This window comes from Streptomyces sp. NPDC017936 (assembly GCF_044328485.1).
Taxonomy (GTDB): domain Bacteria; phylum Actinomycetota; class Actinomycetes; order Streptomycetales; family Streptomycetaceae; genus Streptomyces.
Window position 1 is genome coordinate 1 of record NZ_JBIRHK010000006.1, and the last position, 55183, is coordinate 55183.

The 55183-nt window shown below is 74.3% G+C and carries 54 protein-coding genes and 3 pseudogenes (1 of these 57 cut by a window edge); 24 read left to right on the plus strand and 33 right to left on the minus strand.

The genetic code is table 11. The annotated features are described in order from the left end of the window. Together ACH4F6_RS13940 and ACH4F6_RS13945 are read right to left on the minus strand one after the other, a co-directional pair. Positions 1-662 (minus strand): maltotransferase domain-containing protein (locus ACH4F6_RS13940; RefSeq protein ID WP_397960354.1); only part of this gene is annotated, 662 nt, incomplete at its 3' end. 97 nt (positions 663-759) lie between these two features. Then, positions 760-1056, minus strand: coding sequence for a DUF5133 domain-containing protein (locus tag ACH4F6_RS13945; protein WP_397960355.1), 297 nt, complete (start codon positions 1054-1056; stop codon positions 760-762). Positions 1057-1349: 293 nt separating this feature from the next. Between ACH4F6_RS13945 and ACH4F6_RS13950 the strand changes: the two genes are divergently transcribed. Continuing rightward, a complete protein-coding gene (locus ACH4F6_RS13950) occupies positions 1350-1865 on the plus strand; it encodes a pep a2 (RefSeq protein ID WP_397960356.1) in 516 nt (171 codons plus the stop codon). A 32-nt stretch (positions 1866-1897) separates the two neighbouring features. Then, the gene (glgX, locus tag ACH4F6_RS13955) at positions 1898-4009 is read left to right on the plus strand and encodes a glycogen debranching protein GlgX (RefSeq protein ID WP_397960732.1); all 2112 of its coding nucleotides are present in this window, start codon (positions 1898-1900) and stop codon (positions 4007-4009) included. Positions 4010-4549: 540 nt separating this feature from the next. Here the strand turns inward: glgX and ACH4F6_RS13960 are convergent. Beyond that, complete coding sequence (locus ACH4F6_RS13960; protein ID WP_397960357.1) at positions 4550-5353, minus strand: VOC family protein; 804 nt, start codon at positions 5351-5353, stop codon at positions 4550-4552. Positions 5354-5458: 105 nt separating this feature from the next. On the opposite strand from ACH4F6_RS13960, the pseudogene ACH4F6_RS13965 reads away from it, so the two are divergent. After that, positions 5459-5784, plus strand: a pseudogene (locus tag ACH4F6_RS13965) (ANTAR domain-containing protein); the annotation flags it as partial. 36 nt (positions 5785-5820) lie between these two features. Here ACH4F6_RS13965 and ACH4F6_RS13970 read toward each other — a convergent pair. Continuing rightward, positions 5821-6612 (minus strand): SigB/SigF/SigG family RNA polymerase sigma factor, encoded by a 792-nt coding sequence (locus ACH4F6_RS13970; protein WP_397960358.1) that lies wholly within the window; start codon positions 6610-6612, stop codon positions 5821-5823. Between the two features lie 539 nt (positions 6613-7151). On the opposite strand from ACH4F6_RS13970, the gene ACH4F6_RS13975 reads away from it, so the two are divergent. Next, on the plus strand, positions 7152-7673 hold the full coding sequence (locus tag ACH4F6_RS13975; protein WP_397960359.1) for a hypothetical protein: 522 nt from the start codon (positions 7152-7154) through the stop codon (positions 7671-7673). Between the two features lie 99 nt (positions 7674-7772). Here the strand turns inward: ACH4F6_RS13975 and hemC are convergent, their stop codons facing one another. The 5 genes from hemC to ACH4F6_RS14000 form a co-directional block, all read right to left on the minus strand. Beyond that, entirely contained in the window at positions 7773-8708 is a 936-nt protein-coding gene (gene hemC, locus ACH4F6_RS13980; RefSeq protein WP_397960360.1) for a hydroxymethylbilane synthase, read from the minus strand. A 198-nt stretch (positions 8709-8906) separates the two neighbouring features. Continuing rightward, positions 8907-9263, minus strand: coding sequence for a hypothetical protein (locus ACH4F6_RS13985; RefSeq protein WP_397960362.1), 357 nt, complete (start codon positions 9261-9263; stop codon positions 8907-8909). Positions 9264-9508: 245 nt separating this feature from the next. Next, positions 9509-10525 (minus strand): questin oxidase family protein, encoded by a 1017-nt coding sequence (locus ACH4F6_RS13990; RefSeq protein WP_397960363.1) that lies wholly within the window; start codon positions 10523-10525, stop codon positions 9509-9511. Positions 10526-10627: 102 nt separating this feature from the next. Next, the gene (locus tag ACH4F6_RS13995) at positions 10628-11404 is read right to left on the minus strand and encodes an NPP1 family protein (RefSeq protein WP_397960364.1); all 777 of its coding nucleotides are present in this window, start codon (positions 11402-11404) and stop codon (positions 10628-10630) included. Between the two features lie 576 nt (positions 11405-11980). Beyond that, positions 11981-12385, minus strand: coding sequence for a MerR family transcriptional regulator (locus ACH4F6_RS14000; protein WP_397960365.1), 405 nt, complete (start codon positions 12383-12385; stop codon positions 11981-11983). A 429-nt stretch (positions 12386-12814) separates the two neighbouring features. Between ACH4F6_RS14000 and ACH4F6_RS14005 the strand changes: the two genes are divergently transcribed. From ACH4F6_RS14005 to ACH4F6_RS14020, 4 genes are all read left to right on the plus strand, one after another. Then, positions 12815-14320: a SulP family inorganic anion transporter gene (locus ACH4F6_RS14005; RefSeq protein ID WP_397960366.1), complete on the plus strand. Its 1506-nt coding sequence runs from the start codon at positions 12815-12817 to the stop codon at positions 14318-14320. A gap of 177 nt (positions 14321-14497) precedes the next feature. Then, positions 14498-15019 carry a MarR family winged helix-turn-helix transcriptional regulator gene (locus tag ACH4F6_RS14010; protein WP_397960367.1) on the plus strand — a complete coding sequence of 174 codons (522 nt, stop codon included), beginning with the start codon at positions 14498-14500 and terminating at the stop codon, positions 15017-15019. Positions 15020-15186: 167 nt separating this feature from the next. Then, positions 15187-15591: a DoxX family protein gene (locus ACH4F6_RS14015; protein WP_397960368.1), complete on the plus strand. Its 405-nt coding sequence runs from the start codon at positions 15187-15189 to the stop codon at positions 15589-15591. 61 nt (positions 15592-15652) lie between these two features. Continuing rightward, positions 15653-16120, plus strand: coding sequence for a peroxiredoxin (locus ACH4F6_RS14020; protein WP_397960369.1), 468 nt, complete (start codon positions 15653-15655; stop codon positions 16118-16120). Between the two features lie 3 nt (positions 16121-16123). Here ACH4F6_RS14020 and ACH4F6_RS14025 read toward each other — a convergent pair whose 3' ends face one another. Both ACH4F6_RS14025 and ACH4F6_RS14030 read right to left on the minus strand, forming a co-directional pair. Beyond that, positions 16124-17167 (minus strand): zinc-binding dehydrogenase, encoded by a 1044-nt coding sequence (locus ACH4F6_RS14025; protein WP_397960370.1) that lies wholly within the window; start codon positions 17165-17167, stop codon positions 16124-16126. Positions 17168-17304: 137 nt separating this feature from the next. Next, positions 17305-18135 (minus strand): aldo/keto reductase, encoded by an 831-nt coding sequence (locus tag ACH4F6_RS14030; RefSeq protein WP_397960371.1) that lies wholly within the window; start codon positions 18133-18135, stop codon positions 17305-17307. A gap of 186 nt (positions 18136-18321) precedes the next feature. Here ACH4F6_RS14030 and ACH4F6_RS14035 point away from each other — a divergent pair, with 186 nt between their 5' ends. Continuing rightward, positions 18322-19314: a TauD/TfdA dioxygenase family protein gene (locus tag ACH4F6_RS14035; RefSeq protein ID WP_397960372.1), complete on the plus strand. Its 993-nt coding sequence runs from the start codon at positions 18322-18324 to the stop codon at positions 19312-19314. A 139-nt stretch (positions 19315-19453) separates the two neighbouring features. On the opposite strand, the gene ACH4F6_RS14040 is transcribed toward ACH4F6_RS14035, so the two are convergent. Next, on the minus strand, positions 19454-20959 hold the full coding sequence (locus ACH4F6_RS14040) for a metallophosphoesterase family protein (protein WP_397960373.1): 1506 nt from the start codon (positions 20957-20959) through the stop codon (positions 19454-19456). A 470-nt stretch (positions 20960-21429) separates the two neighbouring features. Here ACH4F6_RS14040 and ACH4F6_RS14045 point away from each other — a divergent pair. Beyond that, positions 21430-22359 (plus strand): annotated as a pseudogene (locus tag ACH4F6_RS14045) (putative Ig domain-containing protein); the annotation flags it as partial. A 62-nt stretch (positions 22360-22421) separates the two neighbouring features. On the opposite strand, the gene ACH4F6_RS14050 reads toward ACH4F6_RS14045, so the two are convergent. The 3 genes from ACH4F6_RS14050 to ACH4F6_RS14060 all read right to left on the minus strand — a co-directional run bounded on the left by ACH4F6_RS14050 (position 22422) and on the right by ACH4F6_RS14060 (position 25307). Continuing rightward, on the minus strand, positions 22422-23615 hold the full coding sequence (locus ACH4F6_RS14050; RefSeq protein WP_397960374.1) for a glycoside hydrolase family 64 protein: 1194 nt from the start codon (positions 23613-23615) through the stop codon (positions 22422-22424). Between the two features lie 188 nt (positions 23616-23803). Continuing rightward, complete coding sequence (locus ACH4F6_RS14055) at positions 23804-24559, minus strand: dienelactone hydrolase family protein (RefSeq protein ID WP_397960375.1); 756 nt, start codon at positions 24557-24559, stop codon at positions 23804-23806. A gap of 127 nt (positions 24560-24686) precedes the next feature. Further along, positions 24687-25307 carry an L-threonylcarbamoyladenylate synthase gene (locus tag ACH4F6_RS14060; RefSeq protein WP_397960376.1) on the minus strand — a complete coding sequence of 207 codons (621 nt, stop codon included), beginning with the start codon at positions 25305-25307 and terminating at the stop codon, positions 24687-24689. A gap of 132 nt (positions 25308-25439) precedes the next feature. On the opposite strand from ACH4F6_RS14060, the gene ACH4F6_RS14065 reads away from it, so the two are divergent. From ACH4F6_RS14065 to ACH4F6_RS14075, 3 genes are all read left to right on the plus strand, one after another. Then, a complete protein-coding gene (locus tag ACH4F6_RS14065; RefSeq protein ID WP_397960377.1) occupies positions 25440-25913 on the plus strand; it encodes a MarR family winged helix-turn-helix transcriptional regulator in 474 nt (157 codons plus the stop codon). Positions 25914-26045: 132 nt separating this feature from the next. Beyond that, positions 26046-27632 (plus strand): MFS transporter, encoded by a 1587-nt coding sequence (locus ACH4F6_RS14070; protein ID WP_397960378.1) that lies wholly within the window; start codon positions 26046-26048, stop codon positions 27630-27632. A gap of 131 nt (positions 27633-27763) precedes the next feature. Further along, positions 27764-29296 (plus strand): helix-turn-helix domain-containing protein, encoded by a 1533-nt coding sequence (locus tag ACH4F6_RS14075; RefSeq protein ID WP_397960379.1) that lies wholly within the window; start codon positions 27764-27766, stop codon positions 29294-29296. A 121-nt stretch (positions 29297-29417) separates the two neighbouring features. Here the strand turns inward: ACH4F6_RS14075 and ACH4F6_RS14080 are convergent, their stop codons facing one another. The 7 genes from ACH4F6_RS14080 to ACH4F6_RS14110 form a co-directional block, all read right to left on the minus strand. Beyond that, on the minus strand, positions 29418-30659 hold the full coding sequence (locus ACH4F6_RS14080) for a cytochrome P450 (RefSeq protein ID WP_397960380.1): 1242 nt from the start codon (positions 30657-30659) through the stop codon (positions 29418-29420). Further along, positions 30656-31927: a cytochrome P450 gene (locus ACH4F6_RS14085; protein ID WP_397960381.1), complete on the minus strand. Its 1272-nt coding sequence runs from the start codon at positions 31925-31927 to the stop codon at positions 30656-30658. The genes ACH4F6_RS14080 and ACH4F6_RS14085 overlap by 4 nt, the downstream gene beginning before the upstream one ends. Then, positions 31924-32547 carry a GTP-binding protein gene (locus tag ACH4F6_RS14090; protein ID WP_397960382.1) on the minus strand — a complete coding sequence of 208 codons (624 nt, stop codon included), beginning with the start codon at positions 32545-32547 and terminating at the stop codon, positions 31924-31926. Before ACH4F6_RS14090 ends, ACH4F6_RS14085 begins: the two co-directional genes overlap by 4 nt. Continuing rightward, positions 32519-32881 carry a DUF742 domain-containing protein gene (locus tag ACH4F6_RS14095; protein WP_397960383.1) on the minus strand — a complete coding sequence of 121 codons (363 nt, stop codon included), beginning with the start codon at positions 32879-32881 and terminating at the stop codon, positions 32519-32521. Before ACH4F6_RS14095 ends, ACH4F6_RS14090 begins: the two co-directional genes overlap by 29 nt. Beyond that, positions 32878-33300 carry a roadblock/LC7 domain-containing protein gene (locus ACH4F6_RS14100; protein WP_397960384.1) on the minus strand — a complete coding sequence of 141 codons (423 nt, stop codon included), beginning with the start codon at positions 33298-33300 and terminating at the stop codon, positions 32878-32880. Before ACH4F6_RS14100 ends, ACH4F6_RS14095 begins: the two co-directional genes overlap by 4 nt. After that, a complete protein-coding gene (locus ACH4F6_RS14105; RefSeq protein ID WP_397960385.1) occupies positions 33297-34685 on the minus strand; it encodes a sensor histidine kinase in 1389 nt (462 codons plus the stop codon). Before ACH4F6_RS14105 ends, ACH4F6_RS14100 begins: the two co-directional genes overlap by 4 nt. Before the next feature lie 238 nt (positions 34686-34923). Further along, positions 34924-35415: a hypothetical protein gene (locus tag ACH4F6_RS14110; protein WP_397960386.1), complete on the minus strand. Its 492-nt coding sequence runs from the start codon at positions 35413-35415 to the stop codon at positions 34924-34926. A gap of 287 nt (positions 35416-35702) precedes the next feature. Here ACH4F6_RS14110 and ACH4F6_RS14115 point away from each other — a divergent pair, with 287 nt between their 5' ends. Next, positions 35703-35939, plus strand: a complete 237-nt coding sequence (locus ACH4F6_RS14115; RefSeq protein WP_397960387.1) for a hypothetical protein — start codon at positions 35703-35705, stop codon at positions 35937-35939. Positions 35940-36001: 62 nt separating this feature from the next. On the opposite strand, the gene ACH4F6_RS14120 is transcribed toward ACH4F6_RS14115, so the two are convergent. From ACH4F6_RS14120 to ACH4F6_RS14130, 3 genes and pseudogenes are all read right to left on the minus strand, one after another. Further along, positions 36002-37291, minus strand: coding sequence for a DUF3500 domain-containing protein (locus ACH4F6_RS14120; RefSeq protein ID WP_397960388.1), 1290 nt, complete (start codon positions 37289-37291; stop codon positions 36002-36004). A gap of 266 nt (positions 37292-37557) precedes the next feature. Then, a pseudogene (locus tag ACH4F6_RS14125) lies at positions 37558-37896 on the minus strand (ArsR/SmtB family transcription factor); the annotation flags it as partial. A gap of 158 nt (positions 37897-38054) precedes the next feature. Next, the gene (locus tag ACH4F6_RS14130) at positions 38055-38429 is read right to left on the minus strand and encodes a hypothetical protein (protein ID WP_397960389.1); all 375 of its coding nucleotides are present in this window, start codon (positions 38427-38429) and stop codon (positions 38055-38057) included. Positions 38430-38678: 249 nt separating this feature from the next. On the opposite strand from ACH4F6_RS14130, the gene ACH4F6_RS14135 reads away from it, so the two are divergent. Then, positions 38679-39131, plus strand: coding sequence for an NAD(P)H-dependent oxidoreductase (locus ACH4F6_RS14135; RefSeq protein WP_397960390.1), 453 nt, complete (start codon positions 38679-38681; stop codon positions 39129-39131). A 33-nt stretch (positions 39132-39164) separates the two neighbouring features. On the opposite strand, the gene ACH4F6_RS14140 is transcribed toward ACH4F6_RS14135, so the two are convergent. Continuing rightward, the gene (locus ACH4F6_RS14140; RefSeq protein ID WP_397960391.1) at positions 39165-39632 is read right to left on the minus strand and encodes a hypothetical protein; all 468 of its coding nucleotides are present in this window, start codon (positions 39630-39632) and stop codon (positions 39165-39167) included. A gap of 146 nt (positions 39633-39778) precedes the next feature. Then, complete coding sequence (locus tag ACH4F6_RS14145) at positions 39779-40408, minus strand: hypothetical protein (RefSeq protein WP_397960392.1); 630 nt, start codon at positions 40406-40408, stop codon at positions 39779-39781. Between the two features lie 236 nt (positions 40409-40644). Between ACH4F6_RS14145 and ACH4F6_RS14150 the strand changes: the two genes are divergently transcribed. Together ACH4F6_RS14150 and ACH4F6_RS14155 are read left to right on the plus strand one after the other, a co-directional pair. Further along, on the plus strand, positions 40645-40920 hold the full coding sequence (locus ACH4F6_RS14150; RefSeq protein ID WP_397960393.1) for a hypothetical protein: 276 nt from the start codon (positions 40645-40647) through the stop codon (positions 40918-40920). A 150-nt stretch (positions 40921-41070) separates the two neighbouring features. Then, positions 41071-41520 carry an ATP-binding protein gene (locus ACH4F6_RS14155; RefSeq protein ID WP_397960394.1) on the plus strand — a complete coding sequence of 150 codons (450 nt, stop codon included), beginning with the start codon at positions 41071-41073 and terminating at the stop codon, positions 41518-41520. 12 nt (positions 41521-41532) lie between these two features. Here ACH4F6_RS14155 and ACH4F6_RS14160 read toward each other — a convergent pair whose 3' ends face one another. Both ACH4F6_RS14160 and ACH4F6_RS14165 read right to left on the minus strand, forming a co-directional pair. Further along, entirely contained in the window at positions 41533-42063 is a 531-nt protein-coding gene (locus ACH4F6_RS14160) for a molybdenum cofactor biosysynthesis protein (protein WP_397960395.1), read from the minus strand. Between the two features lie 77 nt (positions 42064-42140). Further along, complete coding sequence (locus ACH4F6_RS14165) at positions 42141-43466, minus strand: lipase family protein (RefSeq protein WP_397960396.1); 1326 nt, start codon at positions 43464-43466, stop codon at positions 42141-42143. 464 nt (positions 43467-43930) lie between these two features. Here ACH4F6_RS14165 and ACH4F6_RS14170 point away from each other — a divergent pair, with 464 nt between their 5' ends. After that, positions 43931-45412 carry an MFS transporter gene (locus tag ACH4F6_RS14170; protein WP_397960733.1) on the plus strand — a complete coding sequence of 494 codons (1482 nt, stop codon included), beginning with the start codon at positions 43931-43933 and terminating at the stop codon, positions 45410-45412. A gap of 34 nt (positions 45413-45446) precedes the next feature. Beyond that, a complete protein-coding gene (locus ACH4F6_RS14175) occupies positions 45447-46319 on the plus strand; it encodes a DUF1932 domain-containing protein (protein ID WP_397960397.1) in 873 nt (290 codons plus the stop codon). 247 nt (positions 46320-46566) lie between these two features. Here ACH4F6_RS14175 and ACH4F6_RS14180 read toward each other — a convergent pair whose 3' ends face one another. Further along, the gene (locus ACH4F6_RS14180) at positions 46567-47214 is read right to left on the minus strand and encodes an HAD family hydrolase (RefSeq protein ID WP_397960398.1); all 648 of its coding nucleotides are present in this window, start codon (positions 47212-47214) and stop codon (positions 46567-46569) included. A 103-nt stretch (positions 47215-47317) separates the two neighbouring features. Between ACH4F6_RS14180 and ACH4F6_RS14185 the strand changes: the two genes are divergently transcribed. The 4 genes from ACH4F6_RS14185 to ACH4F6_RS14200 all read left to right on the plus strand — a co-directional run bounded on the left by ACH4F6_RS14185 (position 47318) and on the right by ACH4F6_RS14200 (position 51311). Continuing rightward, positions 47318-47752: a hypothetical protein gene (locus ACH4F6_RS14185; protein WP_397960399.1), complete on the plus strand. Its 435-nt coding sequence runs from the start codon at positions 47318-47320 to the stop codon at positions 47750-47752. Between the two features lie 495 nt (positions 47753-48247). Further along, entirely contained in the window at positions 48248-48754 is a 507-nt protein-coding gene (locus ACH4F6_RS14190; protein ID WP_397960400.1) for an SRPBCC family protein, read from the plus strand. Then, on the plus strand, positions 48747-50378 hold the full coding sequence (locus ACH4F6_RS14195) for a phytoene desaturase family protein (RefSeq protein WP_397960401.1): 1632 nt from the start codon (positions 48747-48749) through the stop codon (positions 50376-50378). The genes ACH4F6_RS14190 and ACH4F6_RS14195 overlap by 8 nt, the downstream gene beginning before the upstream one ends. A 54-nt stretch (positions 50379-50432) precedes the next feature. Further along, entirely contained in the window at positions 50433-51311 is an 879-nt protein-coding gene (locus tag ACH4F6_RS14200) for an SDR family oxidoreductase (RefSeq protein ID WP_397960402.1), read from the plus strand. A 90-nt stretch (positions 51312-51401) separates the two neighbouring features. Here ACH4F6_RS14200 and ACH4F6_RS14205 read toward each other — a convergent pair whose 3' ends face one another. From ACH4F6_RS14205 to ACH4F6_RS14215, 3 genes are all read right to left on the minus strand, one after another. Further along, complete coding sequence (locus tag ACH4F6_RS14205; RefSeq protein ID WP_397960403.1) at positions 51402-52538, minus strand: PP2C family protein-serine/threonine phosphatase; 1137 nt, start codon at positions 52536-52538, stop codon at positions 51402-51404. Between the two features lie 163 nt (positions 52539-52701). After that, positions 52702-53427, minus strand: a complete 726-nt coding sequence (locus ACH4F6_RS14210) for a DUF1775 domain-containing protein (protein WP_397960404.1) — start codon at positions 53425-53427, stop codon at positions 52702-52704. Further along, positions 53388-54149, minus strand: a complete 762-nt coding sequence (locus tag ACH4F6_RS14215) for a hypothetical protein (RefSeq protein ID WP_397960405.1) — start codon at positions 54147-54149, stop codon at positions 53388-53390. The genes ACH4F6_RS14210 and ACH4F6_RS14215 overlap by 40 nt, the downstream gene beginning before the upstream one ends. A 305-nt stretch (positions 54150-54454) precedes the next feature. Here ACH4F6_RS14215 and ACH4F6_RS14220 point away from each other — a divergent pair, with 305 nt between their 5' ends. Further along, positions 54455-55183: the 5' portion of a SpoIIE family protein phosphatase gene (locus tag ACH4F6_RS14220; protein ID WP_397960406.1), read on the plus strand. Its footprint extends 1569 nt past the window's final position; 729 of the gene's 2298 nt are visible here — the first part of the coding sequence; its start codon is at positions 54455-54457; its stop codon lies off the right edge, out of view.

Genomic DNA, 55183 nt, shown 5'->3' on the forward strand with positions numbered 1-55183 from the left:
AACGTGCCGTGCGGACGCTCGGGCGTGCCCTCCGACCGCGGGAAGAACTCGTACCACGAACCGAACAGGGCCCGCTCCCGCTCCACCAGCAGGGGGGCGGGGGCGCTCGCGGTGACGAACTCGCGGAACGGATGGCGGGCGAGGACCTCGTCCACCTCCGGCGCCAGCGCGGCCGCGTACCGCTCGGACACCGGCAGCGAGTCGTCGAGCAGCTTCCTGGCCGCCTCCCGCACGAGCACCCGTTCCGGGCCGCGCGGCACACGGGCGGCGGCGCGCTCGTGGAGCCGGGCGCCCTCCTCCAGGACCAGACCCGTGTCGATCCCCGCCGGGATCTTGATCTCCGCGTGCCGGCGCCAGGTGGTGACGGGGTCGCTCCAGGCCTCCACCGCGTACGTCCACAGGCCCGCCTCGTCGAGCGTCACGTCGGCGCCCCAGCGGTCGGTGCCCGGGGCGAGTTCACGCATCGGCGTCCACGGTCCACGGCGGCCGTCCGGGCCCCTGAGGACCACGTTCGCGCCGACGGCGTCATGGCCCTCGCGGAAGACGGTCGCGGCGACCCGGAACGTCTCGCCGACCACCGACTTGGCCGGTCGCCTGCCGCACTCCACCAGCGGCTGGACGTCCCGTACCGGGATACGGCCGATCGCCTTCGTGGACCTCACGCTGCACCTCCGCTGTACCGAAACACGTGAACTGAAAGGGGCCTTCGCCGCCCGTCGCCGGAAGCCGGACCGCGCTCACGCGCGGGCGTGCTCCCTGTCAACGCTCCGCGGCCACCCGTGGTACGGGCCGCGCGCCCCCGACCCGGGAGACGCCGCTCCTCCGCTTGCGCCGGCCTCGTGAAGGCCGGGCGTCCGCGCCTGCGCGCAGATACTGCTCGGCGGCGTCCGCGGCCTCCCGGGCGCAACGCTTGCCCATCAGCACGCAGAGGGTGTAACCGCAGTTCTCGAAGGTGGCGCGCACCGCGCGGTCGCCCGGGCTCGCGAGCATCGCGCGTTCCCAGACGCGGTAACTGCGCAGGCGTCTGGCTACTTCGGTCTTCGCTGGCAGCAGCATGGCGCTGTTCACCTTCCGGGAGTTCGAGAGGTACGTCGCCCCGCGACGAGGCGGGTCGGCCCTGTGAGCAGAGGTGCTGAACCGTCAAACCTCCCGCGGCCTTCACTTATGGTGCACGGCCCACCACCCAACGTCCTGTTGGATCTTGATAGTGGTGTGCTCGTGTTGCACGAATGGCGTAGCGGCCGCACTGTGGTTGTGACTCAGGAGCGATCGTCGCTCACGCTTCGTGCTCGGGGCGCGGTCCGCGGACCGCCAAGGAGCGGGAGCCTCGCCGGTGAGGAGCAACGACGATGAAGACCGCAGTGCCCTGCTATTACCACCTCGACGTGGACGTGAGTCCGGAACGGGTCGGACAGGTCAGGCGCATCCTGGCCGCGCACCTCCGGTACTGGGACCTGGAGGTCCTCGTCGATCCCGTCTGCGGCGGCGCCGAGATGCTGCTGCAGGCCATCGACCAGCACGCCAGGGACAAGCACACGTCGATCGAGATGTGGTGGAACGGCCAGCACCTCATCACCGCCGTCGGGGGCGACGACCGGGACCTGCGCCCGGACCAGGACCTGCGCTCCTGCCTGGAGCACATCGCCGCGACGAGCGACGGCTGGGGCTGCTGTGCCACCGTCACCGGCAGCACGGTCATCTGGTTCTCGCAGCGCGCCCGCGCCGGCGAGCGCGTCCCGCTGGTGCCGACCGCACCGGAGCCGAGCCTGCGCGAGGGCCTCCAGGTGCCGCGCGCGCTGCCGGTGGCGGCCCTGGCCGCCGTCCCGGCCGACGAGCCGGACGGCGCCCTGGAGGGCGCCCGGTGACCTCACGGCGAGACCGGAGCGCAGGGGTGCCCGTGTGGAGCGGGCGCCCCTACCCGTTGGGTGCCGACTTCGACGGCGAAGGCACCAACTTCGCCCTGTTCAGCGAGGTCGCCGAGCGTGTCGACCTCGTCCTCGTCGACGACGACGGCGGCAGCCGCGGGGTGACGCTCAGCGAGGCCGACGGCTTCGTCCGGCACGCCTACCTGCCCGGCGTCGGCCCGGGGCAGCGCTACGGCTACCGGGTGCACGGGCCGTGGGACCCGTCCTCCGGGCACCGCTGCAACCCGGCGAAGCTGCTCCTCGACCCGTACGCGCGGGCCGTGGACGGGCAGATCGACAACCACGCCTCCCTCTTCGAACGCGCGGGCGACCGTCCCGACCCGAAGGACAGCGCCGGGCACACCCTGCTCGGCGTGGTCACCGACCCGGCCTTCGACTGGGGCGACGACCGGTCGCCGAGGCGCCCGTACGCCGACACGGTGATCTACGAGGCCCATGTGCGCGGCCTGACCCGTACCCATCCGGACGTCCCGCCCGAGCTGCGCGGCACCTACGCGGGCCTCGCCCACCCCGCCGTCACCGAGCACCTCACCTCGCTGGGCGTGACCGCGATCGAGCTGATGCCGGTCCACCAGTACGCGCAGGACGGCATCCTGAAGGACCGGGGCCTGTCCAACTACTGGGGCTACAACACCATCGGCTTCTTCGCCCCGCACAACGCCTACGCCGCCGACGGCACCCGGGGGCGGCAGGTCGCCGAGTTCAAGGCGATGGTGAAGGCACTGCACGCGGCCGGGCTCGAAGTGATCCTCGACGTGGTCTACAACCACACCGCCGAGGGGAACGAGAAGGGCCCCACCCTGTCCTTCCGCGGCATCGACAACGCGTCGTACTACCGCCTGGTGGACGGCGACTGGGCGCACTACTACGACACCACCGGCACCGGCAACAGCCTGCTGATGCGGCACCCCTACGTCCTCCAGCTGATCATGGACTCGCTGCGGTACTGGGTGACCGAGATGCACGTCGACGGCTTCCGCTTCGACCTCGCCGCCACCCTGGCCCGGCAGTTCCACGAGGTGTCGCGGCTGTCGGCGTTCTTCGACCTGATCCAGCAGGACCCCGTGATCAGCCGCGTCAAGCTCATCGCCGAGCCGTGGGACGTCGGCGAGGGCGGCTACCACGTGGGCAACTTCCCGCCGCTGTGGTCGGAGTGGAACGGCCGCTACCGCGACGCCGTACGGGACTTCTGGCGGGCCGAACCCGGCTCGCTCGCCGAGTTCGCCTCCCGGCTGACCGGCTCCGCCGACCTGTACGCGCACAACAGGCGCCAGCCGCGCGCCAGCGTCAACTTCGTGACCGCGCACGACGGGTTCACCCTGCGCGACCTCGTCTCGTACAACGACAAGCACAACCAGGCCAACGGCGAGGGCGACCGGGACGGCGAGAGCCACAACCGGTCCTGGAACTGCGGGGTGGAGGGGGAGACCGACGACCCGGACGTCCGCACGCTGCGGGCCCGCCAGCAGCGCAATTTCCTCGCCACGCTGCTGCTGTCGCAGGGCATCCCGATGATCTGCCACGGCGACGAGCTGGGCCGCACCCAGCGCGGCAACAACAACGCCTACTGCCAGGACAACGAGGTCTCCTGGATCGACTGGCGGCTCACCGGGGAGCAGCGCGACCTGATCGACTTCACCCGGCACCTCGTCGCCCTGCGCGCCGCCCATCCGGTCCTGCGCCGGCGCCGCTTCTTCCGGGGCGAGACCGTCACGCACGCCGGTCAGCCGCTGCCCGACCTGGTGTGGCTGCTGCCGGACGCGCGCGAGATGACCGACCGGGACTGGCAGCGCTCCGACGCGCACTGCGTCGGCGTCTTCCTCAACGGCGACGCCATCGCCGAGCCGGACCCCAAGGGCCGGCCCGTCGTCGACGACTCCTTCCTGCTGCTGCTGAACAGCTGCTGGGAGCCCGTCGTCTTCCGGCTGCCCGGCGCCGCGTACGGGGAGCGCTGGACGGTGTGCGTCGACACAGTGGAGGCCGACGGCGGGCCGGACGAGACCGAGTACAAGGCAGGCGCCCGCGTGACGGTCGAGGCCCGCAGCCTGGTCGCGCTGTCCCGCCCTCCGCGACGCACGAAGTAGCGCGGGTCCGCGCGGGGGCTCGGCGTCCCCCGCGCGGCCCGTGCCCGGTGGGCCGGGCACGGGTGCCGACGTGCCCGGGGAGGCGCCGGCGTCGCGACGGGGGAGTCCGGCGTGCCGGCTGAAGGGCCTGGCGCGATGCGGTGGGGAGCGTGGCGGGAACGGCGGACGGGAGGCCGTGCGTCCCGGACAGGGCGTCGACGTCGGCGGCGTGCCGGGCGGGTGACTCGGGGTGGCCGCCGGGGTTTCGGGGCCGCGGGGGAAAAGGGCCCGGTGCCTTGGGCGGGGTGTCGGCGTGTCGCGGCGGGGGGAGAGGTGTGTACCGGCGTAATCCCTGCGTGCCTGCGTGCCTGCGTGCCTGCGTGCCTCGTGGTGGTCGTCGTGCGCTGTGCGGGCGGTGCCGGGTCGCGGGGTCCCGGGCAGGGGGCCCGGAGCCTTCCGGCGAGGGGCTCGGCGCGTCCCGCGCGGGAGCACCGGCGTGCGCGCGGGGATGCCGGCGTCCGTCCCCGTGCGCGGGGTTCGGCGCCCCGCGCGCGGGAGCCGTCAGCGTTCCTGGTAGGAGGTCACCGTGAACTGGGCGCCGTCGGGGTCCCGCAGCACGGCTTCGTCGGCCGCCTTGCCCAGCACGCTGCCGCCGTGCCGCTCCGCGGCGCGCGCGCACGCCGCCACGTCCGCCACGGCGAAGTGGACCTGCCAGTGGGGCCGGATCGTCGGGTCGGGTGCCGCCTCCAGCGCGCCCGACTCGATCCGGGCCACGATGTCGCCCCGGCTGCGCAGCACCACCTCGCCGCCCTCGTAGTCGACCTGGCAGCAGCCGGGCCGGCCCGTGGCCCACTCGAGGATCTCGCCGTAGAAGATCGCGGAGTCGAAGGCGTCCCGGGTGTGCAGCCGGATGAACGTGGGGGCCGCCTGCCGCCAGGCCTCCCAGTTGCTGTTCAGCGGCCCCTCCCAGACGCCGAAGGTCGCGCCGTCCCGGTCGGCCAGCAGGGCCGCCCGGCCGGGCGGCAGGGAGAGCGGTCCCACGGCGACCGTGCCGCCGCGCTCCCGGGCGCGGGACGCGGCCACGTCGGCGCTGGGCACCGCGAAGTAGGGGGTCCAGGCGACCGCCATCTGCCACATCGAGGCGACGGCGGCGACCCCGGCCACGGGAACGTTGTCGACGAGCGCGGTCCGGAAGTGCTCCCCGAGCCTCCCCCTGCGCCACTGCCAGCCCAGGACGGCCGCGTAGAAGTCCTGGGTGGCCTCCAGGTCACGGCTGGTCAGGCTCACCCAGCAGGGTGCGCCGAACACGGAGTGCGTGGAGAGGACCTCCTTCGCACCGCGGGAAGATGTCAGGTGATCGTTCATGGCACTCGCGTTCCTGCTCTGTCGGCGCCGCCGGGGGTCTTCCCCCAGTGTCCGGCCGGAACCGTCCACGGCGCCTGCCGAGGGACCCGGTGGCGCGATGGAGGAGTGCCACGAGTACCGCGCGCGTCCCGCGGCGAAACGAACCGGATCTTCGAGCTCGAGCGAGAGGTCGACCAGCTCAAGGAGGCCGTCGCCTCCCACGCCGTGGTCGACCAGGCGATCGGTGTGATCGTCGCCCTGGGGCGGACGACGCCGGACGAGGGAGGGAGAGTGCTGCGGGAGGTCTCCCAGCACACGGACGTCAAGCTGCGCCACGTCGCGGAGACCATCCTGGTCCGGGGTGCGGCGGGGACGTGCCCGAGGCCGTCCGTGCGGAACTCGAGGACGTCGCCGACCGCCACGGCCCCACACGGATCCCGGACGCGCCTCCGCCGGACCGGTGTGCCGGCCGAGACGCGCCCGGGCCCTCAGTTCGCCTCGGGCGCGACCTCCTCGCGCAACCGGGCGAAGCAGCCGCTCAGCAGTCGTGAGACGTGCATCTGCGAGATGCCCAGCTGCTCGGCGATGCTGCTCTGGGTCATCCCGCCGAAGAAGCGCAGGTAGAGGATGGTCCGCTCGCGTTCCGGCAGGGCCCGCAGGCTGGGCGTGACCGCCACCCGGTCCACCACCGTGTCGTAGGCGGGGTCGGCGTCGCCCAGGGCGTCCTCCAGGGCGTAGCCGTCGGTGCCGGGCATCTCGGCCTCCAGCGACAGCGCGGAGAAGCACTCCAGCGCCTCCATCCCGGTGCGCACCTCGTCCTCGGTCAAGTGCGCCTGCTCCGCGATCTCCGCGACCGTGGGAGGCCGTCCGGGGGTGGTCTGGGACAGCTCCTTGGCGGCGTGCCGTACGCGGTTGCGCAGGTCCTGCACCCGGCGCGGCACGTGCAGCGTCCACATGTGGTCACGGAAGTGCCGCTTGATCTCGCCGGTGATGGTCGGCACCGCGTACGCCTCGAAGGCCCGGCCGCGATCGGTGTCGTAGTGGTCGACGGCCTTGACGAGTCCCAGGGCCGCCACCTGGTAGAGGTCCTCGAGGGCCTCGCCGCGTCCCCGGAAGCGGACGGCGATCCGCTCGGCCATGGGCAGCCAGAGCCGGACCAGCTCGTCCCTGAGCGCCCGGCGCTCGGGGCCGTCCGGCAGCTGGGCGAGCCGGATGAAGGACTCGGCGGTGTCAGGGGCGTCGTCATGGGGGTGCTGCTTGGTTCTGACGGTGGAACGCATCACGCGCGCCTCCCTCAGGAGGGTGCCGGTGGATGGACGGACACCGTGGGACGCGCGCTCGGACCTTGACGGAGAACACCCGGGACCGGCCCGTTCGACGGGATCCCACGGACGTGCCTCCTGTCCGAAGCACATCGGTGCAGATGCCCCTTTGTGGGGCCTTTCAAAACGATAATGTAATTTTCGTCCAGTTTCTCACGGGTTTCCTCGGTGTACCGCGTCGGCCGCCTCCCCTGACGTCCGCCCGGCCGGTTCGCCTCCCGGGGTGGAGGTGGTCCCGCCGCGCGGACGAGGGCGCCGCCGCCTCTCCGTCACTGGGCCGGCTGGCCCGCTGGTCTTCCCCGGAACGGGGTGCCGGGACGTGATGTGCGGCACGCCCGCGGGTCGCTCGTGCGAGGCTGTCGGGCGGATCGTGCCTGCGCACGGCTTGATCAACGATCAAAACGGGTGAATCACCTGGCCACAGCGCATTCCGCTCATTTGACAGTGCGCTGAGCCCACGGATAGGAAGCAGCCCGTAGCAAGTCGAGAGGTGGAGTGTGTACGAGCCGAACGTGGTCGGGGACTGGCAGGAGTACGACGAGCGTGCCGGTCTGAGGGTCCGCGTCCACCGCTTGGAACGGGCCGAGCCGCCCCGCGGGCGTGACGAGGCGGCCGAGGGGCTGACGTACTTCCGCCTGCGGGTGACCGTGGAGAACCGCGGGGAGCGCGGCTTCGGCGTCCATCTGGAGGACGGGCAGATCGACGTGCGGATCGGGCCCGACGGGGAGAGCGCGTTCCTCGACTGGCGCAACTCGCAGTTCATCGAGGGCTTCGACGTCTACCCGCTGCGCCGCGCCACCGCCGTCCTGTACGCCGCCGGGCCGGAGGCCGCGCTCGCCCAGGTGGACGTGCAGGTCCAGTTGCGCGTCGACGACGAGTGGGCGGGGCGCCGGATGTGGGTGGGCGGCGTCCGCCTGCACGAGGGAACGGCCGACGCGCCGGCCGGCCCCGTGCGGGAGAGCCTGGCGCGCCAGGTGAGCAACTTCCTGCGCGACCAGGCCGAGGAAGGCACCGCCTGACGCAGGGCGCCCGGCGGCCTGCGGCCCCGTGTTCCCCGTCCCTCCCGTCCCGGGGGCGGTCTTCCGTCCCGGGGTCGGTCCGTCCCGGTGGCGCCGGTCTCAGTGGGGGATGCCGTCGATGATCTCGCGGGCGCCCTGACGCAGCAGCGCGACCGCCACCGACGTGCCGAGCGTGGCCGGGTCCAGGCGGCCCGCCCACTCGTGGGCGTTGAGCCGGACCTTGCCGTCCGGGGTGAACACGCAGGCCCGCAGGGACAGCTCGCCGCTGCGGTCCACGCGCGCGAAGCCGGCGATCGGGCTGTTGCAGTGTCCCTGGAGCACGTGCAGGAACATGCGCTCCGCCGCCGCCTCCCGGTGCGTGGAGGGGTCGCCGAGCCCGCTGACCGCGTCGATCAGGTCGGCGTCGTCCTCGCGGCACTGCAGGGCGAGGACGCCCGCGCCGATCGGCGGCATCATCGTCTCCGGCGACAGCACCTCGCTGATCACGTCCCGCCGGTCGATGCGCTCCAGACCGGAGACCGCCAGCAGCAGCGCGTCCGCCTCGCCCGCCGCCAGCTTCTCCAGCCGCCGGTTGGCGTTGCCGCGGAACGGCACGCACTCCAGGTGCGGGTGGGTGGCGGCCAGTTGGGCGATCCGGCGCACCGAGGACGTGCCGATGCGCGTCCCCTCCGGGAGTTCGTCGAGGGTGAGCCCGCCGGGGTGCACGAGCGCGTCCCGGATGTCGTCCCGCTTCAGGAACGCGGCGAACACCGTGCCCGCGGGCAGCGGCCGGTCCGCCGGGACGTCCTTCACGCAGTGCACCGCGAGATCCGCCTCGCCGGCCAGCAGCGCGGCGTCCACCTCCTTGGTGAACGCCCCCTTCCCCTCGACCTCGGACAGGTCCCCCATCCACTTGTCGCCGGTCGTCTTCACGGGGACGACCTCGGTGCGCACGCCGGGGTGCAGAAGGGACAACTCCGCGCGGACACGCTCCACCTGGGCCAGGGCCATGGGGGAGTCACGGGAGACGATACGGATCAGTTCCGGAACGGACATGCGGGACACGATAGACCCTCGGGCGGGTCACCGTTCGACGCTCGGGCAGAAGCGCGCTGTCGCCCGGGCACGCGCAGCGGGCCGGTCCGGGCGCCCCCGGCGGGTGTGCCCCCGCCGCCCGCCCGGCGGTCCCACGCGTCCTCAACTGCTGTGCCGGACAATAGCGGTGACTTTCCGTCAGGTGAGCAGGACGCCGGTTCACTCCTCTTCCGGGCCGCCCTGCATGCGCAGCGCCAGCGTTCGCAGAAGATCAACCGTCGAGATGTCGCTGCGGCCGGCGTCGTGGACGTCGGCGAGCTCCGTGAAGATGTAGCCGACGCCTGTGACGAAGCGGGCCATGAAGTCGGCGAGTTCCCGGCTGACGGTCGCACCGATCTCCTCCGGGGGCATGTCCGCCGGGACGGTCACCTTCGGCATGACTTCGTTGAGGAGTACGCCGACCGCTTCCGCCTGGCCGTCGCCGGTGTCCGCGTCCGTGCGGCCCCATTCGACGGCTGCGGTGAGGTAGCCGATGAGCCGGAGGACGATCTCGCGCTGCTGATCTTCAGGGGCCATGGGGCGAGGTTAGGCGTACGGATCCCGGGAGCGGGTGCACGCGCCGCTCCGGGGCGTCGCCGTCCCCGGCGTGCGGCCGGTGCGGGCGCCACGGACGCGCCGTCGGCGCCCCGCGGCGCCGACGGCCACGCCGCCGTTCGTGGCACGGGTGCTCGCGGCCGGCGCGTGATGCAGCGTGCCTGGACGGCGGGACCGCCGCGCCCGGCGACTTCGGCGGTCCGGCCGTCATCGGCGTGGGCCGGCCCTCACGCCAGGGGCCGGCTGAGTTCGACCGCGCGCAGCGCCGCCGCCAGCGCCCGTTCGTCCCCGACGTCCAGGGCCGTGTCGGTCAGCTTGATGACGTGTTCGTCGCCGTGGGCGAGGGCGCGTTCGAGGACCTCCTCGGCGGTCGGGCGGCCGGACGGCGCGCAGTCGACCGGCTGCGCCGGGGCGTACATCGCGGTGACCGCCGCGGACGCCGTCCAGGCCGCGTGCAGGCTCGGGGCCCACAGCGCGCGGGGGAGCGCGTCCAGGGCGCGCAGCACGGCGTTGGGGGCCGTCGCCGCGTGCACCAGCATGGTCTCCTCGCCGTGGCCGTGGGTGGCGTAGCGGTGGGTCGCGGCGCGGACCAGCTCGGTGAGGCGGGCGCGGGCGGTGTCGGGGTCGGTCACGTCCGCGGCCCAGGCGGGCAGGGACCGGACGGCCGCCAGCCGGTCCGGGAACCCCGGGCTCGGCGTGCGCACCACCGGGACGGCGTCCAGGGAGGCGGCCGCCGTGGCCGCGCCGGGCAGCGCGGTGACACCGGAGACGGGGCGGTGCCGGGCGGCCCAGTAGCCGAGGGCGTGGGCGAGTTCGGCGAGCCGGGGCGCGTTCTCCTCGGCCCGCAGGGCGCGCACCGCGTGGCCGACGCGGATCACCGGGTGCGTGGCGGCGCCGTACAGGCCCGGCAGCAGGCGGGGCCACCAAGCGGCGAGGACGTCGCGCCAGGGGCGCTCGGCGAGGGCGCGGGTGAAGAAGGCGACCCAGTCGGCCGCGCGGCGGACGTCGCCCAGCGCTTCCCGCCAGTCGGCGTCCGTGACCGGCGCCACCGGACCGGGGAACTCCTCCAACCGGTCCCGGTAGAGGTCCAGCCAGCGGTGCACGGCGTCGGCCCGGCCGCGCGCGGCCAGGGACTCGACCACCATCGGGGCGTGGTTGGACAGGCGTCCCAGCCGTTCCGGCCCGCACGCGTGGAGCCGTTCGAAGGCCTCGTCGAGCGGTCCGTCGATCTCGTTCGTGGTCATGTACCGGACACTAGGGTCCGGGCGGGGGACCGGGATCGGTCCCGGGGCCGAACCCGCGCACGGCGCGGGTCCTACGCCCCGGGACCGACCCCGGACGCCGGCTCACGCGGTGGGGTCGAAGGTGATCCCGGACGGCTTCGCCGAGGCCAGGTGGTTGGCGAAGCCGGCGTCCTTCAGGCCGAAGTTGGCGCTGCCGAAGTCGTAGGAGCTCAGCTTGTCGCGCAGGCCGGCCGGGTAGCCGTTCCAGCCGACCAGCGGCGGGTACTGCCAGGTGCCCTTGTGGTTCTCCGGGGGTTCGTCGTTGGAGTTGGCGAGCCGGAAGCAGTGGGTGCTGATGCCGTCCTTGTGGTACACGACCTTCGCGTGCGTGCCGTCGAAGCGGACGCCGGACGCCGCGGTGACGGTGAACGAGCCGTGGTTGGACGTCGAGACGTACTTCACCTGGCTGTTCTGCACCCAGACCACGACGTGCTCCCAGTCGTGGCGGTGCCCGCCGATGCTGCTGCCCGACAGGGCCTGGTCCTTCTCGAAGTAGAGGCCGTAGAGGTACGCGCACCAGCCGTTGTTGCACTTGTAGCGCGAGTAGCTGTTGGTGTTGTCCAGGTCCGAGGCGTCGCGGCAGTTGCCGTTGAGGGCGCCCGTCGGGTTCAGACCGCCGTTGACGGCGCCGTCGGGGCCGATGGCGGGGGTGGGGTAGCAGCCGTCCGTGTCGTAGTCGAACGCGGGCTGGAACGTCCTCTCGGCGGCCTCGGCGTTGGCCGGCAGCGCCTGGGGCGGAGCGGCGAAGGCGGCCGTGGGGAAGGCGACGACGAGCGCGGCGGCCCCGGCGAGCCCGGTGAGCCATCTCCGGCGGTGTGCCTGGAACTTCGGTGACGACACTGCGTCCTCCTCTTGGTTGCGGGCGCAGCCCAACGGCTGTGGGGGAAAAGGCGGTTCAGCTTCCCCGGTTTTCGCTTCCGCGCCAAGAGTCCGCAGGCGTATCCGTGGTGAAGTACAAGCCAAAACTTGGGAGGTGACGGTACGTCGGTCGAGATGGTCCGGGATGCCGGACGTCGGCTCCTCGGGCGTGAGGCCGGTGCGCGCCCGCCACCGGGACCGGGCCGAAGGGGCGCGCGCCGGTCGCCGCGACCCGCAGCGGCGCCGCGAGTTCGGCGCGCGTCCCGCGCCGCGGACGGCGGGGTGCCGGAGGCGGCGAGCGCGGGGGAGGTCAGCGGCAGGGCCGCGGGCGGGAGGCCGGCGGAGCCGCGGCGCGCCACGCGCGCCGTCCGGGCGTTCTCCCCGAACGGAGGAGCGCCCGGTCGCCGACGTGGCCGAAGACGCCGAACCGGCGGGGTGCGGCTCCGCCGGAACGGCGGGCGGGCGCGTGTCCGGCTTCCACCGCTTCCGCCCGGCGGCGCCGATCAGGGCGCCGTGGCCGCACGCGGCGCGACGGCCGGCCGGCGGGCGGTGGCGGGATCAGCGGGTGGGCGCCGACGTGAGCCGCGCGCGCAGCGTGGCGGCGAACTCCTGCGCCCGGGCCAGCTGGACACGCAGGTCGTCCACCCGCCGCTGCGCGGCCTGCTCGAACCCGCGCACCCGCTCCACGAGTTCCTCGCGCTCCGCGGGCGGCAGCGGCTCGCCGGAGTCGAGGCGGTCGGTGGCCTCCAGCAGCTCGCGCATCTCTTCGAGGGTGAAGCCGAGCGGCTTCATGCGGCGGATGACCATCAGGCGGGCGACGTCGTCCTCGGTGTAGAGGCGGAAGCCGCCCCGGGAGCGGGCCGAGGGGACGACGAGGCCGGTCTCCTCGTAGTGCCGGATGGTGCGCAGCGACAGCTCGGTGCGCGCCGCGACCTCGCCGATCTGCATGTGCTTGCCGTCCACGTCCCCGATCCGGCCCTTTCCGTGAGCGGCGGACCGCGTGCCTCCCGCCCGCCGATCCCTACTCTAACGTTAGGGTAGGGTTGTCGGTGGTGAGGGTCGGGTCGGTGCGGCCCTTTCCCCGCGTGCGGTGCGGGCCCCGAGGCCCGGCCGCTGCCGTGCCGGAGCCGATGCCGCCCCCGGCGAAGAAGTCCGAGCCCCGCGGGAGAGACGCGTGCGCGAGTTCGTGGCGCCCCGCGCCGCCGCCTGTCCGCCGTGACCCCTCGCCCCGGCCGGAGCCCCGGACGCCGTTCGCGTCCCCCGGCCCGGTCCTGAGACCTCCGGCCCCCGCGCGGGCCGATCGCGGGACGTCGGCCCGGCCTTCCGCGTCTTCTTCCGCACGCCTCCGTCCTGCTCCAGGGGCGTGCCCGAACACGACAGGTGACTGCTCCCTTGTCCTTTTCCGTACGGTCCCCCGCCGCCCGGCTGCGCGGCCCGAAGCCCGACTGGCTGAACGACCCGAAGGTCTGGCGCACCGAGGTGCTGGCCGGCCTGGTGGTCGCGCTCGCCCTGATCCCCGAGGCGATCTCCTTCTCCGTCATCGCCGGGGTCGATCCGGCGATCGGCCTGTTCGCCTCCTTCACGATGGCCGTCACGATCGCCGTCGTCGGCGGCCGCCGGGCGATGATCTCCGCCGCCACCGGCGCCGTCGCCCTCGTGATCGCGCCGCTGAACCGCGAGCACGGCTTCGGCCACCTCGTCGCCGCGGTCATCCTGGCCGGCGTCTTCCAGGTGGTCCTGGGCCTGCTCGGGGTCGCGAAGCTGATGCGGTTCGTCCCGCGCTCGGTGATGGTGGGCTTCGTCAACTCCCTGGCCGTCCTCATCTTCATGGCCCAGGTGCCCGAGATGACCGACGTGCCCTGGCCGGTCTACCCGCTGATCGCCGCCGGTCTGGCGCTGATGGTGCTCTTCCCGAGGGTCACCGCCGTCGTCCCGGCCCCGCTGGTGTCGATCGTGATCCTCACCGTCGTCACGGTGGCGGCCGGCATCGCCGTGCCCACGGTCGGCGACAAGGGCACACTGCCCTCCTCGCTGCCGACGCCGGGCCTGCCGGACGTGCCGTTCACCCTGGACACCCTCACGACGATCGCCCCGTACGCGTTCGCGATGGCGCTGGTCGGCCTGATGGAGTCGCTGATGACCGCGAAGCTGGTCGACGACATCACCGACACCCGCTCCTCCAAGACCCGCGAGTCCGTCGGCCAGGGCATCGCCAACATCGTCACCGGCTTCTTCGGCGGCATGGGCGGCTGCGCCATGATCGGCCAGACGATGATCAACGTGAAGGTGTCCGGGGCCCGCACCCGCCTGTCGACCTTCCTGGCCGGCGCCTTCCTGATGGTGCTGTGCATCGTCTTCGGCCCGGTCGTCTCCGACATCCCCATGGCCGCGCTGGTCGCCGTGATGGTCATGGTGTCGTTCGCGACCTTCGACTGGCACTCCGTCGCCCCGAAGACGCTCCGGCGGATGCCGGCCGGGGAGATCACCGTCATGGTCGTCACCGTCGTGGTCGTGGTCGCGACGCACAACCTCGCCATCGGCGTGGTCGTCGGCTCCGTCACCGCGATGGTCGTCTTCGCCAGGCGGGTCGCCCACCTCGCCGAGGTCACCGCCGTCACCGACCCCGACGGCGACACCGTCGTCTACCGGGTCACCGGCGAGCTGTTCTTCGCCTCCTCCAACGATCTCGTCGGCCGGTTCGACTACGCCGGCGACCCCGAGAGGGTCGTGATCGACCTGTCCGCCGCCCACGTCTGGGACGCCTCCTCGGTCGCGGCCCTGGACGCGATCGGGACGAGGTACGCCCGGCGCGGGAAGACCGTGGAGATCACCGGCCTGAACGAAGCCAGCGCCCACCTGCACGGCAAGCTCAGCGGTGAACTGTCGGCCGGCCACTGACCGAAGGCGCGAGCCGGTCCGCGACGCCGCCGAACGGCGGGTGCGCGGGCTGCTCGCCGAGCGCCTGTCCGCCGCGGCCCGCGCCGGGGCGCGGCGGCGCCCGCCCGTTCCTCGTCGTCCGGGTCCGGCGGCCCGGTGACTTGATTGAGTCAGGCAATGAGACGGTAAAGTGGACCCATGTCCCCCGAACCGCTCCCCGTCGCCACCCCCACTCCGGAAGTGATCGAGATCGAGCGGGCCCTCACCCGCATCACGTACCTGAGCACGCGCGCCCGCCAGCACGACCGGCTGATGGCGCTGGCCGGCGTCCCGCTGGACCGTGCCGCCGTGGCCCTGCTGCGACAGGTCGCCGACTCCGAGCCGCTGCGGCCGGGGGAGCTGGCCCAGCGGCTGGGCGTGGAGGCCTCGCACGTGACGCGGACGGTGCAGCAGTTGCAGAAGGCCGGGTACGTCACGCGGGTGCCCGACCCCGACGACGGCCGGGCGCAGCGGATCCGGCTCACCGAGGACGGCCGCGCGGCCGTCGGCCGCATCCGGGACGCGGGCGCCCGCGGCATGCAGCTGGCCCTGTCCGAGTGGTCCCCCGAAGAGCTGCGCCGGCTCGCCACGCTCTTCCACCGCATGGTCGACGACTTCCTCTCGTACGCCGTCGACGAGGAGGCGGAGCAGCCCGCCGGAGCCGTCGCGCGCGAGGCCTGACCCCGGACCCGCTCCGGCGCCTCCTCCACGACGGCGCGCACGCCCCGCACCGGCGACCGGACCGCCACCTCACCCGCCCCCGGAGGCGACCGAATCGGACGACCCCTCGGCGGGAACCCCACTTACCGTCCAGTAGGATCACGCGCCAGGCCGTCAGAGGAGGAACCGTGCCCCGGTCCGAACGCTCACCCCTGCTGCTCGCGGGCCTGCTGGCCGGCATGGGCGTCGCCCACTTCGCCGCGCCGCGCCCCTTCGACGCGCTCGTGCCCCGTTCGCTGCCGGGCTCGCCCCGGACCTGGACGTACGCCAGCGGCGTCGCCGAGCTGGCGCTGGCGGCGGGCCTGGCGCTGCCGCGGACCCGCAGGGCGGCCGCGCTCGCCACGTCGGCGTTCTTCGTCGGCGTCTTCCCGGCCAACGTCAAGATGGCGGTCGACTGGCGGCACCGGCCCGCCCCCCTCAAGGCCGCGGCACTGGGCCGGCTGCCCCTCCAGGTGCCCCTCGTGCTGTGGGCCCGGAGCGTCGCCGGGAACGCCGGCGCCGCCCCGGGCGCGAAGAGCGCGGTCGACGCCTGATCACCGTGCACGCCGTCGACGCCGTGCACGCCGTGCACACGATGAATGCGGAGGGACGCCCGTGAGCAAGGCACCGCGGACAGGTGACCTGGTCGAGGATTTCGCGCTGCCGGACGAGACCGGGACGGTCCGCAGCCTCACGGAACTGCTCGCCGGGGGCCCGGTGGTCCTCTTCTTCTACCCGGCCGCCCTGACCGCCGGCTGCACGGCGGAGGCCTGCCACTTCCGCGACCTGGCGGCGGAGTTCGCCGCCGTGGGCGCGCGGCCCGTGGGCATCAGCGGCGACTCCGTCGACCGCCAGCAGGAGTTCGCCGGACGCCACACCCTCGGCATGCCCCTGCTGTCCGACGCCGACGGCGCGGTGCGGGAACGGTTCGGCGTGAAGCGCGGCTTCTCCCTGGCCCCCACGAAGCGGGTCACCTTCGTCATCGGACAGGACCGCACCGTCCTGGAGGTCGTGCGCAGCGAGCTGCGCATGAACACCCACGCCGACCGGGCCCTGGAAGTGCTGCGCGCCCACCGCTCCTGAGCGTCAGTTCCTGACCAGGACCTTGAGGCTCTTGCGGTCGGCCATGTCCCGGTACCCGGCCGGGACGCCGTCGAGGCCGGTGGTGGCGTCGAAGACCTTGCCGGGTTCGATGGTCCCGTCGAGGATGTCGGGCATCAGTTCCTCGATGTAGGCCCGTACCGGTGCGGGGCCGCCGGCCAGGCGGACGTTGTGCCGGAAGAGGCTGCCGAAGCCGAGCGGCGCCTCCTCGTACTGCGGGACACCGACCCGGCTGATCACACCGCCCGGCCGCACGATGCCGACGGCCTGCTGGTAGGCGGGCATGTTGCCGACGGCTTCCAGGACCACGTGCGTGCCGTGTCCGCCGGACAGTTCCCGCACCCGGGCGATGCCCTCCTCGCCTCGTGCGGAGACGACGTCGGTGGCGCCGAACTCGCGGCCGAGGTCGGTGCGCGCCCGGTGCCGTCCCATGAGGATGATCTGCTCGGCGCCCAGCCGCTTGGCCGACAGCACCGCCAGCAGGCCGACGGCGCCGTCGCCGATCACGGTGACGCGGGTGCGTTCGTTCACGCCTCCCGCCACGGCGGCGTGGTAGCCGGTGCCGAACACGTCGGAGAGCGTGAGCAGGGACGGGACGAGGGCGGAGTCGGCGGCGACGGGGAGCTTGACCAGGGTGCCGTCGGCGAGCGGGACGCGGACGGCTTCGGCCTGGCCCCCCTCGTCCGGTTCGCCGTCCCAGAAGCCGGCCTGCGGGTGGGCGCAGGAGGTGTGCAGGCCCTCGCGGCAGAACTCGCAGGTGTTGTCGGAGATGGCGAAGGGGGCGACGACCAGGTCGCCGCGCTCGACGGTGGTCACCTCCGAACCGGTGTCCTCGACGATGCCGATGAACTCGTGCCCCATCCGGGCGGGCCCGTCCTCGGGCTTCATCGAGGCGTACGGCCACAGGTCGCTGCCGCAGACGCAGGACGCGGTGATGCGGACCAGCGCGTCGGTGGGCTGCTTGACGACGGCGTCGGGGACGTCCTCGACACGGACGTCGCCGGCGCCGTACATGAGGGTTGCACGCATGAGGGGTTCTCCCGTGGGGTGAGGGCGTTCCGGCCGGTGCCGGTCGGCGGGTGCCGGGCGAGTGCGCGCCCCGGCCTCGTTCCAGCCTGTTCGGCACGGGCGGAGGCCGCACTTCGGGAGTCCGCCGGGCCGGGGCCTCAGAACTCCTCGTGCGCCTCCGGATCCCCGCCCAGCCGCTGCCGCGCCCGCTCCGCGATCACGTCCATCTGCGCGGGACCCAGCTCGAAGCCGAAGACGTCGAGGTTGGCGCGCTGCCGCGCGGGGTCGGCGGACTTCGGGATCGGGACGGCGCCGAGCTGGACGTGCCAGCGCAGGACGGCCTGGGCGGGCGTGACCCCGTGGGCCTCCGCGACCGCGACGACGGCCGGGTCGCGCAGCAGCGCCGAACCACGGCCCAGCGGACTCCAGCTCTGCGTGACGACGCCCTTGGCCCGGTGGAAGGCGCGCAGCTCCTCCTGCGGGAAGAGGGGATGCAGTTCGATCTGGTTGACGGACGGCAGGACGCCGGTCTCCTCCTCCAGCCGTTCGATGTGCCCGGCGGTGAAGTTGGAGACGCCGATCGAGCGGACCAGGCCGTCCTCGCGCAGCTTGATCATGGCCCGCCAGGAGCCGACGTACCGGTCGACGCGGGGGAGCGGCCAGTGGATCAGATACAGGTCCACGTGGTCCAGTCCGAGGCGGCGCCGGGACTCCTCGAAGGAGGCGAGGGTCTTCTCGTAGCCGTGGTGGCGGCCCGGGAGCTTCGTGGTGACGACGATCTCCTCGCGGGGCACCCCGGAGCGGGCCACCGCGCGGCCGACGCCGGTCTCGTTGCGGTAGTTCGTCGCCGTGTCGACGAGGCGGTAGCCCAGACCGAGCGCCCCGGCCACGGCCTCCTCCGCCTGCGCGTCGTCCATCGGCCAGGTGCCGAGGCCGACGGCCGGGAGCCGTGTCCCGTCGTTGAGCGTGTGCACCGGAACGTCGATCACCGTCGGACCTTCCCTCGTCGTGTCGTCCTCCCAGCCTCACGGACGGAATCCGGTCGATCAACCGGACGGGCCGGGGGACGGGCGACGGCCCGTCCGGGGTGCCGGGACGCCGAGGCCCTGTCGCCATGCCGCCGATCGGCTGCCACGATCTTCTTGGAGCCGTACCCGACGACGAGCGGAGCACGCATGACGACGGACAGCCGGACCACGGACCTCGACGAGCAGGTCACCCGGGCCGCACGGGCGGCCGGTCTCGAGGTGCACCCGGTCGCCGGGCACATCGGCGCCGAGATCACCGGAGCCGACCTGGCGGACGGTCTCGACGACGCCCGGGCCGGAGCGATCAGGTCCGCGCTGCTGCGCTGGAAGGTGGTGTTCTTCCGGGGACAGCGCCTCGACCACGCGGGGCACGTGGCGTTCGCCCGCCGCTTCGGGGAACCGGTCGTGCCGCGCAGGCGGGGCAGCGCCTCCCCGCCGGACGTCCCCGAGATCGAGACCACCGCCGACCGGCTGGAACTGGGCGGCCGGTTCGGCATGGACCACGACGAGTGGCTGCGGCGCCGCCGGCACACCCTGCAGCGCGGCTGGCACTGCGACCACGGCGCCCGCATCGACCCGCCGGCCGCGACGATCCTGCGCGCGGAGACGGTACCGCCCTACGGCGGCGACACCACCTGGTCCAACCTGGCCGCCGCCTACGCCGGACTCTCCGCCCCGGTGCGGCACTTCGTGGACGGCCTGCGCGCCGAGCACCGCCTCGGCGTCGGCTACCAGCCCCGCCCCGGCGACGACGCCTACGCGCGCCACCTGCTCGACCACCAGGTCGCGTCCGTGCACCCGCTGGTGCGGGTCCACCCGGAGACGGGGGAGCGGGTGCTCTGCGTCAACGGCTACTACGTCGAGCAGATCACCGGCCTCTCCCGCGCCGAGAGCGCGGCGATCCTCCAGATGCTCCTCGACCAGGCCACCCGGCCCGAGTACACCGTCCGCTTCCGCTGGGAGCCGGGCAGCGTGGCCTTCTGGGACAACCGGGCCACCATCCACCTCGCTCCCGGCGACAACGCCCACCTCGGCTTCCCCCGCACCATGCACCGGGTGATGCTCGCCGGGGACGTGCCCGTCGGCGTCGACGGCAAGCCCTCGGAACCCCTCGTGGGGACCGAGCCCGGCCGCTGGTGAGACCGCCGTCCCGGGAGCGGCCGCCCACGCCCGGCCGAGGGGGACCGCGCGCCGGGCGCGAACCGGCGGCACGGACTCCTCCGGCGGCCGTACGGCGGTCGTACCCGGGTTCCGCCGGGCGGGCACGGCGCGCGGGTGATCAGACCAGCGGGATGGTGACCTCGTCCTCGACGGGCGGGTCCAGCTCCTGCGCGCGGTTGCCGGTGGCCGCGTGGCAGCGCAGCCGGACGGCTTCCGGGCTCACGTCCAGGCGCAGGAAGCACTTGAAGAACGGCGGACTGTACGTCGCCGAGCCCGGGGAGAACAGCGACGTGTAGATCTTGCGGACGGGCAGGCGCAGCCGTGCGCCGCGGTCGGGGCGGCGGCCGGCCCCGAGCAGGGCGGCGACCAGCCGGATCCGCCGCGTGAGCCGGACCTCCCCGCCCGGCGACCGGGTCGGCGGGATGCCCAGACGCTCGGCGACCACGGCCGTGGCCTCGGCCTCGGTGAGGGTGAAGAAGCGGCGCAGCCGCAGCCGGCGGCCGTACAGCGCGCTGTAGAAGGCGAGGGAGTCGCCGCGCAGCGGATAGCAGCGGAAGTCCGCCTCGGTCACCCCGCCGACGTCGACCCGGGCGATGGTGTGGGTGGCGTGCATGAACGCCCCGCCCCCGCCCGCGACGACGTACTGGAGGGTGCGGCCGTCCGCGAGGGGGACCGGATACCGCTGGTAGTTGTGGATGTCGCCGCCGATCGCCGCCACATAGCGGTGCGCCGGGTCGCGCACGATCTCGTCGACCGTGCCGCCGCCCTCGATCGGACACGGACGGTGCTCGCCGTCCACGTACAGCGGCGAGCCGGTGACCAGGATCTTCGGACGCGGTCCCGCCGACACCTCGCGCAGCCACGCGCCCTGTTCGGCGTCCAGGGTGCCCAGCAGACCGGTGTCGATGCCGACGATCCGCACCGGACCGGAGTCGATCGCCCAGTACGGGCCCGGCTGCACGGCCTGTTGGCCGGGTGCGGAGCGCAACGCCCGTGCGGCGCCCAGGGACCGGCCGTCACCGGTGCGGGGGCGGTGCCACAGCAGGGAGCGCAGCCAGGCGCGGGTGAGCGGGCGCGGCGCGGGCTCCGCGGGCAGGGGAGGGGCGTCGTCGCAGAAGACGCGCATGAAGGCGCCGAGGTCCTCGTACCAGTCGTGGTTGCCGGGTATCGCGTAGACCGGCGCCCGGTAGTCCCGGTACGGGCGGAAGAACTTGTCCTCGTAGTCGTCGGCGCCGCCGACGGGATAGATCACGTCACTGGCCAGCACGGCGAACCGGGTGTCCTGACCCACTTTCAGCAGGCCGGGCACGACCGCGTACTGGGGCTCGTCGCCCTCCCCCGTGTCGCCGATGACGAGGAACGAGAAGCGGTCCGGGTCCGGGCGCCGGATCACCTTGTCGGCGGGCGCCCCGGCCGCCGCCCGCTGGGCCACCCAGCGGCTGCGGGTACGGCCCGTGGGATCCCCGAACCACGACGCCAGCACGCCGTTGCGCGCCGCCCACAGCATCCGGGGGTCCAGCCAGGAGATCTTCCGGACCCCGGACGGCATGAGCTGCCGGTAGGTGCCGGGTTCGGCGCCGCCCCAGCCGGCGCCCTCGGCGGTATCGCGTGAGGAGTTGGCCACCGGTGCACCGTAGCAACGATCACCCGGTGCGTTCGTCCGGGACCGCGTGGTGAACTACCGCGGGAGGACGGCGTGTTCCGGACGCCCGCAGCGGCCGGCCGGTGTCCGGGGCGGGGCGGTGGCCGGCCGGTGCGGTCGCGCGCCGAAGGCGTCCCGGGCGCCGGACCGATTCGCTCCGGCGCCGTCCGACGGCCCTCCCGGCGGCCGGCGCCCACGGGGTGGCCGGCCCGCCGGACCCGCGCCGACCACAGGGAACGCACAGCCGGAGCACAGTCCGGCGGTCCGCGGCGGCCCTGGTGGCGTCCCGCACCGAGGGATAACCCTCCGAGTACCCCGGTCGGGATGGCATGACCTCGACAAAGCTGTCATTCTCCCATCCGACCGCCGCCCACGGGCGGCGCGTTCACCCCCCACACGCACGGCTCCCGCACGCCTCAGCTCGTCCCGGACAGCACCCCGGCTGCCCGGTCATCGGCCGGGCCGCGGCCCTGCAGATCTGGTACAAGGCGCTGACGACGTACATGACGTCCAGCACCACCTACGCGGGCGCCCGCACCGCTGCGCTCAACGCGGCCGCGGCGCTGTACGGCACCGGCTCCACCCAGTACGCCGGGTTCGGCAACGCCTTCGCCGGCATCAACGTCGGCAGCCACATCACGGTCCCGTCGACCGGCGTCACCGTCACCAACCCGGGCAACCGGTCCGCCACCGTCGGCACCGCGGTGAGCCTGCAGATCTCGGCCGGCAGCACCAACGGCGGCTCCCTGACCTACGCCGCGACCGGTCTGCCCGCCGGCCTGTCGATCAACGGCTCCACCGGTCTGATCTCCGGCACGCCGACCACGGCCGGCTCCTACGGCACCACCGTCACGGTGACCGACTCGACCGGCGCGACCGGCACCGCGGCCTTCACCTGGACGGTCAGCTCCTCCGGCGGCGGCTCCTGCACCTCGACCCAGCTCCTGGGCAACGCGGGCTTCGAGTCCGGCAACACCACCTGGACGGCGTCGAGCGGCGTGATCACCAACTCCAGCAGCCAGGCGGCCCGCACCGGCTCCTACAAGGCCTGGCTCGACGGCTACGGATCGACCCACACCGACACGCTGTCCCAGTCGGTGACGATCCCGAGCGGCTGCACCGGAACGACGTTCACCTTCCACCTCCACGTCGACACGGCCGAGACCACCACCAGCACCCAGTACGACAAGCTGACGGTCGCCGCCGGTTCGACCACCCTGGCCACGTACTCCAACCTCGACGCGGCCTCCGGGTACGTCCAGAAGTCCTTCAGCCTCGGCTCCTACGCGGGCTCCACGGTGACCCTGAAGTTCACCGGCGTCGAGGACTCCTCGCTCCAGACCGGCTTCGTGATCGACGACACCGCCGTCACGACCGGCTGATCCGCTCCGCCCGACCGGCGTCCCGCACGCGGGCTCCCCCCGCGTGCGGGACGCCGCCGCGTTCAGCTGAGCGGATCGAGCGTCAGATACGCCTGGCGCGGCGAGCCGTCGTGGACGAGCGACTCCTGCTGTCCGACGTCGTCGAAGGCGAACGCGTACGCCTTGCCGTCGGCCATCTGCGCGTGGATCTTGCGGGCGTAGTGGTTGGTCACCGCGTCCTGGTAGAAGTTCGCCGTCGTGGTGTCCGGCTGGTTGGGGTTGACCAGGAGCGTGGACCGGTTGAAGCCCGCGCACAGCGTGCGGGAGATCGGCCCGCGCACGGCGTCGTTGGGCGCGTCCAGCAGCCTGTGGCAGCCGAAGATGCTCGCCGCGTCCGGCTTCTGGAAGCTGGTGACGACCGCGCCGGAGGCGTTCGTGAAGTTCAGGACGCCGCCCGAGACCCGGCCGTAGTACCTGGTGCCGGGCTGGTCGGCGAACGGTGTCACGGTCAGCGTCGTGGTCGCGTACTTCTGCCAGACGCGGTTGACGTAGTCGTCCATGACGTTCGCCGGAAGGGCGCCGGTCTCCACGCCGTACAGCGGGGAGAGCGCGCGCAGGACGGTGCCGTCGGAGCGGGTCTGGACCAGGTTCGCCCAGCCGCCGGGCTGGCCGCGCAGGGCGTTGAAGAACCCGTTGTAGCCACCCGCCTTGAGGTGCCCGGTGCTGACCGTGCTGCCGTCCGCGCGCTGCACGCCGACCGCGTACGGCGCCGAGAACATGTCGACCTGGGTGCTGTTCAGCCACAGCCCGGCGTCGTTGAGGGTGTACTCCGACCAGTTGAAGAGGATGTTCCGGTTGGGGTCGGTCGGGTTCTGCACGGCCGGCTGCACCAGCCCGCCGGTGGTCAGCTTGAAGACGAGCTTCTGGCCGTACGAGAAGTAGATCCGGCCGGAGAACTTCGGGATCCGGATGGTCGTCGACCGCCCGGCGGCCGGTCCGGGGATCGAGGCGTCGGGCGCCGGGGTGGGCGGGTTGCCGCCCGCGGGCCACGCGTGGAACGCGCCGTTCGCGTCCGCCCAGCCCTGCCGGCCGGTCGACAGGTCGGTGCCGAGGTTGTAGACGTACAGGGGCTCGCCGCGGCCCGAGCTGTTGGTGATCTTCAGCGGGATGGTGTCGGGGACCGCGGCCCGGGCCGGCGGTCCGAGGGTGAGCAACGCGCCGGCGAGGGCCGCGGCGCCTGCCGCCGCCGCCAGCCGGGACCTGAGTGTGCGGAGCACTCTCCACCTCCGTGCGGGTAGGCCTGTGGGGTTGGTCCGTACCTAGTTGAGAGCGCTCTCACAGTGCCCTTGGGGTGTGAGCATGTCAATGACTTCGGCAAGGGGAAGCGCCCGCGGCGGATCACCGCGGGCGCGCTTCGGGAAGCTTCCGGGGGAGGGGGCCCGGGGAGAGGGGGCGGCGCGGGCTGTCAGAAGGTGCGCTCGAGCAGGTCCAGCAGCGCCGTCCAGTGCCGCTCCGTGGCCGCCTCGTCGTAGGCGGACGTGTCGGCCTGGGTGAAGCCGTGACGGGCGCCCTCGTAGACCTCGCAGCGGTGGCGGACGCCGGCCGAGGTCAGCGCGTCCTCCAGGCGGGCCATCTGCTCCGGCGGCAGGGACGGGTCCTCGTCGGCGTGACCGAAGTACACCTCCGCGGTGACGCGGCCGGCCACCAGGTGCGGGCTGTCCGGCGCGTCCGTCGCGAGGTGCCCGCCGTGGAAGCCGGCCGCCGCCGCCACCCGCTCCGGATGGGTGCCCGCGGTCAGCAGGGAGAGGCGCGCGCCCATGCAGTAACCGGTGACCGCGACCGGGCCGTCCGCCACGACCGGGCTGCGCGCCATCCAGCGCAGGTAGGCGCCGGCGTCCCGCCGGACCAGGTCGGTGGTCAGGGACTGCATGACCGGGCGCAGCTTCCCGAAGATCTCCGGACGCGCGGAGGGGTCGATGAACTCGGGCATCTCCACGACCGGGGCGCGCCCGTGCCGGTAGAACACGTTGGGGACCAGCACCGCGTAACCGGCCCCGGCGAGCCGGTCGGCCATCGCCCGCAGGTGCGGGCGCAGGCCGAACGCGTCCTGGTACAGCAGGACACCGGGGCGGGGCGACCCGTCGGCGGGGTGGGTGAGGTAGGCGTCCGCGACGCCGTCCTCGGTGGGGACGTCCACGGCGGTTCCCGGTACGGAGGTCATGGGGGTGCCTCTCTGCGCGTTTCACGGGGGAGCGGGGCCGCCGGGCGGGGTGCCCGGGCCGGCCGCGACCATCGTTGCACGCACCATCCGGTCGGCCGGGGAGGCCCCCTCCGGACGGTTCGTCCCCCTACTCGAACCGGGAGGTGTCGCCCGCTCCGTACCGGATGACCTCCGCCTCGCCGCCGGAGAAGTCGATCACCGTCGTCGGCACGGTGCCGCAGTCCCCGGAGTCCAGCACCCCGTCCACCACGTGGTCGAGCCGGTCCTTGATCTCCCAGCCCTGGGTCATCGGCTCCTCCTCGCCGGGCAGCAGCAGGGTGCTGGACAGCAGCGGTTCACCGAGCTCGGCGAGCAGGGACTGGGTCACGACGTGGTCCGGGATGCGCACGCCCACCGTCTTCTTCTTCGGGTGCTGGAGCATGCGCGGCACCTCCTTCGTCGCGGGGAGGATGAAGGTGTAGCTGCCGGGCGTCGACGCCTTGATCGCCCGGAACACGTCCTTGTCCACCCGCACGAACTGCCCCAGCTGCGCGAAGTCCTGGCAGACCAGGGTGAAGTGGTGCCGGTCGTCCAGCTCGCGGATGGAGCGGATCCGGTCGACGCCGTCCCGGCTGCCGATGCGGCAGCCGAGTGCGTAGCAGGAGTCCGTCGGGTACGCGATCAGCGCGTCGGCCCGGACGGCGGCCGCGACCTGGGCGATGGTGCGCGGCTGGGGGTTGTCGGGGTGCACGTCGTAGTACTTCGCCATTCGCCGAGCTTATGCGGTGGGCCGGGCCCGTGCGGCGCGGGCCTCTCGAGCGCGGGTGCCGGGGCGGACCCGCCGCCCCGGCCGGGCGCCTCGCCTTGACATAGGTATGGTGACATACCTATCGTGGATGTCATGTCCGACACCAGCGCCTCCCGCCGGAGCGCCGACCGCGTGGCCTCCGGGCTCGCGGCCTGCCTCCCCGCGCTGCACCGGGCCCTGGACCGCCGTGTCGCGGCCGCCTTTCCCCATCCCAAGCCGCCCGAGGGGCAGCTCCTGCTGCTGAGGTTCGTCGCGCAACGGGAGGGCGCCACCGTCCGCGAGGCCGCCGAGGCCCTGCTGATGAAGCCCAACAACGTCAGTGCGCTCGTCTCCCAGCTCACCGAGCAGGGCGAGCTGGAGCGCCGTCAGGACAGCACCGACAAGCGCGTCGCCCACCTGTACCTGACGGCGACCTCGCGCCGGCGCATCGCCGAGGTCCGTGACCTCGAGACCGCCTTCCTCTCCGAGGCCCTCCTCTCCCTCACCGACGGCGAGATGGACGCCCTCGGATCCGCGCTGGGCGCGCTCACGTCGCTCACGCGCCGGCTGCGCGCCACGGCACACTGACCCCTCCCAGGCCTCCTCCCCGGAGGGTTCCCCACGGGTGCCCGTGCTCCGCGCGACGCCCCGTTCCCCGCGGCGCCCGTTCGCGCGCCGCCCCTCCTCCTCGCAGACCCCGTACACAGACAAGGCTCCTCCATGCCGTCCACGACCGTGGATCACTCCGGCGTGCCCGCGCACAGCGCGCCGCAGCCCCCGGCCCCCGGCCGCCTCCGCAGCAATTCCTGGCTGACCCTCTGCGCGGTCGCCTTCGGCCTGTTCATGGTCCAGCTCGACGCGTCCGTCGTCGCCATCGCCAACCCGGAGATCGGCCGCGACCTCGACGCCTCCACCGCCGACCTCCAGTGGGTCACCAACTCCTACCTGCTCGCCCTCGCCGCCACCCTCATCCTCGGCGGCAAGCTGGGCGACCGTTTCGGCCGCCGCACCTTCTACCTGGCCGGCGTCGCCGGATTCGCCGTCTCCTCGGTCGCCATCGGCCTGTCCGGCTCCATCACCGGCGTCATCGTCTTCCGGGCCCTCCAAGGCGTCTTCGGCGGACTGCTGATGCCCAACACCCTGGGACTGCTGCGCGCGGTGTTCCCGCCGAGGAAGTTCGGCATGGCGGTCGGCATCTGGGCCATGGTCTCCGCCGTGTCCACCGCGCTCGGCCCGATCGTCGGCGGCCTCCTCGTCGAGCACGTCGACTGGGAGTCGGTGTTCTACGTCAACCTGCCCATCGGCGTCGTCGCGTTCGTCTTCAGCGCCGTCGTCCTGCCGCAGTCCAGGAACTCCACCGGGCACCACCGCTTCGACGTCCTCGGCGTGCTCCTGCTCGCCGCGGGCCTGCTCAGCCTCGTCTTCGGCGTCGTCAAGGGGGAGACCTGGGGCTGGACCTCGACCGGCACCTGGGGCGCCCTGCTGGCCGGACTCGCCGTCCTCGCCGTCTTCGGCGTGTACGAGACCCGCGTCGAGCACCCGCTGCTGCCGATGCGCCTGTTCCGCAGCCGCGCGCTGACCGTCGGCGCCCTCGTCACCGCGCTCAACTTCTTCGTGATGCTCGGCGCGATCTTCTTCATCATGCTCTACCTGCAGAACGTCCGCGGCTACACACCCGTCGAGGCCGGCGTCCGCACCCTGCCGCTCAGCCTCGCCTCGCTCGTCGCCTCCCCGCTCGGCGCGGCCCTCACCGCCCGGTTCGGCGCCCGCTTCTGCATGCCGCTGGGCATGGTCCTGCAGGGTGCCGCCTGTTTCGGCCTGCTCACCTGGTCCACCGACTCCTCCTACGCCACCATGTGGCCGCCGTTCGTCGCGCTCGGCCTCGGCGTCGGCATGGTGCTGGCGGCCTCCTCCGACGCCATCGTCGGCAACGCCCCGGTCAAGGACGGCGGGGTCGCCGGCGGACTGCAGGCCACCACCCTCCAGATCGGCGGTGCCCTCGGCACCTCCGTCCTGGTCTCCGTGATCAGCGCCAGGGTGGGCTCCACCCTCGGCGGCGAACTCACCCGGGCCGGGGTCCCCGCCGCGGCGGCGGCCGGATTCCGGGAGGCCGAGGACGCGGTCGCCATGGGCGTCGCCCCCGTCTCGGCCGCCCTGCCCGAGCAGCTGAGGGCGGCCGTCGTCGAGGGCAGCGGCCAGGCCTTCATGAACGGTCTGCACGCGGCCTCCGTCGTCACCGGTCTGCTGTGCGTCGCCGGAGCGGTGCTGGCCGCCGCCGGCCTCCGGACGTCCGCCCCGTCGTCCTGACCCGCGCGGCTCCGCCCGCGCCGGCGGGCGGAGCCCGGACGACCGTTCGGCCCGCGTGAGGTAACGTCCCCGACCGGTACGGCTGGTTTCGGCCCCGATCAGGGGCCGCGAGGGACGAGGAGAGCGCCGACATGGCTGGCCGGGACGACGAGCACCGCCACACGGGCAGGACGGACGGTGCCGGGCCGGCGTGGGCGCAGGAACTCCTGGACCACCTGCGCCCCACCGGACGCGACGTGCGCAGGATCGTCGACTGGCTCGGCGCCACCGTCGACGCGACCGTCTTCCTGCGCGACGACGCCGGCGCCCCCCTCGCCGGACCCGCGAGCCCCCTCGACGACCTCGACGAGGACCTCGTGGCCGACATCCTCACCGGCCGGATCGCCGCCGCGGCCTGGGAGGGCGACGGCCGCCACCTGCGGCTGATCCGGGTCGAGCTCCCGCCGCCCGCCAGGGCCGGCGTCCTCACCGTCTCCCGCACCGCCCCCTTCGACCGGCGCGCCGCCGAGGTCGTCACCCACACCGCCGCCGCCCTCGAACTCCTGCTGCGCGCCGAGCGCACCGCCGCCACCGGACACCGGCTCGCCCGCGCCACCTCCGACCTGCGCCTGGCCATCCTCCAGCTGCTCATGGTCGAGGACACCGTCGCCGCCCGCCGCGTCGCCGCCGGCCTGTGGCCCGGCCTCCTGGACACCGACACCGCCTGCGTCTACGTCGTCGAGAGCACCCCCCACGACCGTGACCGCCTCGCCGAGGCCTGCCTCGCCGCGACCCGCGACCACGCCCTGGTCGTCCGCTGCCCCGCCATGGACAGCCACGTCATCGTCGTCACACCGGACGACGACGCCGGCGGCGCCCTGCGCGGCCTGTGCGACCGGCGACCCGACACCTTCCTCGGCGGCAGCGCCCCGCAGAGCCTCGCCCACACCGCCACCGCCTACGGACAGGCCGTCAGCGCCCTCGCCGTCGCCCGCTTCCGCCCCGACAAGGCGGCCGTCTACGCCGAACGCACCCATCCCGAACGCCTGATGGACCCCCGCGTGCTGCGCGCCTGGACGACCCGCCTGCTGCGCCCCCTCGACACCCTTCCGCACCACACCCGCGCCGAACTCCTCGCCACCACCCGCCTCGGCCTGGAGTTCACCGCCGTCAACGCGGCGAAGGTGCTGGGCGTCAGCCGCAACACCGTGCGCGCCCGCATGGAACGCGTCGAGACCCTCCTGGGCACGGACTTCTCCGACCTCACCGTCCGCGCCACCGTCCACCTCGCCCTGAACGCGCAGGTCGGCATCGCCGAGGAGTACCCCGGCGCGGCCACGGCACCCGACCGCCTCGACGACGTGCTCGGCGGATCCGCGCTGCGCGCCTGGGCGGACCACCTGCTCGCGCGCCTGGACGGCGACGGCCGCGACCTGCGCCGCACCCTGCGCGCCTGGATCGCCGCCGGCGGCAACGCCGAACGCGCCGCCCACCGGCTCGGCGTGCACGCCCAGACCGTCCGCGAGCACGTCCGCAGCGCCGAACCCGTCCTGGAACGCCAGCTCCTCGCTGCCGGCAGCGATCTGTACGAGGTCGTCCTCGCCCATCTGACCACCGGTGACCTCGACCGGCCCGCGCTCCACCCGGTGGAATCGGGCCTTCCGGACTCACCTGTGCACAGGTGAGTCCTCCGGCCCGGTGAGCGGGCACCGCCACGATTCACAAGCCGCGCCCCGTCCGCATAAGTTCTACGCGTCGCGGGGGCCACGACCGGAACGGGGGACCGGTCGGGCTCCCGCGAGCCGGTCAGCCCCGGGTGCGGACCGGGATCTCCTGCCAGCCGAAGGCGATGAAGGACGGCACCTGCCGCAGCTTCTCGGCCGCGCCGTCCAGCCGCAGGTCCGGGAACCGGTCGAACAGGGCGGGCAGCGCCGTCAGCGCCTCCATCCGCGCCAGCGGAGCGCCGATGCACCGGTGCACGCCGATCCCGAACGCCAGGTGGTCGTCCGCCCCGCGGGTCGCGTCGAACACGTCCGCGTCCGGCCCGTAGTGCGCCGGATCCAGGCCCGCGGCCGCGTACGTCGTGATGATCGCGTCCCCGGCCGGGATCGTCACGCCCCCCACCTCCAGGTCGTCGACCGCGAACCGCAGCGGCAGCGAGGCGATCGACGGGTGCACCCGCAGCGTCTCGTCCACCACCGCCTCCCAGCCGATCTCGCCCCGCCGTACGGCCGCCAGCTGTTCGGGCCGGTCCAGCAGCGCCACCACCGCGTTGCCGATGAGGTTCACGGTCGTCTCGAACCCGGCGCCGATCACCAGCAGCAGCGTGTGCAGCAGCTCCTCGTCGCCGAGCCGGTCCCCGTCCTCGTCGCGCACCCGGATCAGCTCGGTCGTCATGTCGTCGCCGGGATGCTCCACCTTGTGGGCGATGAGCCCGCCCAGCACGGTGCCGATCTGCTCCTGGACGAAGGCCGCGTGCTCGGGACTCGGGTCCGAGGTGTCCATGATGGCCGCGATCAGCCGGGCCGTGGCCTCCCGCAACTCCTCGGGCACACCGAACAGTTCGCAGATGATCCGCATCGGCAGCGGGTGCGCGAACCCGGCCTTCAGATCGACGGCCCCGCCGCCCGCGGAGTCGTCGGCGAGCGCGTCCAGCAGCTCCGCGGTGATCGACTCCACCCGCTCCCGCAGTGCCTCGGTGCGCCGGTGGGTGAAGCTCGGCGCCACCAGCTTGCGCAGCCGCGCGTGGTCGGCGCCGTACGTGGACAGCATGTTGACCACGCCCACCCAGCCGAGGATCCAGCCCCAGGAGGGGTGTTCGCCGATCTCGGGCCACAGCCGCCAGTGCCGGCGCGGGTCCTTGCTGACCCGCGGGTCGAGGATCAGCTCCTTGAGGGTGTCGTAGCCGGTGGGCGCCCAGGCCGGGATGCCCCCGGGCAGCTCCACGGGCACGACCGGACCCAGGGCGCGCAGCCGGGCGCTCTCGCGGGGGATGTCGGACCCGAACGGGTCGAGGGCGAAACGGTCGATGCGGTCGGTCACGGTCACGACGGACCTCCTGGCTGGTCGGGCGAGCGGGGGCTGAAGCGGACGGGCAGGGCGGTGAGCGAACGGTGGAACGGGCCCGGACGCCAGGACAGCCGCTCGCGGGGCAGCACCGGCTCGAGGTCGGGCAGCCACTGGGTGAGCCGCTCGATCGCCTCGGTGACCAGCAGCAGCGTGTGCTGCTTGACCGGACAGGCGTGCGGGCCCGCCCCCCACGACAGGTGCGAGGCGTCGTTCGGGTGCCGGTCGTCGGCGGCCCCCCGCTCGGCGATGGGGGTACCGCCCATGCCTTTCGGGCCATGGGGGAGCCCGAGCGCCCCGTACGACACCACCACGGGCACCGCGTCCCGCAGCCACACCCCGTGGAAGGCCACCGGCCTGCGGGCGTAGTAGATGCCGTAGTTGGTCAGCGGCGTCTCGTGGTGCAGCACCTCGACGACCGCGTCCATGACCGGCCTCGCGCCGCTGGTCAGCGTCGAGTAGTACGCCGGGTTGCCCAGGACCCGCGAGAGGGTGTTGGACAGCAGGTTCGCCGTCGGCTCGTACCCGGCGCCCAGGGTGAGGAACACCTGCCAGGTGACCTCCTCCCGGGTCAGTCCGGCCGGGTGGTCCAGGAGCCGGCTCGGCAGGTCGTCACCGGGGCGTTCGGCCTTGGCCGCGATCAGCTCCAGGACGTACTGGGCGTACTCGGCCTCGCCGCGCGCCGCCCGGGCCCCGCCCTCCATCATCCTGCCCAGGCTCCGGTTGAGCCGGTCGCCGTCGCTGTCCGGCAGTCCGAACAGGCCGTTGAGGACCAGGGCCAGCAGCGGCCGGGAGAAGTCGCCGACCAGGTCGGCCTCGCCGCGCGGCCCGATCCGGCCGACCAGCAGCCGGACCGCCCGGTGCACGCGCGCCCGCAGGTCGTGCGGCTCCACCAGGTCGAACACGTCGATGAGGGCCGTGCGGTAGCGCACGTGGGCGGCCCCGTCGGCGAACAGGGCGTTGGGCCGCCACCGCATCATGCCGAGCACCGGGGAGTCCGCCGGCACGGTCTCCTCCCACGCGCGCGGGTCGTGCGAGAACGTCTCCGTGTCGTGCAGCACGTCCAGCGCCGCCTTGCGGTCCGTCACCACGTACGCCGGCACCCCGGGCGCCAGCTCGGCCCAGCCGATGGGCCCCTGGGCGCGCAGGGCCGCGTAGTAGCGGTGCGGGTCCGACGCGAAGCCGTCCTCCCACAGCCGTACCGGCGCCGAACGCGAGAAGGCGTGCTGATCCGGGGGATAGGCGGTCACCGGGCCTCCACGGGGTCACCGTCGATCAGATGGTCGACCAGCGCGAGCAGCGCGTCGATCGAGGAGTGCGCGTCCCGCGCGTCGCAGGCCACCATCGGCGTGCCGGGCTCCAGGTCCAGGGCGCGCCGCAACTGGTCCTCGCCGTAGTGCCGGGGCGCGTCCGGGAAGGTGTTGAAGGCGACCGCGTACGGCAGCCCGCTCTCCTCCACCAGCCCCAGCACGTCGAACGACGCGTCCAGCCGACGGCTGTCGACCAGGACGAGCGCGCCGAGCGCCCCGTAGGCGATGTCGTCCCACAGGGACCGGAACCGCTCCTGACCGGGCGTGCCGAACAGGTAGAGCACCACACCGCCGGGCAGGCTGATCCGTCCGAAGTCGATCGCGACGGTCGTCGTCGCCTTGTCCCGCACCCCGTCCAGGTCGTCCACCTGCGCGGACGCCTCGCTGAGGTGTTCCTCGGTGTGCAGCGGGCGGATCTCGGACACCGAGTCGATCAGGGTCGTCTTGCCCACCCCGAACGGCCCCGCGACGAGGATCTTCACCAGGTCGCGGGCCGTGTCCGGCAGGTGGATCGCGTCGGGTGCGCCGACGCTAGGCGTGCTTGAGGGCGCGGAGGCCATCGGCCACTCTCTTCAGCAGGTCGGGGTCGAAGCGTTCGGCGGGCGGGATCGGCGCGCGGGTGAGGACGAGGTCCCGGTCGGCCAGGCCGGCCGCCAGGACGCGCACCGCGGAGACGGGCAGCCTGAGCAGTGCCGCCGCCTCCACCACCGTCAGCGAACCGCCCTCCAGGACGTCCAGCAGGGCGAGTTCGGCCGCGGGCAGCCCGTGCGGCACGGGCTCGCCGCTGCGGGCGAGCACCGACAGCCGCTCCAGGTGGGGCCGGCTGGGCCGGGCCACCCCGCCGGTCGACAGGTACGCGGGCACCAGGGGACGGCCGGCCGGGCGTCCGGTCATGCCGGAGCGTTGTCGTCGGCTCCTCGGGGCGCGGCCGCCATGGCCTTCTCGCCGAGCCGCGCCACCTGGGAGTGCACCCGGTGCGCCAGCAGGTCCAGGCGCACCTCGGCGTCGCCGTACGCGGCCACACAGGTGCCGTGGTCCGTCGGCACGATCAGCACGTAGCCCTGGTCCGACTCGATGACGACCTGGCGCACCTCCGCCCGGTCCCGGTCGGCGAACGCGGCCGCCGCCGTCCGGCACGCCCCCTGCACGGTGCTGGTGATGGCGGCCACCCGCTCGGCCGACGGCTGCGACAGCGCGTCGGTGTAGCCGGTGGCGAGCCCGTCACGGGTCAGCATGACGGCGGCCACCACGTGCGGCACCTGCAGGATCGGTTCCAGCGCCCATGCGGTGTCCCCCGTGTTGCGGCTGGTCATCGAGCCGCTCCCCCTTCGTGGTCGGTGTGGTCGGTGTCGTGGGCCGCCGTGGCGGGGCCCCCGGGTGCGGCCCCGGCGGCGGAGCGGGCCGCCGCCGTGCCGGACTGGAGCGCGCCCAGCGCGGCCGCGGCGTCCTCCGGGCGGCGCGCCGGCGGTCGCGGCGCGGGCTGCTCCGGTGCGGCGGCGGCCCGGGTGCGGCGCCGGCGCTGCGGCAGCCCGTCCGCGTCACGGGGCGCGTGCTGCCGGGGCGCGTCCGGGGCCGGGGCCTCCGTGCCGTACGCGTGCGAAGCGGCCGGGGCGGGCGGCACGGCCCCGCGGGTGGTGCGCGGGGCGCTGGGCGCCGGTGGCCGGTCGGCCGGGTCGAGGTGGCTGAGCAGGTGGCTGTCGACCCGCAGCACCGCCCGCACACCGCCGTACGGGGAGGCCGAGGACACGTCGACGCCCAGGTCGAACTGCCGGGTCAGCCGGCCGATGGCGGCCAGGCCCATGCGCGGCGGGTCGCCGAGTTCGGTCAGCAGGATGGGGGCGTTGCCGGCCACCAGGCGCTGGGCGCGGTCGCGTTCGTCCTGGGTCATGCCGAGGCCCGCGTCGTCGATCGTCACGCACACGCCGTGGTGGACGTGTTCGAGGCTCACGACGACGTCGGTGTCCGGGGCGGAGTGCCGCAGGGCGTTGTCGAGGAGTTCGGCGACGATGATGGCGACGGGCTCCACGGCGTGCGAGACCAGGGCCGTGCCGGGCTCCAGGTGGTTGTGGACCTTGACCCGGTGGTAGCCCGCGAGCCGGGCCTGGCCGCCGGTGACCGCGTCCACCAGGTGCGACTCCTCGCGGGCCAGCCCCACCCAGGCCCCGCACACCACGGCGGCGACCTGGGCGCGGCGCAGGGACTGCTCGTTCTCGTGGTCGAGCTGGAAGAGGGTCTGCGTCAACTCGGGGTCGTCGTAGCGCTGCTGGAGACCGCGCAGCGCGTCCTGGAGCCGGTACAGCGCGGCCTGGATCTCGCGGGTGGCGCCCCGCATGCCGGCCTGCGCGGCCGCGTCGACCCGGGTGCGCTGGTCGGCCACCTCGGACTGGACCGCGAGGAGCACGTTCTCCAGGGCGATGCCCAGGGGCGTGCCGAACGTCAGGGGCTGGAGGGGGCCGGGCACGTCCAGGTGGGGATGGGCCACCTGGCGGGCGGCGGCGGGCACCCGGCGGGTGGCCAGGTGTTCGACCTCCGTCGTGAACGCCCTTGATGTGCCTTCGAGTTGGGTGTGCAGCGCGGCGATCTCCGCCAGCTGCCGGGTCTGTCGCCGTCGGAGCCGCAGCAGCCCGCCGCCGAGGGCGAGCGCGGACAGTGTGCCGGCGGCGAGACCACCGGCCACCAGGTCCGGTAATTCGATCATCGGTTGGGTTCCAGGAGGGGTCGGGCGGTGCGGGGGCAGGAGGGCAGGGGTGGGCCCGGGGTGTACGGGCCGGGGCACCCGCAGCACAGTACACACCGTCATTGATCGATCTCGCACGGTCGAGCCAGACTTCGCTGTGAAAGTGCTCGATATCTGTTCGCATCTGCGCCGACTGTCTGAATTGCCGTGCAGCACAGTCGAGTTGGCGAATTTCACGCTCCCGGCGCCGTGAATATGATCATAGGGTTGGCGTCGAGGCGGGCCGCTCGCCGCCCGGCGGAGTCAGCACGGCGAGCGTGCCGTTGGCCCGGCGCAGCGCCGGCTCCAGCCTCTCGGGCGCGTGCAGCGCACCGGTCCCGTCCGGCGGCACCAGCCACTCCAGGAACCGGGCCGCACGGTACGGCGGCGGCACCGCGACCCAGGAGCCGCGGCCCGCGTGCCGCAGTCCGGCGCCGATCCACCGGCTGCCCGGGTCGGGGGGCAGGAAGAAGCCCACCCGGTGGGCCGCGGTGTCCACGAGCGTCGGCCCCGGCACGGGCAGCGAGGGCCGCCACAGCAGGTCCAGGGTGAGCAGGCCCAGCCCGGCGGGCACGCTCAGCACGTCCCAGTACCGGCCCGCCTCCAGCAGCACGATCCCGTCGCCCCGGTCCCAGTCCCGCTTGCACGCCCGTGGGTCCGTCGCGGCGGCGGCGAGCCACTCCACGCCGCGCCCCCACACCACATCGCTCATGTCCGGCTCCCTAGACGATCCGCCCGGGCCCGGCGCACGCGGGCAGGCGGGCGCGCGGACGCCGGGCGCGGACCGACCCGGCCGGCCCGGCGTATGCATGCTGGTGGATGTTCCCACGTGGCGGAAGGGGTGGCGGACCCTGGCGTTCGGGTGGGGTTCGTTCGACGTCCGCGCCTCCGTTCGACCGGCGGCCTCCGGCGGGAGCGCGCGGTGTGCCCCCGGGAGCGAGGGGTACTCGGCGACCGACGAGCCAGCAACGTCGAGGATCACGCCGGAAGGAGGCCCGCATGGCCACTGGCACGGAAACCGGCGACGTGACCGGAACCCGGGACAAGGACTACAACCTCATCTGGTACGTGGAGGCGTGCCTGAACAACGCGCTGCGGCTGGAGACGTACATCCAGGACGCGGAACGCGCCGAGGACACCGAGGTCGCGGACCTGTTCCGCAAGGCCCAGGCCGACAGCCGCAAGGGCGCCGAACTGGGCAAGGAGCTCCTGCGCGCGCGCCTGTCCGGCGACTGACACGCGCCGTCCGATGGGCCCGGACACCGTGGGACGGACACGGCGTCCGGGCCCCCGGCGGTTCAGTGGTCGTTCTCCAGGTGGAGCCTCAGCAGGTCCACCCCGTAGTCGCCCCCGTTGGGCGTGCGGACAATGGTGTGGATGTGCTGCCGGGTGGGCGTCCCGCCCGGCCCGCCCATGCCGCCGCCGTTCTTCGTGTTGTAGGCGAGCGGGGCCTGGGCGTCGTACTCGATGAGCACGACCGGACCGTGCACCCGGTAGTAGAAGGCCGAGTCGTCCTCGGTCCCGCCGAGCCAGGAGAAGTACGTGTCGTCGAGGTGTTCCTCCACCTCCTTCAGCCGCACCGCGGCGTGCCCCTCGGCCAGGTAGCCGACGTACACCCCGACCAGGTCGAGCAGCTTCGCGCGCTGCGCCGCCGTGAGGTCGGAGCCGGGCAGGCCCTGGTGGGCGAGCCGCAGGTTGTCCTGGCCCGCGCCGGCCTTGAGGTTGTCGCCCGCCTTCTGCTCCGACGCGGGGACCGCCTTCGCGCGCTGGGCGTCGGTCAGCGCGCGGATCATGGCCAGGCCGGCCGTGGTCTCCTTCGTGAACAGGGTGATCTTCTCACCCCGGTAGGTGGCCGAGGTCGGCTCCGAACCCATGAAGGTCGGCGTCATGACGACCTGGTCGCCCAGCACGAAGTAGTTGATCGCGACGTGGTGGCCCTCGTACTGGAAGCCCCAGGGCTGCGTCGTCGACGGGGTGCCCATCACGGTGAAGAAATAGTGGCCCTCGGTGAGGGTCTCCTTCCCGCCGCCGTCGTGGTCGCCGAGGAACGCGTTGAGCTTCATGATGTTGCGGGTCTGGGTGAGTCCGTCCGCCGACAGGGCCGCCCCGAGCAGGGCGTACCCGAGGTCGCGCTGCTTCTCGCTCAGGTCGCCCATGCGGACGCCCTCGCGCTCGTACCCGTCGACGTTGCTCCAGGCCAGCCATTCGTCGGCCTGGACGTCGAACAGGGTGGCCCGCCGCTGCGTCGCGGACAGGCCGTCGAGGAAGGCCTGCGCGGCCTTGACCACCGCGTCCGTGGAGACGCCGGTGGAGTGGACCGAGTACAGGTCCTCGACGACCTTGCCGTCGGTGGTGACCCCGACGAAGTCGGCGTACTTCACCTCGCTCGCCCCCGGCCCCATGCCGCCGGGACCGCCGGACGGCATGCCGCCCGGGGCGCCCGAGGCGGAGGCCGCGGCGCCGGAGGAGCCCGAGGAGCAGCCCGTCATCGTGGCCACCGCGGCGGCGCCGCCGGCGAGCAGCGCCCTGTTCATGAACCAGCGCCTGCTGCGCTCGGCTCCGGGAGTACGTGGTCGGTGTCCGTGCATGGGACCCAAGCTCCCCGACGGACCTGAAGCGGACCTGTGAGCCGCCGGCGCGCACCGTCCGGCGTACGTCCGTCCGGCGCGCTCCGTCAGGACCGGCTCGCGCCGCCCCGCGGGACGGACAGCGGCGGCTCGGACCGCCGCGCCGCGGACAGCCGTGGTCCGGGCCGCGGCGATTCGGACAGCCGGGCTTCGGGCCGTGCCGGGTCCGGCAGCCGGGCCGCCGGCCGGGCCGGTTCGGGCAGCCGCGGGTCCGGCTCCGGCGTCCGGGGCGGCGGCGGTTCGGCCTGACGCAGTTCGGCCAGCAACTCGTTCCGGCCGGCGAGCAGTTCGGTCAGGATGCGGCGGGCCGCCCGCAGCAGCTCGGCCACGTCGCCGCCGGCGAGCGCGTAACTGACCGTCGAGCCCTCCCGGATCGACACCACGATCCCGGAGCGGCGCAACACGGCCAACTGCTGCGACAGGCTGGACGGCTCGATCTCGATCTCGGTGAGCAGGTCCCGCACGGCGACGGGGCCGCCCTGGAGCAGTTCGAGGACCCTGATGCGGACCGGATGCCCGAGCATCCGGAAGAACTCGGCCTTGGCCTGGTAGAGGGGGACCTGCATGGTCGATCGCTCGCTCCCTGCCGCGTTCGGGGTCCTGCGTCCGTCACGATCCTGGCGACTGCGGGCTCCGCACACCCCGGTGATGCACTGATGTGGATGTGTCGAGTTGAAGACATTTTCAACTCCTGGGCGTGCGAAGCCGCCGGCTGCCGGGCCGCCTACACCTCGAGCTCGGACTCGACCCGCTTGAGCTGGTGACGGGCCATCGCCAGGTTGGAGCGGTCGCGGTCCAGGACCACGTAGATGAACAGTCCGGCCCCCTGGCGGCCCTGGACCAGCCGGATGAGGTGGTACTGGCTGCCGAGCGTGATCAGGATGTCCTCGATCTCGCCCGTCAGCCCGAGGTGCTCCATCGTGCGGACCTTCGCGCGGATCACGTCGGTGTTGCCGGCCGCCGCCACGGACAGGTCGAGGTCCTTGCCGCCGCCGAGCGTCCCCAGCGCCATGCCGCTGGTGTAGTCCACGACGGCCGCGCCCAGCGCCCCCTCGACCGCGGTCATGATCTCCTTGAGGGAGATTTCCACATTCGCCATGCGCTTCTCCTGCCGGTTGCGCGGACCCGGTTCCCTCCGGATCCGCTCGTGCCCCGCACCGTACGGAGCGGGGTCGCCCGGGCGGGTGACGCGTTCCGGGACTGGCGCAAGAAGGTTCGGAACACGAGAGACGGTGGCGTTTCCTGATCGAGAGCATCCGCGCGTTGTCCGGTCGGCGGCCCGACCGGGACCCGCGCCCCGCCGGGCGCCGCTTGCGGACGGACCGGCGAGCGGGCAGGGTTCGGTGCCGTGGCCACCTTGCTGATCGTCCATCACACCCCGTCGCCGAACTGCCAGGCGATGTTCGAAGCGGTCGTCTCGGGGGCGACGGCTCCGGAGATCGAGGGCGTCCGCGTGGTCCGGCGCGCGGCCCTGGCCGCCACGGCCGCCGACGTCCTCGCCGCCGACGGCTTCCTGCTGGGCACCCCGGCCAACCTCGGGTACATGTCCGGCGCCCTCAAGCACTTCTTCGACCAGGTCTACTACCCCTGCCTCGACAGCACCCGCGGCCGCCCCTTCGGCTACTACGTGCACGGCGGCAACGACGTCACCGGCGCGGTCCGCGGCATCGAGGCCGTCACCGCGGGGCTGGCCTGGCGGCGCGTCGCCGAGCCCGTGACCGTCACCGGGGAACCCGGCAAGGCGGACCTGGAGGCCTGCTGGGAGCTGGGCGCGGCGACGGCCGCCGGCCTCATGGAGTGACCGGCGCCGCACCGGGCCGGAGGAGCTGCGGCGTCAGTCCCACAGCGGGTAGCTCACGACCCGGTCGAACTGGTCCGGTCGCTGCCCGGTGTACGTCAGGGTGATCCGGCCGAAGCGCTGCTCCTGCGGGTCCTTCTTCCAGGTCTGCGGCTTGTCCAGCCGCACGATGACCGGGTAGGCGCGGAAGGTGCCCGCGGCGCAGTACGGCTTGCAGTCGTTGAGCAGGTTGACGCCCGTGGCCCGTGCCGAGTCCGCGCGCCAGTGGTGCCACTTCAGCTTGACGAGCACGCTGTTGCCGTCGCCGCAGGCCAGGATGAACTTGTCCGGCCGCACCCGCGGGTGCCAGAGGCAGTCGACCAGGAAGGGCGCCGCCGTCCGCGGGGCGGCGCGTTCCGCCCCGGACGGTGACGTGGCGGGCGCGGCCGACGCCGTGCCCACCGCCGCGGTGAGTCCCAGCGCGGCACAGAGCAGGGCCGCCGTCCTCGTGGTGTGTCCGCGCATGTCAGCTCCCGTCCGCCCGTTTCGCAGCCCGGCCGTGTACCGACGCTACGACGACAGGCGGGCGGGGGCCACTCGAACGGGTCAGCGCCGCCGGCGCGGCCGGGAGGACCTCCGGCCGGTGCGGCGCCGCGGCGAGCGGGCCGCCCTCACGCGCGGCGCCGCGGCGGACCCCCGAGGGCGGCTATCCCGTCCAACGGCGTCCCGAGCGCCCACAGCCGCAGGCGGGCGCCGTCGATCAGGTACGTGCGCCCCTGGCGGGCGGCCCAGACCTCGTCCCGGTGCGTGAACGCGCCGCGATGCACGACGAGCCGCAGCCGGGGCCCGGGCCGTGCCCGTGACCGGCAGGAGCAGGCCGCGTCCTCGTCGGGCAGCGGCTCGGCCACCGGCCGGAACGACACGTCGAGCAGCCGCCCCCGCCCGTCCCGGGCGGTCAGGTGCGGGGCGGTGTGCGCGGACGGCGGCACCACCCGCCACCCGTCCCGCCGCAGCATCCGGGCCACGGCGAGCACGAGCGCCGGCATGTCCAGCTCGGCCAGCTCCTCGGCGCTGTAGTAGCCGCGGCGCCGCCGGGCCGGCCGCCGGGAACGACGGCGCACGACGACGGCGAGGACACCGAGCGCCGCGACGGCGGCCGGGGGGACCCACGGACCGACGGCGCGCCCCGCCAGCGCGAGCGCCGCGGTCGCCCCGCACACGACGAGGCCGAGGGCGGCCAGACCGGGCAGCACCTCGCGCAGCCGGGGCCCGTAACGGCCCGCCGCCCGCAGCTCGCGCACGGCTCGGCGCCGCCGGGCGCGTGTGGACTCGCCCGCCGTCCCCCGCCGCTCGCCGCGTCCGCCCAGGGTCGGCACCCCCCGCCCCGACACACCACGATGTGCAAGGAGTGATACCCACAGCGTGACGGCCTGCCCGCACCCGACGGGTTCGCGCCACGGCCTTGGCCGAAGACCGCTCCTGCGGGCGGCGGCCGGTCCACGGGCCGTTGTCAGTGGCGGCTGCCAAGCTGCCGGTCATGGACGACGCAGACTTCATGCGGGGCCGGGTCTACGGTGCCGACCACGACGACGCGGGCCCCCGCCCCGGCCGCGCCTACGCGCAACTGGTGGGCGGGCCCCTGGACGGCCTGCTGCTGGACGTCACGGACCACGCGGCCGGCGCGGAGCTCTCCGAGGTGGCCCTGACGACGGAGATAGGCCGCTACGGACCCGGCGGCCGGGCCCTGTACGTGCGCCGCCCCGCGGACGGCCGCCGGTTCGACTGGCGGGGGGACGTCCCCGGGGTCCGCTGACCGGCGCCCGGCGGGGGCGCGGACGGCCGCGCGCCCCCCCCCGGACACCTCCTGCGACGTGCTCCTGGACGCGGGTGGGATGTCTGAGGCATAGGAGAACGGTTCGGGGGTAGGCGGGGCGCCATGAACGGGGTAGCGAAGGCGGTCCGGATGGAACACGTTCCGCCCGACGAACGGTCCTCCGGGCCCGGCGAGGGTCCTGTCGAGACGACGGTGGCTCTGGACGGCGAGGACGGCTGTATCGCCGGTGCACGGCATTTGACGGGTGATTTCCTCGCGCGGGTCCAGCGCGAGCACGGGGTGCCGGTGTCGGCCCGGACTCTGGACGTGGCGCAGCTGGTGGTGAGCGAACTGGTCACCAACGCGCTCCGTCACGCGCCCGGCCCGGTGCTGCTGCGCCTGCGCATCGCCGGGGACACGGTGGAGATCTCGGTCTGGGACAGCGATCCGGCGATGCCGGTGCCACGGGGCGCCGACCCGACGCGTGTGGGCCAGCACGGCCTGGAGATCGTGATGGCGGTGGCCCGGGAGTTCGCCGTCGTCCGGGAGCCGGTCGGCAAGCGGATCGTCACCCGCCTGGGTCTGCTCGACGGGCTGTGAGCGGGTCCGCGCTCAGCGCGGGCCGGTGTCCTCGCCGCCGTCCTCGTCCACGACGCGCAGCGTCGCCCCGCCGAGGGCGAGGACCCCGTCGGACAGGGGTGTGCAGCGCACCCCGCCCTTGCCGCGCAACGCCCGTTGCGCGCCCGGGCCGAGGGTGACGTCCATCCACGCGCAGGGCCTCGCCGGGCGGTTCACGGCGAGCGTGACCGGGCCGTGCGCGCCGTCGAGGACGATCGTGGAGCCGACCAGGGAGTCGACGTCGACTCCCCGCAGCAGGACGTTGCGGCGGGTGTGCCGGAGGTCGGCGGACGGGGCGATGTCCGCCGGGAGGTTCTCGGCGGACATGAGGGTCACCGACGCGTCCCGGTGCGCCGGGCGGCCGTAGTAGCGGTCGCCCACCAGCCCGAGACCGGCGCGGACCCGCACCGAGTCCACCAGCTCGTCGCCGGGCGCGTCCGACGGCCCGTCCGCGGGGCGGCCGGCGAACCGGTGCACCGGCGACACGAGCAGCTGTACGACCTCCACCTCGAGCACACCGTCCATGGATCAACCCTAGGCGCGGGTCCGGTGGCGGGGGAGGGCGGCAGCCGCCGTGGGGTGCGGCCGCCGCCCTCCCGGTCTCAGGGCTGCCGGCGGATGCCGGAGCAGTTCGAGTCCGCGGGCCTGCCGTTCAGCCGGTCGGCCAGCCAGGAGATCGCGTCGCCCTGGTCCGCGAGCAGCGGGGCGAAGTGGTTGATCAGGGAGTTGCCGAGCGGCAGCAGCACGACGGGCTTGTAGGTGACGTCGGCTCCCTTGGCGCACCAGGCCACGGCGAGCTCCCGGGCCTGCGCGTGCGGCACGAGGTCGTCGGCGGTGCCGGTCGCCACCCGGACCGGGGACGCCGGCTTCAGCGTGCCGATGCGCTGGCCGGCCAGGAACGCCTTGAGCGCCGGCTCCGCCTCGATGACGGCGCCGAGGGAGCGCCCGTCCGTCGTCCAGGAGGTGCTGCGCGCCGAGTTGTAGGCGAGGAGGGCGTCGCCCACGCACATCGTCGACAGGTCCTTGAGCGCCGCCTTGCCGGCCGTGTTGAGGTGCGCGTCGGCGATGGGCCTCAGCGCGGGGTCGGTCTGCAGGAAGCCGTTGACCGACCAGCCGAGCGCACCGGCCAGGTCGCTGCCGTCGATGGCCTCGGTGACGGCGACCAGGTCCGCCGGCGCGGCTCCCGCGTACGTCCCGGCGAGCGGTACGTCGGGCGCGTAGGACGGCTGGAGCTCGGCGGCCGCCGCGGTGGCCCCGCCCCCCTGGCTGTAGCCGAACAGGGCCACGCGGGAGCCGTCCGTGAGGGACGTCCCGTCCAGGGACCGGGCCGCGCGGACGGCGTCCAGCACGGCGTGCGCCTCGTCGACCCGGTTGACGTAGGTGTGCAGCCGGTCCGTGGTGCCCAGCCCGGCGTAGTCGGTGACGACGACGGCGATGCCCCGGGCGAGCATCCGGTAGATCGCCAGGTCCTCGTAACCGACGGACACGGTCTGGCCGTTGAGGAAGAGGGGCCGTTCGAGGCCGAGGGAGGCGGCGCACTGGTCGCCCTGTCCCATGGTGCCGGGCGCCAGCGCGACCAGCGGACGCGGCCCGCTGCCCTTCCAGGCGGCCGTCGGTTCGATGTAGGCGCCGGTGACGGCCATGGGCTGCCCGCCCGCGTCGGTGGACTTGTACATCAGCCGGGTCGCCCGGCCGGGGAGCGGTCCGTCGACGCCCGGCAGGCTCAGGGCGAGGGGGAGCCGTTCGGTGCGGATCAGGGCCCCGTCGGCCGCGGGGAGCGCGGCGGGCGGGGTGTAGAAGGCGGGGATGCGGACACCGCGCGACACCACGGCGTCCGCGTCCGGTGCGGCGGCGGCCGGGACGGCCGTCGTACCGAGGCATGCGGCGGCCGTGACGGCGGCGGCGAGCAGGCGGGTGGGGGCGGGCATGGCGGACCTCCTGGGGGAGAAGGGAGGCCGAGCCTTCCTCTGCGGCTCGGGTGCTCACGGCCCGGTGAGGGCGGGCCGTCCGGCACGGAGCCCCGGTCGTCCACCGCTGCTCCGCGCCGCTCTGGCTCGTCAGTTCTTGGACGAACTGTCAGGACGGTAGCCGGGGAGGGGTTACCGGGGGTACCCGTCGGTAGGTTACGGTTCAGTAATGTGGCGGCGGGCCGTCCGGACCGGCTCGCGCGCCCCGCCCCCGCCCGGCGGGCACCCGCTGTCGCCCCGTGATCCAGTGGTGACCGCCCCGGCGCGGGCGTACGGTCGAACGGTGGACCCGCCGGTGGACGTCCTCGTCCACCGAAGCTCCCCGAGGCCCGCCGGCGAGCGGGCGACACGTCATGAGCAGCTCTCCGCGGCCGACTTCAGCGACCCAGGCCTCCACCCGGCAGCAGGGCGGCGGCGGACACGCGATGGCGCTGCTGGTCATCGCCTCCTGCCAGCTCATGGTGGTCCTGGACATCACGATCGTGAACATCGCGCTGCCCCACATCCAGCGCGCCCTGGACTTCTCCACCACCAGCCTGTCGTGGGTGGTCAACGCCTACACCCTCACCTTCGGCGGGCTGCTGCTGCTCGGCGGCCGGGCCGGCGACATCCTCGGCCGGCGGCGCGTCTTCGTCTTCGGCGTCCTGCTGTTCGTCCTCGCCTCCCTGCTCGGCGGCCTCGCCCACGGACCCGGCCAACTCCTCGCCGCGCGCGCCCTCCAGGGGGTCGGCGGAGCCGTCGCCTCCCCGACCGCCCTCGCCCTGATCAGCACGACCTTCCGCGAAGGACCCGAACGCAACCGCGCGTTCGGGGTGTTCGCGGCGGTGTCGGCGGGCGGCGGCGCCATCGGCCTGCTGGCCGGCGGCATGCTCGTCGAGTGGCTGAACTGGCGCTGGGTCTTCTTCGTCAACGTCCCGATCGGCCTGCTCGTCGCCCTCGCGGCGCCCCGCTGGATCCGGGAGTCCGAACGCCACCCCGGCCACTTCGACCTCACCGGCGCGCTGACCTCCACCGCGGGCATGGTCCTGCTGGTGTACGGCTTCATCCGGGCCGCCCAGGACGGCTGGCGCGACGCGCTGACGCTCGCCTCGTTCGCCGCGGCCGTCGTCGTCCTCGCGGTCTTCGTCCTGGTGGAGAAGCGCTCCCGGCAGCCGATCACGCCGCTGCACATGTTCGCCGACCGCAACCGCGCGGGCACCTACGGCATCATGCTGTGCCTCGCCGCGTCGATCTTCGGCATGTTCTTCTTCCTCACGCTCTTCGTGCAGAACGTGCTGGACTTCAGCCCGCTGCGCGCCGGCCTCGCCTTCCTGCCGGTGAGCGCCGTCATCGCGGTCGGCGCCGGTCTGGCCTCGCGCTTCCTGCCGGTGTTCGGGCCCAAACCCTTCATGGTGGCGGGCGCGGTCCTTGCCTCGGCGGGGCTGGGCTGGCTGACCCTGACCGACGTGGACTCCACCTACGCGGGCAGCGTCCTCGGCCCGATGCTCGTCTTCAGCCTGGGCATGGGCATGGAGTTCGTCTCCCTGACCCTGATGGCGCTCTCCGGAGTCGCCCCGCGGGAGACCGGCGCGGCCTCGGGACTGCTCAACGCCACCCAGCAGGTGGGAGGTTCGCTCGGCCTGTCCATCCTGGTCACCGTCTTCGGCGCGGCCGGCGCCGGCGAGGCGAGGGAACAGGTGCCCGCCTTCCTGGCCCGGGCGACCCCGCTCGAACGCCTGCGCTTCCAGCGCACCGGGCAGCTCCCGCCGCCCTGGTCCGACGAGGTCCTCACCGCGGGCGTCTCGGCCGCCTTCGTCACGGCGGCCGTGTTCACCCTGATCGCGGCCCTGATCGCCGCCCTGGTGATCCAGGTCCGCCCCTCGGACCTCGAACGCCTCAAGGGCGGGGTCGGACCCGGAAGGACGTGAACACCCCGGCGGGCCTTCGGGTTAGGGTCCGCACATGCTTCAGCGAGACGTGGGAATCCTGCACCCCGGCGCCATGGGCGCGGCCGTGGCGGCGCAGGCCGTGGCCGCCGGGGCCAGGGTCTGGTGGCTGCCCGAGGGCCGGTCGGCGGCGAGCCGGCGGCGCGCGGCGGAGCGGGGACTGCGCTCCGCGGCGGACCTGGCGGAACTCGCCGCCAGGTGCGACACCGTCCTCAGCGTCTGCCCCCCGGCCGCCGCCCTCGACGTCGCCGCACAGGTCGCGGCCGCCGGCTTCGAGGGGCTGTACGTCGACGCCAACGCCGTCAGCCCGCGCCACATGGCCGACCTCGCCCCGCTGTTCGACGGCAGCGGCGCGACCGTGGTGGACGGCGGGATCACCGGCCCGCCGCCGCGCACCGCGGGGACGACCCGCCTGTACCTGTCCGGCGACGCCCGGGCCACCGCCCGCGTCGCCGCCCTCTTCGAGGGCACCGCGCTCACCGCCGTCGCCCTCGACGGCCCGGTCGGCCGGGCGTCGGCCCTCAAGCTGGCCTTCGCCGCCTACAACAAGATCTCGTACGCCCTGGCCGCCCAGGCCTGCGCCCTGGCCGAGGGCCACGGAGTGCTGGAGGACCTGTTCGACCTCGCGGCCCACGCGCTTCCCGGCACCCCGCTGGCCGCCGCGGAACGGCTGGCCGGCGCCGGACCGAAGGCCTGGCGCTGGGAGCCGGAGATGCGGGAGATCGCCCAGGCCTGGGCGGACGCCGGTCTGCCCGCCGCCTTCGCCGACGCCGCCGCGCGGACGTTCGCCCGATGGGAGCACCACAAGGACGACGGGAGCGTCACCGGCGCGCGTCTGATCCGCGATCTGCGACGGGCCGACGGGGCCGACGGCGACCCCGGCACCTGAGCCGCCGCGGCGACCCGCCGCCCGTGCGGCGCGGCGCCTGTTCGTCCGGGCGGGACGGAAGCGCCCTCGGGGGGAACACGTGCCGCGGGATCCGCGGCACGTGTTCCCCCCGGTGGGCGCGCGCGGCCACGGCGAGGGCCCGGCGCGGTGGACCGGGGCCGCGTGGACGACGGGGCACGGCGGACCGACGCCACGCGGACGACGGGGCGTGGCGGACCGGGCTCACGAGGGCGGCGTGGAGCGCGGTCTACGCCGGGGAGTGCGACAGCAGGTGGTCGACGGCCTCGATGACGTCGGCGACGGTGTGGTGGGGCACGGTGAGCGTCTCGGGCCAGGGCCGGCCCGCGACCCAGATGGTCCTCAGTCCGGCCGCGTACCCGCCCCGGATGTCGGCCTCCGGCTGGTCGCCGGTCATCCAGTCGCTCGCGGTGAGCTGCGTGCCGCAGCGGGCGGCGGCCAGTTCGAACAGGCGCGGGTCGGGCTTGCGGACGTCGATGTCGCCGGAGGCCGCGATGCCGTCGACGAGGTCGGCCAGGCCCGTGGCGCGCACCTTCGCCCGCTGGATGTCCGACGCCCCGTTCGTCGCGACGCCGACGCTCCAGCCGTTCTCCTTCAGCCGGGCGAGGGCGTGCAGGACGGCGGGACGACAGGTGACGGCGGCGGCCATGCGGTCGACGTACACCCGCCACAGGTGATCGGCCGACTCGCGCAGTCCGAAGGCCGCGCGCAGCCGGCCGAAGTCGCTCCGCTCCGCGTGATCGGCGAGCTCGGTCAGCAGCCACCGCTCGATCTCGGGCCCGTACCCGTGGTCGTGGCAGAGGGCGGCTGTCGCGTCGGCGAAGGCGGACGCGCGGTCCACCAGCGTGCCGTCCAGGTCGAAGAGGGCGAGGCGCATGGGCGAGACCTACCCGCGAGGTGATCGTCGCCAACCCGGGGCGGGCACCGAGCGCGCACGGTGGACGCGGAAGGTGTTTGCCGCCGCGGTCAGAGGCAAAGCGATGTCCATGACTGAATCGAACACCCAACCGGACGAACGGAACGCAGCGAAGCGGACGACCGCGGCCAAGGCCCGGCGGACCGCGGACAAGGCCACCGCTCCGGCGGCCCGTGCCGCGAAGGGCGCCGCCGGCAAGGCGGATGACGCCACGTCAGCGGCGAAGTCGGCGGCCGGGCGCACCGCCGAGGCGGCGACGAGTGCCGCACACGGCGCCGCCCGCGGTGTCGAGGCGGGCCGCCAGGCGATCGTCGCCACCTCGGGGCAGGTCGCGGCCGTCGCCAAGACGGCCTGGACCGTCGTCGCCCACCGGAAGCTGGTCGCGGCCGGCGTGGGCGCGGGCCTGACGGCGCTGACCGCCGCCTCCTACGCGGTGGGCCGCCGCTCCGGCCGCACCCCGCAGGGACCGATCACCCGGCTCACCGGCGGACGCATCTGACGCCTCGCCAGGACGGGCCCGGGGGCACGCCCCTCGTGCCGGGGTCCGTCCTGCGGGGGCCGCCCGCCCGACCGCGCGCCGGCCGGGCCGGCCCTGTCGTCGTCGGCGGCCTCGTCGACGGCCTCCTCGTTCCGGGGCTCCGCGCCCCGACCGCAGACCTCGCGCCCCGACCGCGGACGCACACCCCCGCCGCGGCTCCCACGCCCCCACCCTGGTCCGACCCCGCCGCGGCTCCCACGCCCCCACCCTGGTCCGACCTCGCCGCGGCCCCCGCGCCCTCACCGGGACCCGCACGGCCCGGTCCCCGCACCCTCGCCGCGGGCCGCACGTCCCGGCGCCGGGCGGGCGCCCGCGCGATCCCCGTCGACGGCCGGCGGGAGGGGCCGTCCGCACCGCCGGCCGCCGTGTGGCGTGAATATCCGAGATCATCCTGGTTCGTCCGCCGCGGAGTGGGCACTTGGCGGTGAGCAGCGGGCGCACACACGGGAGGTCGCAGTGGCGGTTCGGCATCGTCTGGTGAAGACGGATCCGGGAACGGTGTGGACCGTCCTGGCGGACGGCAGCCGGTACGCGGACTGGGTGGTGGGCACGGCGTCGTCCGAGCCGGTCCGGGGCCTGTGGCCGCAGGTCGGCGCGGCGATCGAGTACGAGATCCGCCTGGGGCCCGTCAGCCTCACCAACGAGACGGTCGTCCGCCGCTGCGAGGAGGGCGCCGCCCTGGAGCTGGAGGCGCGGGCGGGCGTGCTCGGCACCGCCAGGATCGCCATCGAACTGCGCCCCTGGGGCGAGCACTGCCTGGTGATCGTGGACGAGCACCCCCTGCAGGGAGCCGGCGGAACGCTGCACAACGTGGGCGTCGAGGCACTGATCCAGATCCGGCACCGGGCCATGCTGGCCCGGCTGGCCCGGGTGTGCGAGGCCGAGGGTGCCGCCCGCGGGGGCCGGGACGGCCGCACGGCGCCCGCGGCGGGACCGGTCCGGAACGGAGGCGGCGATGCCTGACGCCGTCGTGATCGGCGCCGGACCGAACGGACTGGTGGCCGCCAACCTGCTCGCCGACGCGGGCTGGAGCGTGGAGGTCCTGGAGGAACAGCCCGAGCCCGGCGGTGCGGTGCGTCACGACCGGGAGGTCGACCCGGACTTCGTCAGCGACGTCTTCAGCTCGTTCTACCCGCTGGCCGCCGCCTCCCCGGTGGTGGCCGGACTGCGCCTGGAGGACCACGGACTGCGGTGGAGCCACGCGCCCCACGTGCTGGCGCACCCGCTGAGCGACGGCAGGTGCGCGGTCCTGGACCGCAGGGTCGACGTCACCGCCCGGTCCCTCGACGTCTTCCACGCCGGGGACGGCGCCGCCTGGCGGCGCCTGCACCATGTGTGGGACCGCCTGCACCCCGACATCCTCGCCAGCCTGTTCACCCCCTTCCCGCCGCTCAAGGCCACGGCCCGGCTCGCCCTGCGGCTGCGGGGAGCGGGCGGGCTGCGGCTGGCGCGGACGCTCGCCCTGCCGGTGCGGCGCATGGGCGACGAGGAGTTCGGGGGAGAGGGCGGCAGGCTCATCCTGGCCGGCAACGCCCTGCACGCCGACCTCGCGCCGGAGGCGGCGGGCAGCGGAGGCTTCGGCTGGCTGATGTCCATGCTCGGCCAGACGTACGGCTTCCCGGTGCCGGCCGGCGGCTCGGGCGCCCTGACCGAGGCCCTCGTGCGCCGGCTCCGCTCCCGCGGGGGCACCGTGCGCTGCGGGCGGCGGGTCGCCCGGGTCCTCGTCCGGGAGGGCCGGGCCGCGGGCGTGCGCACGGCCGACGGCGAGACGGTGACCGCGCGCCGTGCCGTCCTCGCGGACGTGTCCGTCCCCGCGCTCTACGGCGACCTGGTCGAACCCGAACACCTCCCCTCCCAGGTGCTCGCCGACCTCCGGCGGTTCCAGTGGGACTTCGCCACCTTCAAGGTCGACTGGGCGCTGGACGGACCCGTGCCCTGGCGGGCCGAGCAGGCCGCCCGGGCCGGCACGGTCCACCTGGCCGACGGCCTCGACGAGCTCACCCGCTTCGCGGCGCAGATCGCCATGCGCCGCGTCCCCGACCGCCCGTTCACCCTGTTCGGCCAGATGACGACGGCGGACCCCTCCCGCTCACCGCGCGGCACCGAGTCGGCCTGGGCGTACACCCATGTGCCCCACGAGATCACGTCCGACGCCGGGGACGAGGGACTCACCGGGACCTGGGACGACCGGGAGCAGAACGTGATGGCCGACCGGGTCGAACGCCAGGTCGAGCGCTTCGCGCCGGGGTTCCGGACGCTGATCCGCGCCCGCCGCATCCTCGCCCCGCCCACCCTCCAGCGGCTGGACGCCAACCTCTCCGGCGGAGCCATCAACGGCGGCACCGCGGCCCTCCACCAGCAGCTCTTCTTCCGGCCGGTGCCCGGTACCGGGCGCCCCGAGACGCCGGTGCGCGGACTGTACCTCGCCTCCGCCGGCGCCCATCCGGGCGGCGGCGTGCACGGGGCGCCCGGCGCCAACGCCGCCCGCGCGGCCCTGCGGCGGCACCGGGCCCCGGGCCTGGCCCGGCTGCAGCGCGTCCTCACCCACCGCGACCGCACCGGGGACCGGCCGCCCCCCGCCCACTGACCCCGCCGGGACGCCGGGTGAGGCGTCCACCGCGCGGACCGATCGGAGCACGCCGTGGCAGACAGCCCCCTCACCAGCCGCACCGTCGTCGTGACGGGCGCCGCCCGCGGTCTGGGCGCGGCCCAGGCCCACGCCCTCGCCCGGCGTGGAGCCCGCCTGGCCCTGCTCGGACACGAGCGGACGGAGCTGGAGGCCGTCGCCGCCTCCCTGCCCACCCCGGCCCTGGCCGTCGAGGCCGACATCACCGACGCGGACGCCCTGGCGCGCGCCGCCGACACGGTGCGCGAGCGGCTCGGCCCGCCGTCGGTCGTCGTCGCGAACGCCGGCATCGCCGAAGGGGGCCCCTTCGCCACGGCGGACATGGCCCTCTGGCGCCGGGTGGTCGACGTGAACCTCACGGGCAGCGCCCTGACGGCCCGCACGTTCCTGCCCGACCTGCGGCGCACGGCGGGCTACTACCTCCAGATCGCCTCGCTGGCGTCGCTCGGCGCCGCCCCGATGATGAGCGCCTACTGCGCCTCGAAGGCAGGCGTGGAGGCCTTCGCCCACTCGCTGCGGGCGGAGGTGGCGCACCGGGGGGTGGCGGTGGGCATCGCCTACCTGAACTGGGTCGACACCGACATGATCCAGGACGCCGACCGGTACACGGTGCTGCGCGAGCTGCGCGCGCAGATGCCGCTGCCCGCCCGGCGCGTCCATCCGGCCGACGTCGTCGCCGAGCGGCTGGCGCGCGCGGTGGAGCGGCGGACCACCGCCGTCTACGTGCCCGCCTGGCTGCGGCTGGTCCAGGTGACGCGCGCCGCCCTGCCGCCCCTGGTGCTGCGCCGGTGCCGGCGTGAACTGCCCCGGCTGGAGGCCGAGGAGGGCCTGCGCGCGACGGGCCCGCTCGGCGCCGGCGGCCGGGCCGACCGGGGCGCGACCACCGGGGCGTGACGGACCGGACCTTCCCTCTCGTCCCCGGCCGGCGCCTCGTCCCGGGGCGGCGCCTTCTCCCCGCCGGCGCCTCGTCCCGGGCCGGTGTCCTCATGCGGGGCCGGCGTCCTGCCGCCGGCGCAGCACGAGCAGCGCCGTGTCGTCGCTGGGCGTGCCCGCCGAGTGGAGCCGCAGATCGCGGTAGACGGTCGCCGGCACGTCGCCGGCGCGGACGTCGCCCCAGTTCGCGGCGCGCTGTTCGAGGGGGTAGAAGCCGCCCGACGGATCGCGGGCCTCGGTGACCCCGTCCGTGCAGAGCAGCAGGGTGCACCCGGGCGGGAAGCGGAACCACTCGACGGTGCGCGGTTCCGGAGCCATCGCGTCGAGGCCGAGCGGCACGCAGGGCTCGCCCCGCAGGACCTGGGCGGCCCCCTCGTGGCAGAGCAGCAGGGGCGCCACGTGGCCGCAGTTGATCGCCTGGACCTCCTCGCCGTCGGTGACGCCCAGCACCAGCGCCGTCACGAACCGCTCCCTGGCGCCGACCTGTGCCGCGAAGGAGTTGTGCCGCAGCACCGCCTCCTCCAGGGCGTCGACGACGCCGGTGAGCGTGGGTTCGGACACCGCCGCCTCACGGAAGGCGCTCAGCACCGCGAAGGCCGCGCTGATGGCCGGCAGGCCCTTGCCCTGGACGTCGGCGATGAAGACCCGGCTGCCGTAGGGGGAGGCCACGACCTCGTAGACGTCACCGCCCACCCGGCTGTCCTCCTCCACCGGCCGGTAGAGGCCGTGGACCAGGAGGTGGTCCGTCACCAGCGGGAACGGCCGCAGGAGCTGCCGTTGCAGGGCGGCCGCGGCGGAGCGCAGCCGTGCGATCTCGCTCTCGTCACGGACCCTCTGCCCGGCTCGCACGACGCTGAGGCCGTTGAAGACGAGGGCGAACAGGACGGTCGTCACGGCCTGGCCGACCGTGTCCCTCGGGGCGTCGAGCAGGGCCGCGGCGATCACCAGCGTGGTCCACCCGGCCGCCACGGCGGTCTGCCGCACGGTGCCCCGCCCGGCGACCAGCGCGGGCACCACCACGAGGAACGGGGCCAGTCGGGTCTCCCGGCCCAGGAACACCCCGACGACCGCCAGGAGCACAGTGAGACCGACGAGCCAGCACAGCACGAGGGACCAGCGCAGCGGGGGCGCCGTCCGGCCCGGGCCGCCGACCGCGGACGCGCCGCCCGGGTCCCTCGACGTCTCCACCGGCCCTCCCGTTCGTGCGACCTGGCGAACTCCTCGACAACACCCTCCCGCACTCCGCGCCCGGCTGCGCGGTGTGACGGCCGCCGCCGCACCGCGCGGCGGGCGGGACCACGCGCGTCACGTTCCCCGCGCCGCCCGCCCGCCGCTCCGTCGGCTCGTGCCGCTACTCCGCGGAGCCGCTCCGGCGGCGCAGGAGGAACGCGGCGCCCGCGGCCACGACGAGGACCACGGCGACGATGCCGGTCCAGGCCGTGGTCGACAACCCGTCCGCGTCGTCCTTCTCCGTGTCGGCCGCCTGCCGCGTGGCCCGCGCGGACGCCCCGGCGGCCGGTACGGCCGTCGGCGACGGGGTCGGCGAGGCGCTGGGGGAGGGACTCACGGTCTTCGCCCCGGGGGCGGCCGCCTCCAGCTCCAGCACGGGAGCCTCGTTGCCGTGGCCGTCGCCTTCGGACTCGCCGAGCTCGATCCAGCGGTCGACCCTGCCGTCGCTGTAGGTCTGGAGCGTCTTGAACACCAGCTCCCTCGCGTCCGGCAACTGGCGGACGACGATCGAGTGCTCGGCGTCCTCACCGACCTTCACGGCCGGGCCCTTGACGGCGTAGCCGTCGGCGGTGGTGCTGAACGTCCAGCCCGCCGGACCCTCGCCGTAGACCACGTCGGCGGGCTCGATGCCCTCGGGCAGGACCACCCGCAGCTGGGTGATGCCGGCCGTCGAGGACTCCGACTCGGCGGTGAACGTGATCTCGACGGTCTCGGCGAGGGCCTGGGCCCGGTCGGACTCGACCTCGACGTGCGCGCCGGCCGGAACGGCGGCGAGCAGGACGGCGGCCGCGGCGGCGGCCGGGACGGTCAGGCGCCGCGCGGCGCGCGGCAGGGTGGTGCGGGACATGCGTGTCTCCAGGCGGGGAATGGACGGGGCGGCCGTACGGCGATGCCGGACCGGCGCCCCGGCGGGGTCGGTGGACGCGAGGGGTGCGCGCCGGGAGGAGGACCCCGCCGTGTCACCGCGTGCGCGAGCACCGGCCCGGCGGGCGGCAGCCCGTCGTCCCCGGGCGCCCCGACGAGCGGCAGCCCCGGCGCCCGGGACGCCGCCGGGCACCCGGCGACCAGCCGGCGGACGGCGGTCAGCCGGGTGCGCAGCGCGTGGAGCGCCGCCGTCACGCCGTGGGTCAGCGTCCAGCACGCCGAGTCCGCCCGGTGCAGGAGGACGGCGACGAGCACGGCCGCCAGGGCGTGGGCGACCGTCATGGCCAGGGAGTCGTGCGGCCACGGTGACCGGCCCGCGGGGTGGCCGTGGAGGTGTGCGCCGTGCCGGCTGTCCGCCGCCTCGGCCGGCTGTCCGCCGCCTGCGGTGAGCGTGAGCCACAGGTGCAGGGCGTACTGGGCGACGACACAGCAGACGACGACCGTGGCCGGACGGCGCGGCCGGCGCGCGCCGACCAGCCCCAGCCCGAACAGGACGACGGCCGCGGTCCCGCCCTGCGCCCAGGGCACCGGTCCCTCGGCCGCCGACCGGTGGGCGCTCATCCCCAGCACCGCGCCGACGACGGCGAACAGTGCGGCCCGCGGGACGGGCACGGGCGCGCTGGGCGCGGTGACGTGCGGGGGCATGGCCCGCTCATCATGGGGCACGGCCCGTCCCCCCGGCAGGCAGGCCGGAAAAGAGGCCGGTACCTCCGTCCATGTCTGCTTCGTGCGCATCAGACCGGATCATGCCAGTCCGGGGCGCCGCATACTGTCGGCGCGCCGGGTAACCCGGAGTCATGGCGAACCATGACGAACACCCTTCACGGCGACGTGACCCCGCGCCGCACGAGCGGTGACGCCGTCGTGACGGGACGAAGCCGGGGCGCCGGCGCCGGACGGCCGCCCGCAGCCGTTCCGGCGGCCCGCCCCGGCGACGCTGGAGGTGCCTCGTGACCAGCACGGGTGACCCGGCCGCCGACACCGGGGCCCTGGACGCCGCGTTCGCGGAGACGGTGCGCCGGACCGGCGCGTCCATCGGCGCGCTGTACCTGCTCGGGCCGGACGAGCAGGTGCTGTGCATGGACGTGCTGTGCGGGGCGCCGGCCGATTTCGCCGCACCGTGGACGAGGGTCCCGCTCGCCGCCCCGGCGCCGGTGGCCGACGCCGTCCGCGAGGAGCGCATGGTGTGGCTGGGCAGCCAGGAGCAGATGGCCCGCTCCTACCCGCGCACGGCGATGGCGCTCCCGTACCCGCTGGCGCTGGTCGCCGCGCCGGTCACCGGCGTGCGGTGCTGGGGCACCCTGCTGCTGATGTGGCCGGCCACCCGTCCGCCGCACATGACCCGGCGGGAACAGGGCCACATCGCGTCCAGCTGCCGACGGCTGGCCCGGCTGCTGGAGGAGGCCTTCGAGCACGGCAAGCCCCTGCCCCGCGGCGGACCGCCCCGGGTCCTCCCCACGAGCACCGGACACCGGCTCGCGACGCAGGCGATGGCGGCCGCCGACTTCGCCGAGCGCCTGCCCGGCGGCAGCTGCGCCCTGGACCTGCAGGGGCACTTCACCTACCTCAGTGACAGCGCCTGCGACCTGCTCGGCCGCAGCGCCGGTCAGCTGCTCGGTACCCTGCCCTGGCAGTCCCTGCGCTGGCTGGACGAACCCCCGTACGAGGAGCGCTACCGA

What these genes read in the sequence shown, in the direction of transcription:
- ACH4F6_RS13945 (WP_397960355.1), bottom strand. Translation starts at nt 1,056, where the DNA reads ATGCTGCTGCCAGCGAAGACCGAAGTAGCCAGACGCCTGCGCAGTTAC.
- ACH4F6_RS13950 (WP_397960356.1), top strand. Translation starts at nt 1,350, where the DNA reads ATGAAGACCGCAGTGCCCTGCTATTACCACCTCGACGTGGACGTGAGT.
- ACH4F6_RS13960 (WP_397960357.1), bottom strand. Translation starts at nt 5,353, where the DNA reads ATGAACGATCACCTGACATCTTCCCGCGGTGCGAAGGAGGTCCTCTCC.
- ACH4F6_RS13970 (WP_397960358.1), bottom strand. Translation starts at nt 6,612, where the DNA reads ATGCGTTCCACCGTCAGAACCAAGCAGCACCCCCATGACGACGCCCCT.
- hemC (WP_397960360.1), bottom strand. Translation starts at nt 8,708, where the DNA reads ATGTCCGTTCCGGAACTGATCCGTATCGTCTCCCGTGACTCCCCCATG.
- ACH4F6_RS13985 (WP_397960362.1), bottom strand. Translation starts at nt 9,263, where the DNA reads ATGGCCCCTGAAGATCAGCAGCGCGAGATCGTCCTCCGGCTCATCGGC.
- ACH4F6_RS13990 (WP_397960363.1), bottom strand. Translation starts at nt 10,525, where the DNA reads ATGACCACGAACGAGATCGACGGACCGCTCGACGAGGCCTTCGAACGG.
- ACH4F6_RS14010 (WP_397960367.1), top strand. Translation starts at nt 14,498, where the DNA reads ATGTCCCCCGAACCGCTCCCCGTCGCCACCCCCACTCCGGAAGTGATC.
- ACH4F6_RS14025 (WP_397960370.1), bottom strand. Translation starts at nt 17,167, where the DNA reads ATGCGTGCAACCCTCATGTACGGCGCCGGCGACGTCCGTGTCGAGGAC.
- ACH4F6_RS14035 (WP_397960372.1), top strand. Translation starts at nt 18,322, where the DNA reads ATGACGACGGACAGCCGGACCACGGACCTCGACGAGCAGGTCACCCGG.
- ACH4F6_RS14055 (WP_397960375.1), bottom strand. Translation starts at nt 24,559, where the DNA reads ATGACCTCCGTACCGGGAACCGCCGTGGACGTCCCCACCGAGGACGGC.
- ACH4F6_RS14060 (WP_397960376.1), bottom strand. Translation starts at nt 25,307, where the DNA reads ATGGCGAAGTACTACGACGTGCACCCCGACAACCCCCAGCCGCGCACC.
- ACH4F6_RS14065 (WP_397960377.1), top strand. Translation starts at nt 25,440, where the DNA reads ATGTCCGACACCAGCGCCTCCCGCCGGAGCGCCGACCGCGTGGCCTCC.
- ACH4F6_RS14070 (WP_397960378.1), top strand. Translation starts at nt 26,046, where the DNA reads ATGCCGTCCACGACCGTGGATCACTCCGGCGTGCCCGCGCACAGCGCG.
- ACH4F6_RS14075 (WP_397960379.1), top strand. Translation starts at nt 27,764, where the DNA reads ATGGCTGGCCGGGACGACGAGCACCGCCACACGGGCAGGACGGACGGT.
- ACH4F6_RS14090 (WP_397960382.1), bottom strand. Translation starts at nt 32,547, where the DNA reads ATGGCCTCCGCGCCCTCAAGCACGCCTAGCGTCGGCGCACCCGACGCG.
- ACH4F6_RS14095 (WP_397960383.1), bottom strand. Translation starts at nt 32,881, where the DNA reads ATGACCGGACGCCCGGCCGGCCGTCCCCTGGTGCCCGCGTACCTGTCG.
- ACH4F6_RS14100 (WP_397960384.1), bottom strand. Translation starts at nt 33,300, where the DNA reads ATGACCAGCCGCAACACGGGGGACACCGCATGGGCGCTGGAACCGATC.
- ACH4F6_RS14105 (WP_397960385.1), bottom strand. Translation starts at nt 34,685, where the DNA reads ATGATCGAATTACCGGACCTGGTGGCCGGTGGTCTCGCCGCCGGCACA.
- ACH4F6_RS14110 (WP_397960386.1), bottom strand. Translation starts at nt 35,415, where the DNA reads ATGAGCGATGTGGTGTGGGGGCGCGGCGTGGAGTGGCTCGCCGCCGCC.
- ACH4F6_RS14115 (WP_397960387.1), top strand. Translation starts at nt 35,703, where the DNA reads ATGGCCACTGGCACGGAAACCGGCGACGTGACCGGAACCCGGGACAAG.
- ACH4F6_RS14120 (WP_397960388.1), bottom strand. Translation starts at nt 37,291, where the DNA reads ATGCACGGACACCGACCACGTACTCCCGGAGCCGAGCGCAGCAGGCGC.
- ACH4F6_RS14130 (WP_397960389.1), bottom strand. Translation starts at nt 38,429, where the DNA reads ATGGCGAATGTGGAAATCTCCCTCAAGGAGATCATGACCGCGGTCGAG.
- ACH4F6_RS14140 (WP_397960391.1), bottom strand. Translation starts at nt 39,632, where the DNA reads ATGCGCGGACACACCACGAGGACGGCGGCCCTGCTCTGTGCCGCGCTG.
- ACH4F6_RS14150 (WP_397960393.1), top strand. Translation starts at nt 40,645, where the DNA reads ATGGACGACGCAGACTTCATGCGGGGCCGGGTCTACGGTGCCGACCAC.
- ACH4F6_RS14155 (WP_397960394.1), top strand. Translation starts at nt 41,071, where the DNA reads ATGGAACACGTTCCGCCCGACGAACGGTCCTCCGGGCCCGGCGAGGGT.
- ACH4F6_RS14160 (WP_397960395.1), bottom strand. Translation starts at nt 42,063, where the DNA reads ATGGACGGTGTGCTCGAGGTGGAGGTCGTACAGCTGCTCGTGTCGCCG.
- ACH4F6_RS14165 (WP_397960396.1), bottom strand. Translation starts at nt 43,466, where the DNA reads ATGCCCGCCCCCACCCGCCTGCTCGCCGCCGCCGTCACGGCCGCCGCA.
- ACH4F6_RS14170 (WP_397960733.1), top strand. Translation starts at nt 43,931, where the DNA reads ATGGCGCTGCTGGTCATCGCCTCCTGCCAGCTCATGGTGGTCCTGGAC.
- ACH4F6_RS14175 (WP_397960397.1), top strand. Translation starts at nt 45,447, where the DNA reads ATGCTTCAGCGAGACGTGGGAATCCTGCACCCCGGCGCCATGGGCGCG.
- ACH4F6_RS14180 (WP_397960398.1), bottom strand. Translation starts at nt 47,214, where the DNA reads ATGCGCCTCGCCCTCTTCGACCTGGACGGCACGCTGGTGGACCGCGCG.
- ACH4F6_RS14185 (WP_397960399.1), top strand. Translation starts at nt 47,318, where the DNA reads ATGTCCATGACTGAATCGAACACCCAACCGGACGAACGGAACGCAGCG.
- ACH4F6_RS14195 (WP_397960401.1), top strand. Translation starts at nt 48,747, where the DNA reads ATGCCTGACGCCGTCGTGATCGGCGCCGGACCGAACGGACTGGTGGCC.
- ACH4F6_RS14210 (WP_397960404.1), bottom strand. Translation starts at nt 53,427, where the DNA reads ATGTCCCGCACCACCCTGCCGCGCGCCGCGCGGCGCCTGACCGTCCCG.
- ACH4F6_RS14215 (WP_397960405.1), bottom strand. Translation starts at nt 54,149, where the DNA reads ATGCCCCCGCACGTCACCGCGCCCAGCGCGCCCGTGCCCGTCCCGCGG.